The organism is Brevibacterium renqingii, assembly GCF_017808105.1.
Lineage (GTDB): Bacteria > Actinomycetota > Actinomycetes > Actinomycetales > Brevibacteriaceae > Brevibacterium > Brevibacterium renqingii.
Map to the genome: position 1 here is coordinate 55,821 of NZ_JADBHF010000008.1, position 57,303 is coordinate 113,123.

The 57,303-nt window shown below is 64.9% G+C and carries 51 protein-coding genes, 2 tRNA genes and 1 other RNA gene (2 of these 54 running past the window's edge); 29 read left to right on the top strand and 25 right to left on the bottom strand.

Annotation, left to right across the window (positions count from 1 at the left end; all coding sequences use genetic code 11):
- A protein-coding gene (locus IHE57_RS09685; RefSeq protein ID WP_209372759.1) for a peptide deformylase crosses the window boundary here: on the bottom strand, positions 1-247 show its start. The gene continues 257 nt to the left of window position 1, outside the view; 247 of the gene's 504 nt are visible here — the first part of the coding sequence; its start codon is at positions 245-247; the stop codon falls past the left edge of the window.
- Complete coding sequence (locus IHE57_RS09690; RefSeq protein ID WP_209372761.1) at positions 240-3,641, bottom strand: pyruvate carboxylase; 3,402 nt, start codon at positions 3,639-3,641, stop codon at positions 240-242. The genes IHE57_RS09685 and IHE57_RS09690 overlap by 8 nt, the downstream gene beginning before the upstream one ends.
- Positions 3,642-3,818: 177 nt before the next feature.
- On the opposite strand from IHE57_RS09690, the gene IHE57_RS09695 reads away from it, so the two are divergent.
- Entirely contained in the window at positions 3,819-4,661 is an 843-nt protein-coding gene (locus IHE57_RS09695; protein ID WP_209326074.1) for a ParA family protein, read from the top strand.
- Positions 4,662-4,882: 221 nt separating this feature from the next.
- Here IHE57_RS09695 and IHE57_RS09700 read toward each other — a convergent pair whose 3' ends face one another.
- Entirely contained in the window at positions 4,883-5,464 is a 582-nt protein-coding gene (locus tag IHE57_RS09700) for a MerR family transcriptional regulator (RefSeq protein ID WP_436627486.1), read from the bottom strand.
- A gap of 227 nt (positions 5,465-5,691) precedes the next feature.
- Positions 5,692-6,498: a lysophospholipid acyltransferase family protein gene (locus tag IHE57_RS09705; RefSeq protein WP_209372763.1), complete on the bottom strand. Its 807-nt coding sequence runs from the start codon at positions 6,496-6,498 to the stop codon at positions 5,692-5,694.
- A gap of 105 nt (positions 6,499-6,603) precedes the next feature.
- Between IHE57_RS09705 and IHE57_RS09710 the strand changes: the two genes are divergently transcribed.
- From IHE57_RS09710 to IHE57_RS09720, 3 genes are read left to right on the top strand one after another with little or no spacing between them, the layout of a single operon-like run.
- Positions 6,604-7,395, top strand: coding sequence for an alpha/beta hydrolase (locus tag IHE57_RS09710; RefSeq protein WP_209372765.1), 792 nt, complete (start codon positions 6,604-6,606; stop codon positions 7,393-7,395).
- Positions 7,396-7,423: 28 nt separating this feature from the next.
- Complete coding sequence (locus IHE57_RS09715; RefSeq protein WP_209372767.1) at positions 7,424-7,876, top strand: hypothetical protein; 453 nt, start codon at positions 7,424-7,426, stop codon at positions 7,874-7,876.
- A 49-nt stretch (positions 7,877-7,925) separates the two neighbouring features.
- A complete protein-coding gene (locus tag IHE57_RS09720; protein WP_209372782.1) occupies positions 7,926-9,683 on the top strand; it encodes a DEDD exonuclease domain-containing protein in 1,758 nt (585 codons plus the stop codon).
- Here the strand turns inward: IHE57_RS09720 and trpD are convergent.
- A complete protein-coding gene (gene trpD / locus IHE57_RS09725; RefSeq protein WP_209372784.1) occupies positions 9,651-10,772 on the bottom strand; it encodes an anthranilate phosphoribosyltransferase in 1,122 nt (373 codons plus the stop codon). The two genes, IHE57_RS09720 and trpD, sit on opposite strands and share 33 nt — an antisense overlap.
- A gap of 216 nt (positions 10,773-10,988) precedes the next feature.
- On the opposite strand from trpD, the gene ctaE reads away from it, so the two are divergent.
- From ctaE to qcrB, 4 genes are read left to right on the top strand one after another with little or no spacing between them, the layout of a single operon-like run.
- On the top strand, positions 10,989-11,627 hold the full coding sequence (ctaE, locus tag IHE57_RS09730; protein WP_436627487.1) for an aa3-type cytochrome oxidase subunit III: 639 nt from the start codon (positions 10,989-10,991) through the stop codon (positions 11,625-11,627).
- 57 nt (positions 11,628-11,684) lie between these two features.
- Positions 11,685-12,470, top strand: coding sequence for a cytochrome bc1 complex diheme cytochrome c subunit (gene qcrC / locus IHE57_RS09735; protein ID WP_209326080.1), 786 nt, complete (start codon positions 11,685-11,687; stop codon positions 12,468-12,470).
- A gap of 49 nt (positions 12,471-12,519) precedes the next feature.
- Entirely contained in the window at positions 12,520-13,563 is a 1,044-nt protein-coding gene (gene qcrA, locus IHE57_RS09740; RefSeq protein ID WP_209372786.1) for a cytochrome bc1 complex Rieske iron-sulfur subunit, read from the top strand.
- Positions 13,560-15,185: a cytochrome bc1 complex cytochrome b subunit gene (gene qcrB, locus IHE57_RS09745; protein WP_209326082.1), complete on the top strand. Its 1,626-nt coding sequence runs from the start codon at positions 13,560-13,562 to the stop codon at positions 15,183-15,185. The genes qcrA and qcrB overlap by 4 nt, the downstream gene beginning before the upstream one ends.
- A gap of 1,478 nt (positions 15,186-16,663) precedes the next feature.
- Here the strand turns inward: qcrB and IHE57_RS09750 are convergent.
- From IHE57_RS09750 to IHE57_RS09775, 6 genes are all read right to left on the bottom strand, one after another.
- Positions 16,664-17,065 (bottom strand): cytochrome c oxidase subunit 4, encoded by a 402-nt coding sequence (locus IHE57_RS09750; protein ID WP_209326083.1) that lies wholly within the window; start codon positions 17,063-17,065, stop codon positions 16,664-16,666.
- Positions 17,062-18,759: an aa3-type cytochrome oxidase subunit I gene (gene ctaD / locus IHE57_RS09755; RefSeq protein WP_209326084.1), complete on the bottom strand. Its 1,698-nt coding sequence runs from the start codon at positions 18,757-18,759 to the stop codon at positions 17,062-17,064. Before ctaD ends, IHE57_RS09750 begins: the two co-directional genes overlap by 4 nt.
- Positions 18,756-19,628, bottom strand: a complete 873-nt coding sequence (gene ctaC, locus IHE57_RS09760) for an aa3-type cytochrome oxidase subunit II (RefSeq protein ID WP_209326085.1) — start codon at positions 19,626-19,628, stop codon at positions 18,756-18,758. Before ctaC ends, ctaD begins: the two co-directional genes overlap by 4 nt.
- Positions 19,629-19,737: 109 nt before the next feature.
- Positions 19,738-20,415 carry a leucyl/phenylalanyl-tRNA--protein transferase gene (locus IHE57_RS09765; protein WP_209326086.1) on the bottom strand — a complete coding sequence of 226 codons (678 nt, stop codon included), beginning with the start codon at positions 20,413-20,415 and terminating at the stop codon, positions 19,738-19,740.
- Between the two features lie 29 nt (positions 20,416-20,444).
- A complete protein-coding gene (locus IHE57_RS09770; protein ID WP_209326087.1) occupies positions 20,445-20,798 on the bottom strand; it encodes a HesB/IscA family protein in 354 nt (117 codons plus the stop codon).
- Between the two features lie 79 nt (positions 20,799-20,877).
- Positions 20,878-22,254 carry a dipeptidase gene (locus IHE57_RS09775; RefSeq protein WP_209372788.1) on the bottom strand — a complete coding sequence of 459 codons (1,377 nt, stop codon included), beginning with the start codon at positions 22,252-22,254 and terminating at the stop codon, positions 20,878-20,880.
- A gap of 23 nt (positions 22,255-22,277) precedes the next feature.
- On the opposite strand from IHE57_RS09775, the gene IHE57_RS09780 reads away from it, so the two are divergent.
- Positions 22,278-22,889 carry a DUF3043 domain-containing protein gene (locus tag IHE57_RS09780; RefSeq protein ID WP_209326089.1) on the top strand — a complete coding sequence of 204 codons (612 nt, stop codon included), beginning with the start codon at positions 22,278-22,280 and terminating at the stop codon, positions 22,887-22,889.
- On the opposite strand, the gene IHE57_RS09785 is transcribed toward IHE57_RS09780, so the two are convergent.
- Positions 22,864-23,970: a quinone-dependent dihydroorotate dehydrogenase gene (locus tag IHE57_RS09785; RefSeq protein WP_343071921.1), complete on the bottom strand. Its 1,107-nt coding sequence runs from the start codon at positions 23,968-23,970 to the stop codon at positions 22,864-22,866. The two genes, IHE57_RS09780 and IHE57_RS09785, sit on opposite strands and share 26 nt — an antisense overlap.
- A 97-nt stretch (positions 23,971-24,067) precedes the next feature.
- Between IHE57_RS09785 and IHE57_RS09790 the strand changes: the two genes are divergently transcribed.
- The 3 genes from IHE57_RS09790 (at position 24,068) to sucB (ending at position 28,956) form a co-directional block, all read left to right on the top strand.
- A complete protein-coding gene (locus IHE57_RS09790) occupies positions 24,068-25,543 on the top strand; it encodes a leucyl aminopeptidase (RefSeq protein ID WP_209372790.1) in 1,476 nt (491 codons plus the stop codon).
- Positions 25,544-25,695: 152 nt separating this feature from the next.
- A complete protein-coding gene (gene lpdA, locus IHE57_RS09795; RefSeq protein ID WP_209326092.1) occupies positions 25,696-27,084 on the top strand; it encodes a dihydrolipoyl dehydrogenase in 1,389 nt (462 codons plus the stop codon).
- A 21-nt stretch (positions 27,085-27,105) separates the two neighbouring features.
- Complete coding sequence (gene sucB, locus IHE57_RS09800; RefSeq protein WP_209326093.1) at positions 27,106-28,956, top strand: 2-oxoglutarate dehydrogenase, E2 component, dihydrolipoamide succinyltransferase; 1,851 nt, start codon at positions 27,106-27,108, stop codon at positions 28,954-28,956.
- 57 nt (positions 28,957-29,013) lie between these two features.
- Here sucB and IHE57_RS09805 read toward each other — a convergent pair whose 3' ends face one another.
- Positions 29,014-30,423: a hypothetical protein gene (locus tag IHE57_RS09805; RefSeq protein WP_209326094.1), complete on the bottom strand. Its 1,410-nt coding sequence runs from the start codon at positions 30,421-30,423 to the stop codon at positions 29,014-29,016.
- A 157-nt stretch (positions 30,424-30,580) separates the two neighbouring features.
- Here IHE57_RS09805 and lipB point away from each other — a divergent pair, with 157 nt between their 5' ends.
- Genes lipB through IHE57_RS09820 form a run of 3 tightly spaced genes read left to right on the top strand, consistent with a single transcriptional unit; the run spans position 30,581 to position 33,069 of the window.
- On the top strand, positions 30,581-31,219 hold the full coding sequence (gene lipB / locus IHE57_RS09810; RefSeq protein ID WP_209326095.1) for a lipoyl(octanoyl) transferase LipB: 639 nt from the start codon (positions 30,581-30,583) through the stop codon (positions 31,217-31,219).
- A gap of 10 nt (positions 31,220-31,229) precedes the next feature.
- The gene (gene lipA, locus IHE57_RS09815) at positions 31,230-32,282 is read left to right on the top strand and encodes a lipoyl synthase (protein ID WP_209326096.1); all 1,053 of its coding nucleotides are present in this window, start codon (positions 31,230-31,232) and stop codon (positions 32,280-32,282) included.
- A gap of 55 nt (positions 32,283-32,337) precedes the next feature.
- Positions 32,338-33,069: a DUF4191 domain-containing protein gene (locus tag IHE57_RS09820; RefSeq protein WP_209326097.1), complete on the top strand. Its 732-nt coding sequence runs from the start codon at positions 32,338-32,340 to the stop codon at positions 33,067-33,069.
- 298 nt (positions 33,070-33,367) lie between these two features.
- Here IHE57_RS09820 and IHE57_RS09825 read toward each other — a convergent pair whose 3' ends face one another.
- Positions 33,368-33,808 (bottom strand): RDD family protein, encoded by a 441-nt coding sequence (locus tag IHE57_RS09825; protein WP_209326098.1) that lies wholly within the window; start codon positions 33,806-33,808, stop codon positions 33,368-33,370.
- A 141-nt stretch (positions 33,809-33,949) separates the two neighbouring features.
- Here IHE57_RS09825 and glnA (IHE57_RS09830) point away from each other — a divergent pair, with 141 nt between their 5' ends.
- Both glnA (IHE57_RS09830) and IHE57_RS09835 read left to right on the top strand, forming a co-directional pair.
- On the top strand, positions 33,950-35,374 hold the full coding sequence (gene glnA, locus IHE57_RS09830; protein ID WP_209372798.1) for a type I glutamate--ammonia ligase: 1,425 nt from the start codon (positions 33,950-33,952) through the stop codon (positions 35,372-35,374).
- Positions 35,375-35,499: 125 nt separating this feature from the next.
- Positions 35,500-36,969 carry a mycothione reductase gene (locus IHE57_RS09835; protein ID WP_209326100.1) on the top strand — a complete coding sequence of 490 codons (1,470 nt, stop codon included), beginning with the start codon at positions 35,500-35,502 and terminating at the stop codon, positions 36,967-36,969.
- A gap of 9 nt (positions 36,970-36,978) precedes the next feature.
- Here IHE57_RS09835 and IHE57_RS09840 read toward each other — a convergent pair whose 3' ends face one another.
- From IHE57_RS09840 to IHE57_RS09850, 3 genes are read right to left on the bottom strand one after another with little or no spacing between them, the layout of a single operon-like run.
- Entirely contained in the window at positions 36,979-40,023 is a 3,045-nt protein-coding gene (locus IHE57_RS09840; RefSeq protein WP_209326101.1) for a bifunctional [glutamine synthetase] adenylyltransferase/[glutamine synthetase]-adenylyl-L-tyrosine phosphorylase, read from the bottom strand.
- Between the two features lie 5 nt (positions 40,024-40,028).
- Complete coding sequence (glnA, locus tag IHE57_RS09845; protein WP_209326102.1) at positions 40,029-41,387, bottom strand: type I glutamate--ammonia ligase; 1,359 nt, start codon at positions 41,385-41,387, stop codon at positions 40,029-40,031.
- A 4-nt stretch (positions 41,388-41,391) separates the two neighbouring features.
- Positions 41,392-41,595 (bottom strand): hypothetical protein, encoded by a 204-nt coding sequence (locus IHE57_RS09850; RefSeq protein ID WP_209372800.1) that lies wholly within the window; start codon positions 41,593-41,595, stop codon positions 41,392-41,394.
- Between the two features lie 295 nt (positions 41,596-41,890).
- On the opposite strand from IHE57_RS09850, the gene ald reads away from it, so the two are divergent.
- Positions 41,891-43,009, top strand: a complete 1,119-nt coding sequence (gene ald, locus IHE57_RS09855) for an alanine dehydrogenase (RefSeq protein WP_209326104.1) — start codon at positions 41,891-41,893, stop codon at positions 43,007-43,009.
- An 82-nt stretch (positions 43,010-43,091) separates the two neighbouring features.
- Here ald and IHE57_RS09860 read toward each other — a convergent pair whose 3' ends face one another.
- Positions 43,092-43,817 (bottom strand): FadR/GntR family transcriptional regulator, encoded by a 726-nt coding sequence (locus tag IHE57_RS09860; RefSeq protein ID WP_209326105.1) that lies wholly within the window; start codon positions 43,815-43,817, stop codon positions 43,092-43,094.
- A gap of 191 nt (positions 43,818-44,008) precedes the next feature.
- Between IHE57_RS09860 and map the strand changes: the two genes are divergently transcribed.
- The 3 genes from map to IHE57_RS09875 are packed head-to-tail and all read left to right on the top strand — an operon-like array spanning position 44,009 to position 46,043.
- Entirely contained in the window at positions 44,009-44,917 is a 909-nt protein-coding gene (map, locus tag IHE57_RS09865; protein ID WP_209326106.1) for a type I methionyl aminopeptidase, read from the top strand.
- Positions 44,918-44,933: 16 nt separating this feature from the next.
- The gene (gene ppgK, locus IHE57_RS09870; protein ID WP_343071922.1) at positions 44,934-45,755 is read left to right on the top strand and encodes a polyphosphate--glucose phosphotransferase; all 822 of its coding nucleotides are present in this window, start codon (positions 44,934-44,936) and stop codon (positions 45,753-45,755) included.
- 48 nt (positions 45,756-45,803) lie between these two features.
- Positions 45,804-46,043, top strand: coding sequence for a hypothetical protein (locus IHE57_RS09875; protein WP_209326108.1), 240 nt, complete (start codon positions 45,804-45,806; stop codon positions 46,041-46,043).
- An 18-nt stretch (positions 46,044-46,061) separates the two neighbouring features.
- On the opposite strand, the gene rnpB is transcribed toward IHE57_RS09875, so the two are convergent.
- Positions 46,062-46,425: RNase P RNA component class A (rnpB, locus tag IHE57_RS09880), an RNA gene on the bottom strand.
- A 140-nt stretch (positions 46,426-46,565) separates the two neighbouring features.
- Between rnpB and IHE57_RS09885 the strand changes: the two genes are divergently transcribed.
- Positions 46,566-47,342, top strand: a complete 777-nt coding sequence (locus IHE57_RS09885) for a YaaA family protein (RefSeq protein ID WP_209326109.1) — start codon at positions 46,566-46,568, stop codon at positions 47,340-47,342.
- A 28-nt stretch (positions 47,343-47,370) separates the two neighbouring features.
- On the opposite strand, the gene IHE57_RS09890 is transcribed toward IHE57_RS09885, so the two are convergent.
- Together IHE57_RS09890 and IHE57_RS09895 are read right to left on the bottom strand one after the other, a co-directional pair.
- On the bottom strand, positions 47,371-48,099 hold the full coding sequence (locus IHE57_RS09890) for a zinc ribbon domain-containing protein (protein ID WP_209326110.1): 729 nt from the start codon (positions 48,097-48,099) through the stop codon (positions 47,371-47,373).
- Positions 48,100-48,113: 14 nt separating this feature from the next.
- Positions 48,114-48,968, bottom strand: a complete 855-nt coding sequence (locus tag IHE57_RS09895) for a Nif3-like dinuclear metal center hexameric protein (protein WP_209326111.1) — start codon at positions 48,966-48,968, stop codon at positions 48,114-48,116.
- 102 nt (positions 48,969-49,070) lie between these two features.
- On the opposite strand from IHE57_RS09895, the gene IHE57_RS09900 reads away from it, so the two are divergent.
- Positions 49,071-50,612, top strand: coding sequence for a fatty acyl-CoA synthetase (locus IHE57_RS09900; RefSeq protein WP_209326112.1), 1,542 nt, complete (start codon positions 49,071-49,073; stop codon positions 50,610-50,612).
- A gap of 138 nt (positions 50,613-50,750) precedes the next feature.
- Positions 50,751-52,214 carry a uracil-xanthine permease family protein gene (locus tag IHE57_RS09905; protein WP_216629807.1) on the top strand — a complete coding sequence of 488 codons (1,464 nt, stop codon included), beginning with the start codon at positions 50,751-50,753 and terminating at the stop codon, positions 52,212-52,214.
- A 111-nt stretch (positions 52,215-52,325) separates the two neighbouring features.
- On the opposite strand, the gene IHE57_RS09910 is transcribed toward IHE57_RS09905, so the two are convergent.
- A tRNA-Pro gene (locus IHE57_RS09910) sits at positions 52,326-52,402 on the bottom strand.
- Positions 52,403-52,484: 82 nt separating this feature from the next.
- On the opposite strand from IHE57_RS09910, the gene IHE57_RS09915 reads away from it, so the two are divergent.
- Positions 52,485-52,982: a TetR family transcriptional regulator gene (locus IHE57_RS09915; protein ID WP_209326113.1), complete on the top strand. Its 498-nt coding sequence runs from the start codon at positions 52,485-52,487 to the stop codon at positions 52,980-52,982.
- Positions 52,983-53,063: 81 nt separating this feature from the next.
- Positions 53,064-53,137: transfer RNA gene (locus tag IHE57_RS09920), tRNA-Val, on the top strand.
- Positions 53,138-53,229: 92 nt separating this feature from the next.
- Here the strand turns inward: IHE57_RS09920 and IHE57_RS09925 are convergent.
- Both IHE57_RS09925 and IHE57_RS09930 read right to left on the bottom strand, forming a co-directional pair.
- A complete protein-coding gene (locus tag IHE57_RS09925; protein ID WP_246475975.1) occupies positions 53,230-53,577 on the bottom strand; it encodes a cupin domain-containing protein in 348 nt (115 codons plus the stop codon).
- Positions 53,578-53,615: 38 nt separating this feature from the next.
- Entirely contained in the window at positions 53,616-54,299 is a 684-nt protein-coding gene (locus tag IHE57_RS09930) for a helix-turn-helix transcriptional regulator (RefSeq protein ID WP_209372802.1), read from the bottom strand.
- 48 nt (positions 54,300-54,347) lie between these two features.
- On the opposite strand from IHE57_RS09930, the gene IHE57_RS09935 reads away from it, so the two are divergent.
- Positions 54,348-54,938: a DUF2249 domain-containing protein gene (locus tag IHE57_RS09935; RefSeq protein WP_209326115.1), complete on the top strand. Its 591-nt coding sequence runs from the start codon at positions 54,348-54,350 to the stop codon at positions 54,936-54,938.
- 48 nt (positions 54,939-54,986) lie between these two features.
- On the opposite strand, the gene IHE57_RS09940 is transcribed toward IHE57_RS09935, so the two are convergent.
- Positions 54,987-55,463: an Lrp/AsnC family transcriptional regulator gene (locus IHE57_RS09940; RefSeq protein WP_209326116.1), complete on the bottom strand. Its 477-nt coding sequence runs from the start codon at positions 55,461-55,463 to the stop codon at positions 54,987-54,989.
- A 109-nt stretch (positions 55,464-55,572) separates the two neighbouring features.
- Here IHE57_RS09940 and IHE57_RS09945 point away from each other — a divergent pair, with 109 nt between their 5' ends.
- Both IHE57_RS09945 and IHE57_RS09950 read left to right on the top strand, forming a co-directional pair.
- Entirely contained in the window at positions 55,573-56,754 is a 1,182-nt protein-coding gene (locus IHE57_RS09945) for a trans-sulfuration enzyme family protein (RefSeq protein WP_209326117.1), read from the top strand.
- Positions 56,755-56,846: 92 nt separating this feature from the next.
- On the top strand, positions 56,847-57,303 hold the 5' portion of the coding sequence (locus tag IHE57_RS09950) for a MerR family transcriptional regulator (RefSeq protein WP_209326118.1). 311 nt of this gene lie beyond the right edge of the window; the window shows 457 of its 768 coding nt (coding positions 1-457); it begins with the start codon at positions 56,847-56,849; its stop codon lies off the right edge, out of view.

Below are 57,303 nucleotides of genomic sequence, written 5' to 3' on the forward strand. Positions count from 1 at the left end.
CACGCAGCCGCCCGCCGACTTCGATCTCGGGGTTGATGACATAGCCGGTGCGGCCATCGAGGTCGTAGCCGAAGGCCCGCAGCCCGACCCCGATCTGCGGGGCGGCCACCGCAGCGCGGCCTTCCGGCCGGGAGCTGTCGACGAGGTCGGCGGCCAGAGCCTCGACGGAGTCATCGAACACCGTCACCGGATCGCAGACGCTGCGCAGCACGGGGTCGCCCCAGAGGCGGATCTCTCTCTCAGGCATCGACGACTGCGACGAGATCGCCGCCCTCGAGCTGCTGAACGTCGGCAATAGCCACCCGCGAGACCGTTCCCGCAGTCTGCGTGGTGATCGTCGCTTCCATCTTCATGGCCTCGATCGTTGCGATCGTGTCCCCCGCCGCGACCTGATCGCCCTCGTGGACCTGCATCGTGACGACTCCGGCGAACGGGCTGCCGACATGGCCGGCGTTGTTCGGATCGGCCTTCTCGGCGGTCTTGACTTCGCTTTCGACAGAGCGGTCGCGCACCTGCAGGGGACGCAGCTGTCCGTTGAGGGTGAACATGACCGAGCGCATTCCGCGCTCGTCGGTGCCGCCGACTGCCTGGACACCGATGAGCAGGTTCTTGCCCTTGGAGATCTCGACCGCGTGCTCTTCGCCCGCGGTGAGGCCGTAGAGGTACTCGGAGGTCTCGACCACGGACAGATCGCCGTAGTTCTCCCGCATCTGTTCGAACTCCTTGGTCGGTCCGGGGAACAGGAGCTGGTTGAGCTTATCCTTGCGTTCCCGGCCCGACTCCTCGAGAGCGGCGGCATCATCGGCTTCGAGGTGCTCGACCAGCGGCTTGTGAGCGCGACCGGCCAGCGCCTTCGTCCGGAAGGGCTCCGGCCATCCGCCCGGAGGGTCACCGAGGTCGCCGCTGAGGAATCCGATCACCGAGTCCGGGATATCGAACTTCTCGGGGTTCTCCGCGAACTCCTCCGGAGAGACTCCTGCACCGACGAGGTGGAGAGCGAGATCGCCGACGACCTTCGACGACGGAGTGACCTTGACCAGATGCCCGAGGATCGAGTCGGCGGCCGCGTACATCTTCTCGATGTCCTCGAACCTCTCCCCCAGGCCCAGCGCCACTGCCTGCTGACGCAAGTTCGACAGCTGTCCACCCGGGATCTCGTGCCGGTAGACCCGTCCCGTGGGTCCGGCCAGCCCGGACTCGAAGGGGGCGTAGACCTTGCGTACGGATTCCCAGTACGGTTCGAGGTCGCTGACGGCGTCGAGGCTGATGCCCGTATCCCGGTCGGTGTTCTCGAAGGCCGCGACGAGGGCGGAGAGGCTGGGCTGGCTGGTGGTGCCGGCCATGGCAGCCGAGGCCGCATCGACGGCGTCGGCACCGGCACCTGCGGCTGCGTACAGCGTCGCGAGCTGTCCGCCGGCGGTGTCGTGGGTGTGCACGTGGACGGGCAGGTCGAAGTTCTCCCGCAGGGCGGTCACGAGCTTCGCCGTCGCGGCGGGACGCAGCAGCCCGGCCATGTCCTTGATGGCGAGCACATGGGCGCCGGCGGAGACGATCTGCTCGGCGAGCCGCAGGTAGTAGTCGAGGGTGTAGAGCTCCTCACGCGGATCGAGGATGTCCGAGGTGTAGCACAGGGCCACCTCGGCGAGGGCGGAATCCGTTCCACGCACGGCTTCGATGGCCGGACGCATCTGCTCGACGTCGTTGAGGGCGTCGAAGATGCGGAAGATGTCGATGCCGGTGCGTGCGGCCTCGTCGACGAAGGCGTCGGTGACCTCGGTCGGGTACGGGGTGTATCCGACGGTGTTGCGTCCGCGCAGCAGCATCTGCAGGTTGATGTTGGGCACCGCCGACCGCAGTGCCTCGAGGCGTTCCCAGGGATCCTCGCCGAGGAAGCGCAGGGCCACGTCATAGGTGGCTCCGCCCCACGCCTCGATGCTCAGCAGCTCTGGTGTCATCCGGGACACGTGACCGGCCACGGCCAGCAGGTCGCGGGTGCGCACGCGGGTGGCCAAGAGTGACTGGTGGGCATCACGGAAAGTCGTATCGGTCACGGCCAGCGCGGTCTGCTCGCGCAGCGACCGGGCGAACCCCTCAGGACCGAGGTCGAGGAGCCGGTCACGGCTGCCCGAGGCCGGAGCGGCGGAGAGGTCGATGTCCGGGAGCTTGTCCGTCGGTCGGATGCGCAGGCCCGGTTCGCCGTGGGGACGGTTGACCGTGACATCGGCGAGGTAGTCGAGCAGCTTCGATCCGCGATCGGCGCTGACGCGGGCGTCGAGCAGATGCGGGCGCTCCTCGATGAATGCCGTCGACAGATCGCCGGCGATGAAGGAGGGGTCGTCGAGGACGGCCTGGAGGAAGCCGATGTTCGACGAGACGCCGCGGATCCGGAATTCGGCGAGTGCGCGCTTCGCCCGGCCCACAGCCTGCGCGAAGTCACGTCCCCGGCAGGAGAGTTTGACGAGCATCGAGTCGAAGTGCGGGCTGACCGCGGCGCCGGCGTGGACGGTGCCGCCGTCGAGACGGACTCCGGCACCGCCCGCGGAGCGGTAGGCGGTGATGGTGCCGGTATCGGGTCGAAACGAGTTCGCCGGGTCCTCTGTGGTGATGCGGCACTGCAGAGCCGCACCCTTGATGCGCATGTCCTCCTGGCGCAGCCCGATCTCCTCGAGCGTCTCGCCCGAGGCGATGCGCATCTGCGAGGCGACGAGATCGATGTCGGTGATCTCCTCGGTCACGGTGTGCTCGACCTGGATGCGCGGGTTCATCTCGATGAAGACATGCTTGCCGGCCCTGGGGCCTTCGGTCTCGAGGAGGAACTCCACGGTTCCGGCGTTCTGGTAACCCAGCGCCTTCGCGAACTTCAGGGCGTCCGTGTGCAGTGCCTCGGCGATCGCCGGATCGAGATCCGGTGCCGGGGCGATCTCGACGACCTTCTGGTGGCGACGCTGCACGGAGCAGTCGCGTTCGAACAGGTGGATGGCGTTCGAGTCGTTGTCGGCCAGGACCTGGACCTCGATGTGACGAGGACGCTGCACAGCCTGTTCGATGAACACCGTCGGGTCGCCGAAGGCGCCCTCCGCCTCACGCATGGCGGCCTTGAGCGCGTCCTCGAGATCCGAGGCCTGCGCGACGCGCCGCATCCCGCGCCCGCCGCCGCCGGCGACGGCCTTGACGAAGAGCGGATACTCCATCGACTCAGCATCGGCGAGCAGCTGTGCGATATCGGCCGAGGGCCGGGTGGAGTCGAGGACCGGGATGCCGGCATTGCGGGCCGCGGCCAGTGCCTGGACCTTGTTGCCGGCGAGTTCGAGCACGTCGGCCTTCGGGCCGACGAAGGTGATCCCCGCTTCAGCGCAGGCGCGGGCCAGATCCGGGTTCTCGGACAGGAAGCCGTAACCGGGGTAGATCGCATCTGCGCCGCTCTCCTTCGCGACGCGCAGCATCTCCTCGACGCTGAGGTAGGCACGGACGGGGTGCCCCTCCTCGCCGATCATATAGGCCTCATCGGCCTTCATGCGGTGCTCGGAGTTGCGGTCTTCGTAAGGGAAGACCGCAACGGTGGAGGCTCCGAGCTCATAAGCGGCACGGAACGCGCGAACGGCGATCTCTCCGCGATTGGCCACAAGAACTTTGGAGAACATAGGTGTCTCTCACTTCTGTAACGGCCGCACTGGGGCGACTGGTCGACAAGCTGTCGGGAACATACTCTACTCAGTGACCTGCGCCACCTCTGCGACCGGGGGTCCACTCACTATTGAGACATGGGTCTCGGCGTGGTCGGGACGGCCTCGCCGGGCCCGATACGTTACCGTAGGAGGGTGCTTGTCCTAAGTATCAGCAGCCTCAAAGGCGGAGTCGGTAAGACGTCCGTGACGCTCGGTCTGGCCTCGGCGGCCTACAACAGGGGAATTCCGACCCTGGTCGTCGACATGGACCCACAGGCGGACTCGTCGACCGGCCTCGATGTGCCGACCTCGACGCGGGTCGACATCGCCGATGTTCTCGCTGCTCCGAAGTCCCAGAAGATCCTGTCCGAGGCGATCATCCCGTCCGGGTGGGTCGGCGACAGACTCGGCCATCTCGACGTGATCTCCGGTTCGCCTCGTGCTGCGGAGTTCGACCGCCCCTCGCTGTCCGAGCGCTACCTGCGCCGACTCGAGGACGCCCTGAGCCGAATCGCAAAGGGGTATCGCCTCGTCCTCATCGACTGCCCCCCGAGCCTCAATGGGCTCACTCGCACGGCCTGGTCGGCGAGCAACAGAGTCGCTGTGGTCACCGAACCGAGCCTCTTCTCCGTGGCCGCGGCCGATCGAGCCCTCCGCGCCGCCGATGAGCTCAGGCAGCGCGGGGCCAGCGACCTGCAGCCGCTGGGTCTGGTCGTCAACCGAGTCCGCGCGGGATCGACGGAGCATGACTATCGCATCCAGGAGATGCGCGAGATGTTCGGCCCGCTCGTGCTCAACCCGCCTTTGGCCGAGCGTGCAGTGATGCAGCAGGCCCAGGGCTCGGCTCGTCCGATCCACTCCTGGCCGGGCAAACCGGCAGAGGAGGTGGCAGGGTCATTCGATTCGCTCCTCGAACGGGCGCTGCGTTCGGAGAACATCCGCAGCCGGCGCGGTGGGGATGCGAAGTCGAACCAGGCGAAGCCTGAGAAGAAGTAGCCTCTCCCCCAGCACAGTTATGCGACTGCCGCCCTGACCCTCGGTTCGGGCGGCAGCTTGATGTTCAGGCGGCGGAACCCGAGCGCGAATCCCGGTGGGTCCGCGGGAATCGTGGTCATCGGGAGCCATCCGGAATCCGGCGCCCGCAGTCAACAGCGAAGGCGGCCCGTCCAGTGGACGGACCGCCTCGGCGATTCAGATTGTGGAGAGCCGCGCTGGAATCAGCCGCTCTTGCGGGCGCGACGGGCGGCGAGCTCGTCCATCGCTTCGATGGCCGCACCGTCTTCCGGCAGCCGTTCGCTCGGAAGTTCGGACAGGGTGCCTTCGACCTCGTTCCAGACGCGGCCGACGGCGATGCCGAATACACCCTGGCCCCCCTGGAGGAGGTCGACGACCTCGTCCGGCGATGTGCACTCGAAGACGCTGGCCCCATCGGACATGAGGGTGATCTGGGAGAGATCCTCGACGCCCCGGGAGCGCAGGTGCTCGACCGCGGTGCGAATCGACTGCAGCCCGACACCGGTGTCGAGGAGCCGCTTGACGATCTTGAGGACGAGGATGTCGCGGAAGCTGTAGAGACGCTGGCTGCCGGAACCGGTCGCGTTCCTGATCGACGGGGTCACCAGGTCGGTGCGCGCCCAGTAATCGAGACGACGATAGCTGATGCCGACGACCTTGCACACGGTGGGACCGCGGTAGCCGGCCTCTTCGTCGAGAACGGGCAGATCATCATCGAACAGCAGCCCTTGGGCCGCTGCCGGCATCGACGTCATGTCGACGCTTTCGTGACTTGAGCGGTTCACACCGACTCCTCCTTAAAGTCCCTGGGGGAAGCGAAGGTCGCTTGGAAGGACCGAGAACACAGTCATTCTAGCCCTCTTCCCAGCGAACCTACAGTGGGATTCAACAACTCCAAGCTATTCTGCCGGTCCGGTCAGGACAAACACCTGAAGGTAACGATTTCTGCGTGTCGCCGTTACCGCAGTATTCGAACATGTCATGCAGCCGTCGTGAGGCCGTGGCGAGAGGCTCACTCGGCCGGTGCCGCCGGCCCGTCGTCCTCTCTGCCCGACGTCGTCGCGGCTCCGGTGCCCTTCGACTTCCTCGTCGAATCCCGGGCGGCGTCCCCGACGCTGTCCGCTTTCTTCGGCTTCGCACTGGTCAGCAGCTTGGTCTTGACCGTCGAGGCATAGGTGTCGACGTACTCCTGCCCGGACAGCCGCATGATCTCGTACATGATCTCATCGGTGACAGATCGCAGCAGGAAGCGGTCGGTGGGCAGGCCGGCGTACTTCGAGAAGTCCATCGGAGAACCGAAGACGACGCCGACTCGGCGCAGCTTGGGCACCAGCCGGCCGGCGGGCTGGAGTTTGTCGGTGCCGATGATGGCCACGGGGATGACCGGCGCCTCGGACTCGAGGACCAGCCGTGCGATTCCCGTCCGGCCCCGATAGAGTTTGCCGTCGGGCGATCGGGTGCCCTCGGGGTAGATGCCCAGGCAATTGCCCTCGCCGAGCACTTTCAGCCCCGATTCGAGCGAGGCCCGCGAGCCCGATCCGCCGCCTCGGTCCATGGGCAGCTGGTTGTTGAGTTTGAAGAACCAGCGGGTGACCGCGCCCTTGATCCCACGGCCGGTGAAATAGTCCTTCTTCGCGAGGTAGACCACCGGGCGGGGCGCGAGCAGCGGGACGAAGATCGAGTCCATGAAGTGATTGTGGTTTCCCGCGATGATCGCCGGGCCCTCCGACGGAAGGTTGTCCAGGCCGCGCACCCAGGGACGGAACAGGATCCGCAGGATGGGTCCGGCGAGGACTCGCTTGAGAAACCAGTAGAACACGCGCACCCTTCCATGTACGACTCCTTGTCGTCCTCGGCAATCATATATCGACACGAAGCATGAACGGCCACGCCAGGGACAAGTCATTCGTGCCATCCTGGGGGCATGGAGATCGATTTCACCCTGCGGTCGGATCCGACGGCCGCCTTCCGCAGCCTCGACGCCCGCTCCTCGACTGCGGTCCTCTTCCTGCACGGGATCACCGGGTCCCCCGTCGTCTGGGTGCCCATCGCGCGGGCGGTCGCGGCCGAAGGAGTCGATGTCAGTGTGCCGCTGCTGCCCGGGCACGGCACCACCTGGCAGGAGATGGTCCCGACCGGTTGGGCGGATTGGCTCGGTGAGGCGCGTACGGAGCTGGGTCGACTGCAGACCGATCACGACCGGGTCGTCGTCGCGGGTCTGTCGATGGGCGGGGCCTTGGCCCTGGCCCTGGGCGCGACCGCGGCCGCGCCCGATGAGCTCGTCGTGGTCAATCCTGCGCTCCACATCGACTCGCCCTTCGCCCCGCTTCTGCCCGTGCTCCGCAGAGTGGTGCGGACGATTCCGTCGATCGGAGGCGACATCGCTCATCCGGATCGCGACGAATACGCCTACCCGCGGACGCCGCTCGCACCGCTGGCTTCCTTCCACCAGGCGCTGCGGATCCTGCGTCAGGATCTGTGGAAGGTCGAGTGCCCGGTCACCGCGATGGTCTCCGGGGAGGACAATGTGGTCGGGCCGCGGACGCTGCGCAGTCTGCGCTCGAATCTGCCGCACCCGCCGCACATCGTCGCTCTGCGTCGGTCGCGCCACGTGGCCACTCTCGACTTCGACGCGCCTCTGATCGCCGAGGCGGTTCTGTCCACCGCACGAGCCGGTGCCGGCGGTGCCTCCCGAGTCGCCGGGGACGGGGAATAGCCTCGGGGCGAGAATTGCTGTGACGGATATGAACGACGAAGAGCCCCCTGCGACTCCCGGTGACGAAGACGGTGAGGACTGGCGGCAGGACGTGCCCGATTCCGAACGGATCGGCAAGGACCGTTCTCGCATCAGCGACGAGGAATGGGAGGCCCTCGTCGAGCAGATCGCCGAACCCTCGGCGGTGATGGGCGAGATGCCCGTCGAGGATGTCCGTGAGGCGCTCGATGACTCCGAGCACTGGCACCCAGGTCCCGCCGAACCGATCGGATGGCGTACGGCCTCGCCCACACTCGTGCTCTCATGGGCGGCCGCCCTCGGCGCGGTCCTGCTCCTGCTCTTCGGCATCATCTTCTTCCGGCCGCTGCCCGGCTGGTATCTGCTCATCGGTCTCGCCGTTGGGGTCGGCGGAGCGGTGGGCCTGTTCTTCCATCTGCCTCAGCACCGTTCCTCCGACGACGGCGACGGGTCCTCCGTGTGATCGAGGTGCCCGCCCATCCATGTCACCGCCGGGTGACACACTTGGGTTCATGACCGCCCCATTCGACCGCGCTCCCAGCGTCCTGCAGAACACGCAGCTGTCCTTCGACAGCCTCGGCACTCCCCTGTCGGAGGTCACCTTCGTCGTCGTCGACCTCGAGACCACGGGCACCCGCGCCGGTCAGTCGGAGATCACGGAGATCGGCGCGGTCAAGACGCGCGGCGGGGAGGTCGTGGGGGAATTCCAATCCCTGGTCAAACCCGAACAGTCCGTCATCAGCCCCTTCGTCGCGCGCCTGACCGGGATCACGCACGCGATGGTCGACGACGCGCCGTCGATCAGGTCTGTGTTGCCGAGCTTCCTCGAGTTCTCCATCGGCGCGGTTCTCGTCGCTCACAACGCTCCGTTCGACATCGGATTCCTCCGCTCGGCCTGCGAGCGGCTCGACTACCACTGGCCGGCCCCCACGATCCTCGACACCGTCACTCTGGCCCGCCGAGTCATCGGCCGCGACGAAGTGCGCAATCACAAGCTGTCGACGCTCGCTGCGCATTTCGGCACCGAGGTCACCCCCGATCACCGCGCCCTGTCCGACGCCCGGGCGACAGGAGAGCTGCTCCACCACCTGTTCGAACGCTTCGGCGGCTACGGCGTGACGACTCTGGAGGAGCTGTCGACGGTGCGCCAGTCCGGCTGGGCCAAACGACAGGCGAAATCCCATCTGGCCAAGGGGGTGCCCGCCGAGCCCGGCGTCTACATGTTCCTCGACGGCACGCGCCGTGTCCTCTACATCGGCAAGTCGGGCAATATGGCTCGGCGTGTGCGCGGCTACTTCAACGCCTCGGAGAACCGGGGCAGGATGGCCGAGATGATCACTGCGGCGCAGGAGGTCAGCTGCCTGCCCTGTGCGCACGCGCTGGAAGCCGAGGTCCGTGAGATCCGCCTGATCGGGGAACTCGCCCCGCCCTACAACCGCCGGTCGAAGAACCCGGAGCGGAATTCCTGGATCGTGCTCAGTGACGAACTCTTCCCCCGACTGTCGGTGGTCCGCTCGAATTCCGCGCTCGAACGCTCGCCCGCCCCACCCTTGGGGCCGTTCCGGTCCCGTAAGAGTGCCCAGACGGTCAAGGAGCTCCTCGACACGCTCTATCCGGTGAAGAGGTGCACGACGAACGTGACGAAGCGCAGCCTCAGCACGCACCGGCCATGCGTCAGCTCACAGGTCGGCCAGTGCGGCGGCCCATGCGCGGGAGTCACCGACGCCGATGACTACCGCACGAGCATCGGCGAACTCTTCGCCGTGCTCGCCGGAGACCTGTCCACCCTGCACCGGCTGGGTGCCGAACGCATGCAGAGGCTGGCGAGCGAATCCCGCTACGAGACGGCTGCAGAGGTCCGCGACGCCCTGCGGGCGGCCGTCTCCACTGCCGCGCGCGCAGAGGAGGTGTCCGCGCTGCGCCGGGTGCCGGAACTCGCGGCAGCCGCCCCCGGATTCGATTCGGGATGGGATCTCGTCGTCATCCGTCACGGCAGGCTCGCCGGAGCGAGCCATGTGTCCGCTCGCCGGGGCATGGCCGAGGCTCTCACCGCTCTGCAGTCGACTGCAGAGTGGATCCCGTCTCCTGGACCGCTGCCGCAGGACACCGATTCGCTGCCCGAGGAGACCCGCCTCTTGGCGGCGTGGCTGTCCACGGCCGAATTGGTCTCCGCAGGATCGCCGGACGACCCCGGCTGGTCACTGCCGACCACGGGAGCGAACTCGCATGCGCGGGCCTCAGGAACGGTTCGTCTCGGCGACCCGGTGTGAGACCTCGATGAGCTGATCGAGCTTCGCGGCTCCAAGGCCGTCGTCGATGGTCTCGATGGCTGTTCGGAGTTTCGCCGCCAACCGTTCGGTGAAGCTGCCGACCGCGGATTCGTCCGCTGCCACCAGGGCCGCCGCCGCATTGATCGCGACGATATCGCGCACAGGCGAGCGGTGCCCGTCGAGGACTGCCCGGGTGATCGCGGCGTTCTCCTCCGGACCTCCGCCCCGCAGATCCTCCTTCGTCACTCGCTCGATCCCCAGGTCGAGAGCATCGAAGGTTGTGTGCTCGATCTCTCCGTGCCGGACCTCCCAGACGTCGTTGACCGCGGTGTTGCTCAGCTCATCGAGCCCGTCACGGGAGCGGAAGACGACCGCTTGGTGTCCGCGCTTGGCCAAGGTGCCGACTACCAAGGGAGCCATCTGGGCGTCCGCGACTCCGATCGCCGTGTGCCGGGCCCGCGCCGGATTCGTCAGGGGCCCGAGGATGTTGAACGCAGTGGGCACATTGATCTGACGACGCACGGCAGCGACGAACTGCATCGAGGGGTGGAAGACATTGGCGAAGCAGAACGCCAGCCCGACCTCCTTGGCGATCTGCCCGGTCTGCTCGGGAGTGATGTCGAATCTCACGCCTAGCGCCTCGAGCACATCGGCCGAGCCCGACGCCGAAGAGGTCGCCCGGTTGCCGTGCTTGACTACTCGCTGCCCCGTGGCGGAGATGATCATTGCCGCGGTCGACGAGATGTTCGCAGTCTTCGCCCGGTCGCCGCCCGTGCCGACGATGTCGACGGAGTCGGCGAGACCGGGCAGGGGCACGGCATGGTCCATCATCGCGGAGACGAGCCCGGCGATCTCCTCGACGGTCTCCCCTTTCGTATGGTGTGCGGCGAGAAATGCGGCCATTGTCACATCCGGGGTCTTGCCCGACATGATCTGATCCATCGCCCATGCCGCCTGCTCCCCGTCGAGATCCTGCTGGTGCATGAGCGCCATGAGCAGATCCGGCCAGTTGTGAGTGGCTGCCTGGACCTCGCTGCGGGCCTCGCCGACATGGGCTGCCGAGGTGGTCAGGGGCGTGGAATCGGTCATCCGTATGAACTCTCGCTAGGCTTCGCAGCCGCCCCTCGACATGGGGGCGGACCTTACCTGCGGCATCCTATCCTGTGTTCGACACGCGGGCGGAAGGGAGTTCCGGATCGAGATTCCGGCACCAGTTCGCGGATTTCGCTACATCGTGTAGAAATTTCTTTCCCGAAACCTGGGTAAAAGATGAAAACTCACCCCCAGACGGGTAATAATGGGGTTGTGTCAACTGCCACTGCATCTCAAACAGCGCCAGCGCATCCGGTTGTCAATCGTCCGAATGTGACCACGGTGGGCTTCATCGTGTTCCTCGCGAGCGACCTGATGTTCTTTGCCGCGCTCTTCGCCATGTACTTCACCATTCGGTCCGTTGTGCCGGAGCTGTGGGAGGCGAGGACCCAGATCCTCGACATCCCCTATGCCCTCGGCAATACGTTGATCCTGGTGTCGTCTTCGTTCACCTGCCAGATCGGTGTGTTCGCAGCCGAACGGTTCCGCCCACGGCGGACCGGTTCCCTGTTCAACATCGCCAAATGGGGAATGGTCGAGTGGTTCTACCTCACCTTCCTCCTCGGCGCGGTCTTCGTCTCGGGCCAGGTCATGGAGTACGCGACCCTCGTCAGCGAGGGAATCGCCATCAACTCCGACGGCTACGGTTCCGTCTTCTACCTGACGACAGGGTTCCACGGCATCCACGTGACCATCGGACTCATCTGCTTCCTGCTCGTCATCGGACGTGCTTACGGAGCAAAGAAGTTCGGCCATCACGAAGCCACATTCGCAATCTGCGTGTCCTACTACTGGCACTTCGTCGATGTCGTCTGGATCGGTCTGTTCGGCGTCATCTACCTGCTTCAGTAGCCGGCCTGAGATGCTCGGCCCCCAGGACTTACAACACTTCAAGCAAAGGACGATCAAGTGAAGCTTCTAGCAGATCGCCGCAGACATCCCATGGCTCTGGTTGCGCTTCTTCTCGTGGCACTGCTGCTGACAGGCGGAGCCTACGCACTCTTCACACAGACATCGAGCGCCAAGGCGGACACGGCCAGCGCCTCGGACATCGAAGAGGGCAAGAAGCTCTTCGCGGCCAACTGCGCCACCTGCCACGGCCTCAACGCCGAAGGCTCGAAGGCCGGTCCCGGCCTCATCGGCGTCGGCGCCGCGGCAGTTGACTTCCAGGTCGGCACCGGACGCATGCCCTTGCAGGCCAATGGCCCGCAGGCACGTGTCAAGGAACCTCAGTTCGATGAGGAGCAGACCTCTCAGCTCGCCGCCTACGTCGCTTCACTCGGTCCCGGACCTGCTGTGCCCGAAGACGAGTACCTCGACGCGTCGAAAGGCGATCCCGCCGCTGGCGGCGGCCTGTTCCGCACCAACTGCGCCATGTGTCACAACGTGGTCGGCTCCGGTGGTGCCCTGACCCGCGGCAAGTACGCACCGAACCTCTCCGAGGTCTCGGAGAAGCACCTCTACGAAGCGATGCAGACCGGCCCGCAGAACATGCCGATCTTCAACGATGCGAACCTGACTCCCGACGATAAGCGCGACGTCATCGCCTACGTCAAGGAAGTTTCGGAGAACCCCTCCCCCGGCGGATTCAAGCTCGGATCGCTGGGACCAGTGGCAGAGGGTCTGTTCATCTGGTTCTTCGGACTGGCAGCCGTCATCGGTATGACAGTGTGGCTGTCATCCAGGTCGAAGTGAGTCCGGCAGTGTCGTTCATCATCCATCACGAGAATAGACGGGGAATTCAATGACCTCGAAAGAGCACTCCGGCGGCGGCAGCCAGCTCGAGGAGTTGAACGGGTTCGTCAACCCAGGCCTGCCTGAGCACAAGCCACGCCTGTCCGACGCGGATCCGCGTGCGGAGAAGGTCGCCGAACGTCAGGTTGCGGCCTGGTTCGTCCTGTCGATGATCGGAACCATCTGGTTCATCGTCGCCTACTTCCTGTTCACTCCCGGCGAGTCGATGCAGAGCATCCGCCTCCACAACATGTTCGTCGGCCTCGGTGCCGCTGTTGCGATGTTCTCCATCGGCTTCGGTGCCGTGCTGTGGGCGAAGAACCTCATGAGCGATCACGAGGGCATCGACGAACGCCATGACATCGCCGGCAGCGAAGAGGACCAGGCGATCGCCCTGGAGATCCTCCATCAGGCGAAGGAGGAGTCGGGCATCGCCCGACGTCCGCTGCTGCGCAACACGCTCATCGCTGCTCTGGCCATCGCTCCCCTGCCGGCTGTCCTCGTCTTCCGGGACCTCGGACCCCTGCCGGGCGACAAGATGTTCAACACGCTGTGGGAGAAGGGCACACGCCTCATCCGTGACCCGGGCGGCATCCCCTCGGTCGACTCAGAGCGGCCGATCAAGGCTGAGGAAGTCACGATCGGCTCCGCTTACCACGTTCTGCCCTCGGGCATCGGCGATCGTGAAGCAAGCGAGCACCCGATCAACGAGAAGGCCAAGGCCGCCGTGCTGCTCATGCGCATCAATCCGAATGAGCTCAAGGAGGATCCGGACCGCAAGAGCTGGTCGCACGACGGAATCGTCGCCTACTCGAAGATCTGCACCCACGTCGGATGCCCGGTGGCTCTGTACGAGCACCAGACCCACCATCTGCTGTGCCCGTGCCACCAGTCGACCTTCGACGTGACCGAACACTGCAAGGTCATCTTCGGACCGGCCAAACGACCGCTTCCCCAGCTGCCCATCTCCGTGGACAGCGAAGGCTATCTGGTTGCCCAGTCGGACTTCCCTGAGCCTGTCGGACCTACGTTCTGGGAGATCAACCACCCATGAGTACTACACAGCCAACCACCACCATCGGGAAGGCAGCGAACTTCGCTGAGACCCGCGTCGGGGCATCGGTCCTCGTCCGCGAGTTCGGTCGCAAGATCTTCCCCTCCCACTGGTCCTTCATGCTCGGTGAGGTCGCTCTCTACAGCTTCATCATCGTTGTTCTGTCCGGAACGTTCCTCACGTTCTTCTTCCAGCCCGCCATGGGCGAGATGCACTACGAAGGTCCTTGGCTGCCGCTGCGCGGCGTCGAGATCTCCGAGGCCTACAACTCGACTCTGGCGATCTCCCTCGAGATTCGCGGCGGTCTGTTCATTCGCCAGATGCACCACTGGGGCGCACTCCTGTTCGTCGCAGCGCTGAGCGTGCACATGCTGCGTGTGTTCTTCACCGGAGCGTTCCGTCGCCCCCGCGAACTCAACTGGGTCGTCGGTGTGCTGCTCGTCATCATGGGCATGGCCGCCGGTTTCACCGGCTACTCGCTGCCTGATGACCTGCTCTCCGGCAACGGTCTGCGCATCATCGACGGCATCCTCAAATCGCTGCCCCTGGTCGGCACCTACATCTCGTTCTTCCTCTTCGGTGGGGAATTCCCCGGGATCGACATCGTGGCACGTCTGTACACCCTGCACATCATGATCGTGCCGGCGCTGCTCATCGCGCTCATCGGCATCCACCTGATGTTCGTGGTCGTACACAAGCACACCCAGTACCCGGGAGCCGGAAACACAGAGAAGAACGTCGTCGGCGAGCCCGTCCTGCCGACGTTCGCGGCCAAGGGCGGAGGATTCTTCTTCCTCATCTTCGGTCTCCTCTCGCTGATCTCGGCTCTGTTCACGATCAACCCGATCTGGAACTACGGTCCCTACGACCCGTCCCCGGTCTCCGCCGGCACCCAGCCGGACTGGTACATCGGATGGGCCGACGGATTCCTCCGCATCGTGCCGGGCTGGTTCGAGTTCTACATCTTCGGATGGCCCATCTCGTTCAACATCAACAGCGCTGTCATCGTCATGGGCGGTGTCTTCGCGGTGATGTTCATCTATCCGTTCTTCGAGTCGTGGCTGCTCAAGGACAATCGTGAGCACCACATCCTCGATCGCCCCCGCAACAACCCGACGCGGACCGCCATCGGCGTCGCAGGGATCATCTTCTACTGCAACATGTGGGCGGCCGCCTCGGGCGATATCGTCGCGGTCTTCTTCCAGATGTCGCTCAACGATATGATCTACATCTTCCGCACCGTGTTCTTCCTGGGACCGATCCTCGGGTACATCATCACCAAGCGCATGTGCATCGCTCTGCAGCGCAAGGATCGTGAGATCGCCCTGCACGGGCGGGAGACAGCGCACATCATCCGTCTCCCCCATGGTGAGTTCCTCGAACGCCACGAGGCTCTGCCGCCGCACAAGCTGTGGAAGATCACCGCGTTCGAATCGCCGGAATACATCCCGGCGCAGCCGAACGCCGAAGGCAAGGTGACGAAGATGGAGAAGCTTCGTGCACGCCTGTCGCGGTTCTTCTTCGAGGACCGTGTGGCACCGGTGACGAAGCAGGAACTCGAGGCTTCCCACCACGAGCACGATACCGTCGAGGGTTCGAGCCACCAGCAGCTCGGTCACTGACCGGCAGCAGTCCTCAGACGCGAGGGGTCCAGCAGATTGTCTGCTGGGCCCCTCGCGCATTCACTGCCCTACAAGACTGGCACTTCTGCGTCGGGTTCGGCAGCCGCTTCGAGAGGCGAATCCTGCCGCCTGCACACGCGCACCCGAATGAACTCTGCACAGAACCCTCTGACCTGCATTGGGCCCGACTATTCGCGTGCGAACCTGCACTCTTGCTCTTTCGACCGGGCGCACTGCAACTTCGGCTCACGCTGTTCCCACTTCCTGGCGCCTCACGAGCTCTCGCGTGCTTCAGTGAGGTGATTCTGCCACCATGTCCATGACAGCCCCCGGGACACCGTTCGTCGACCGTGCACTCTTCTCGGCTGGTTCTGGCTGCCACACAGACGCTCCCTCCTGACGTTCCTCGACGAGTGGACGGGTCGCCCGACCCCGAGTTGGTACGAAACAACGACACCGGCGCCCGGCGGACACCCCGAGCTCGCCGCTCAATAGCCGTCAAGCCGCGCTGCTGCGCCCGACGCGCTTCTGCCAGGAGAGTCGCCGCACCCAGACCCATGAAACAAGCCGCTGACGCCGCCTAGAGTCGTCGCACAGGTCAAAAAGCCGGCGTAGTGCCGCTCATGACCTCATGACCGGTCCTGGCTTCGATGGAGTGTCAACGGCCAGCAGGAATTGCTCATCGGCCGCGAGAACTGGCACTGGCGGCCAGCGGGACTGCCGATAGCTGGCGAGCGGAATTGCCCACTGGTGGTGGCCAGCGGAACTGCCCATAGATGGCGCGGGGATCTGCGCATAGGTGGCCACGATCACCCGACGCCACAGAGATCGCACCTGCGGGGACCAGTCGTGCAGCGTGACCCCTGTTTCGCGGCTCGGACATATCGGACGCGAGCAGACATTTTCCGTAGGATCGGCTGTCCCACGACCTCGGCTCAACGGCGGACGGGTTCGGGTCAGCGGCACGTCTGGAGCCGACGGCGGACGGGTTCGGGTCAGCGGGAGGGCTTGGTCGGCAGCAATTTGGCTTCCCGAGGAGTCGGTGCGCATCGCGACCCGGCGCAGAAGCCATGCTCGGCAGCTGGTGCCCGGGCAGGCCATGACCAATCACTGCCGCGGGCGCCTCGGCCCGTCTTCGGCATTCCCTGCCGCCTTCCCGTTTGCGAATGAGGTCACTCCGCCGAGGGAACACGGCGAGAACCACCTATTTTCCTCGGCGGAGTGACCACAAACGTGGCTCGGGATGACCGGTGAGGCGCGACCTGCCCCTGCGATTCATATACCCGTCACCATCACGTACACTGCAGTCCACAGATTCCGCCATCACAAGTTTCGGCGTCGGCCCGTATCTCCGTTGCCGGCTGTGAATAGCAGTGTGGCCCGGACTCGAAATGAGTCCGGGCCACAGAAACTGTGCAACTGTGTCACGCGGGTGAGTCGATCACCTGCCTGACAGCGTCACCATACGGCGTCGGCGATCAGTGGGCGAAGTCCCCACGATCATGCTCGTAGGACAGGCCCACAAGAGCGATGATCCCGAGCAGTGCACCGAATGGGAAGATCCACCAACCCATCGCGATGCCATAGAACGAGACGGCAGCGGCGCCTGCACAGACGATCGGCCACCAGCTCCAGGGGCTGAAGAACCCGTAGTCGGCATCCGCGTCGGAGATCTCGGCATCGTCGTTGTCCTGCGGCTGACGTCCGACACGACGGTCCGTCAGCCACAAGTAGATCCCGATCATTCCGGACATACCGCCGGTCAGGAGGAGCGCCGGAAAGCCGACCATCTCATCGAAACTCGTCGCAAACCCGTAGACGACGGAGATGACGACGAAGAACACGGCGTTGACCATGAAGACGACAATCGATGACTTCATTTGGCGCCACCTCCGACCAGCTGTTCCTCAGAGGAGCTGTGACCCGAGTATTCGAGCAGCTCGGGATGGTTGAGGTCGAATGCAGGACGCTCGGAACGGATCCGCGGCAGCGACGTGAAGTTGTGGCGCGGCGGTGGGCAGGAGGTCGCCCATTCGAGCGAGGCTCCGTAGCCCCACGGATCATCCACGGTGACCTTCGGCGCGTTGCGGGCGGTGATCCACACGTTCCAGAAGAACGGAACCATCGACAGACCCAGCAGCAGCGATCCGACCGTCGACACCTGGTTCATCCAGGTGAAGCCGTCCTGCGGCAGGTAGTCGGCATAACGGCGAGGCATGCCGTCGACACCCAGCCAGTGCTGGACGAGGAAAGTGCCGTGGAAGCCGATGAACAGCATCCAGAAGTGGATGTGACCGAGCTTCTCGTTGAGCATCTTGCCGGTCCACTTCGGCCACCAGAAATAGAACCCGGCGAACATCGCGAACACGACCGTGCCGAAGACGACATAGTGGAAGTGCGCGACGACGAAGTAGGTGTCCGACACCTGCTGATCGAGTGCGGGACTGGCCAGGATCACACCGGTGAGTCCGCCGAACAGGAACGTCGCCAGGAAGCCGATCGCCCACACGATCGGAGTCTCGAAGGTGATCGACCCTCGCCACATCGTGCCGATCCAGTTGAAGAACTTCACGCCCGTCGGAATCGCGATGAGCATAGTCATGAACGCGAAGAACGGCAGCGCGACCACACCGGTGACGTACATGTGGTGGGCCCAGACCGTGACCGACAGCGCGGCGATCGCGATGGTCGCGAACACGAGCTCCTTGTACCCGAACACCGGCTTGCGGCTGAAGACGGGGAAGATCTCGGTCACGATGCCGAAGAAAGGCAGCGCGATCACATACACCTCGGGATGGCCGAAGAACCAGAACAAGTGCTGCCAGAGAATCGGGCCCCCGTTGCCCGGACTGAATACATGCGAACCGAGCACTCGGTCGGCGCCGAGGACGAGCAGCGCCGCGGCCAGAGGCTGGAAGGCCATGAGCACGAGCACGCCGGTGATGAGGACGTTCCAGGTGAAGATCGGCATGCGGAACATGGTCATGCCGGGAGCACGCATCGTGATGACGGTGGTGATGAAGTTGACCGAGCCGAGGATCGTGCCGAAGCCCTGCAGCGCAAGACCGAGGACCCACAGGTTGCCGCCGGCGCCCGGTGTGAATGTCGTATTGCTCAATGGTGCGTATGCCGTCCAGCCGAATGACGCCGCACCCTGGGGGGTGAGGAATCCGGAGATGGCCACAAGGCTGCCGAAGAGGTACATCCAGAAGGCGAAGGCGTTCAGACGCGGGAACGCCACGTCCGGGGCACCGATCTGCAACGGCATGATGACATTCGCGAAACCGGCGAACAGCGGAGTGGCGAACATCAGCAGCATCAGAGTGCCGTGCATGGTGAACAGCTGGTTGTACTGTTCCTTCGTCTCGACGATCTGCATGCCGGGCTCGAAGAGCTCGAGGCGGATGATCAGCGCCATCACGCCGCCGACGCAGAAGAAGAAGAACGAGCCGATGAGGTACATGTACCCGATCGTCTTATGGTCCGTCGACGTGATCCAGTCGACGATGATCTTGCCCTTGCTCCGTGGAACCACGGGAGCGTCAAGAGCCGCCTGATCCATCGTGGCGGTCATTGTTCAGCACCTTCTTTCGGGTACCAGTTGCGATCGTACTCCGGTCCCAGCTGGCCTGTGTTGCCCTGTTCGGCAAGCGACTTCGTGTAGTCGGCGAATTCTTCCTTCGACACGACCTTGACGTTGAAAAGCATCTCAGAGTGGTACTCGCCGCACAGCTCCGCACACTTGCCGACGTATTCGCCTTCCTTCTCGGCACGCAGATGCAGGCTCTGGTCGTGGCCGGGAATCATGTCCCGCTTCTCGAGGAAGGCGGGGACCCAGAACGAATGGATGACGTCGCGGGAATGCAGACGGATCTCGAGGTCGGTGTCGACCGGCAGGTAGAGGACCGGAGCGGACTCCTCGGGCTTTTCGGTGCCGTCGAGTTCGACCTGCCTGCCGGCGTAGTAGACGTTCTCGGTCTCGTAGTTGAAGTCCCAGGCCCATTGCTTGGCTGCGACTTCGATGACCTGCTCGCCAGGAGTCTCGTCATCGGTCGTCTGCTCCATGACCTGAACGTTCTGGAAGAAGAATCCGAGGACGAGCACAACCGGGGTGACGGTGAACAGGATCTCGATGGGCATGCTGTAGCGCATCTGGACCGGCAGGCCGCGATCATTCTTGCGGCGGCGGTAGGCGACCATCGCCCAGAGGATGAGGCCCCACACGATCAAGCCCACAATCAGCAGGGCGATCCAGGCGCCGTTCCACAGTGATGTGTAGGCATCCGTGTGGTTCGTCGCACCCTTGGATTCGACGGGGTAGAAGCCTGAAGCGATCTGCTCTTTAGTGCAACCCGATAGCAACGCCGGTATCAACACGGCGCTCAGAATGCCGAGCCGCTTCGCCCAGGACCGCTGCGGTCCTGACTGATTCGGAGAATCCACGTGCAGCCTTTCACAACGTTCTTCGTCTCTGGTCAGGCCGAGAGACGTGTACTTACTCTGTCATCCCCAAGACTACCGCTACAAGCGGTAGAAATTCACCTGCGAATGTTCATTTGTTGAGAATATCCTGACAGAGACTGCCGCGGAGCGCGGAATCTAGCCGCGCTGAGTACTCGAGGCCGCTGATCTCCGACACGCCGAGACTCTTGAGATGTGATGTCTGCCACTGAGTGTCGATGAGCCACTCCCCTGCCTCGGGAGCAGCGGTTCGCGAATCTGTCCGTCCGCGCTCGTCGGCGGCGACGGCGTTGTCGAGCAGACCGACGAGGTGGGCCAACGCCGCCTTCGATGCGTCACGCCGGGTGTGGAACATCGACTCGCCTGCGAAGAATGATCCGATCGCGACTCCGTACAGGCCGCCGACGAGTTCGTCACCGGCCCAGACCTCCACCGAATGCGCCCAGCCGTCGGAGTGCAGACCGAGGTAGAGACTGATGATCTCCTCGGTAATCCAGGCACCGGGCCGACTCGGATCGCCGCAGGCACGGATGACCCGCTCGAAAGCGCAGTCGGAGCTGAAGGCGAAGTGCTTCATCGACTTCCGCAGGCTCTTGGTCACATGCAGATCTCCGGGCAGGAGGACACCCCGCTGTCGCGGAGCCCACCATCCCATCCGACCCGTGCCGCCGGCGCCGACGCCCATCGGGAAGAGACCCGCCCTATACGACAGAAGGACCTGGGGCTGCGTTGCCGTGTAGGACACGGCGCGCAGATCCTCCAGGTCCATGAGAAGAGTTCCTTCTCGTCAGCCGAGGCTCAGTGGAACGAGTCGCCGCAGGCGCAGGATCCACCGGCGTTCGGGTTGTCGATCGTGAAGCCCTGCTTCTCAATGGTGTCGGAGAAGTCGATGGTCGAGCCGCTGAGGTAGGGAACGCTCATGCGGTCGACGATGACCTCGACCCCGTCGAAGTCCCGGACCGCGTCACCATCGAGGTAGCGCTCGTCGAAGTAGAGCTGATAGATCAGACCGGAGCATCCGCCGGGCTGGACGGCCACACGCAGACGCAGGTCGTCGCGGCCTTCCTGCTCGAGCAGGCTCCGGACCTTGTCAGCGGCGGTCGACGAGAGCTCCACCTCGTGAGTGGCCTCGGCATTGTCAGTCACAGTCATGGTTACTCCTTCTCTCGTTCCTGCCTCCAGGCTACACCGCAAACAACACCTCCGGCGCGGAAGCTATTCCCCGATCCTCTCACTGCTGCGAGCCGAGGCGCTGCAGCAGCAGGGCCTCGGCGACGATCGCAGCCCTGAAATCGGGCAGATACAGCGATTCGTTCGCACTGTGGGCACGGGCGTCGGGATCTTCGACTCCGGTGACGAGGATCGACGCATCCGGGAACACCTCGAGCAGATCGGCGATGAATGGGATGGACCCGCCGATGCCCATCGTCACGGACTCGGTGCCCCACGCGTCGGTGAGTGCCTGTCGTGCGGTCTTGACCACGGGGTCGGTCTCCTCGGCCCGCCACGGGCTGCCGCCTTCGGTCTCCCCGATGCTCAGCTGCGCGCCGAAGGGCAGGTTGGCCCGCAGGTGCGCTTCGACGGCCCTGACCGCCGAGGCGGGGCTGTCGCCGGGTGCGAGCCGGATCGAGAGCTTCGCCTTGAGCGAGGACTGAAGGGTGTTCGAGGACACGGCCACATCGGGGATGTCGAGACCGATGACGGTGATCGCCGGCTGTGTCCACAGCCTCGAGGCCAGCGTGCCCGAGCCGATGAGCTCCGTGGAATCGAGCACTCCGGAATCGGCGCGCAGAGTCGCCTCGTCGTAATCGATCTCGCTGACGCTTTCGCTGTGGAGCCCGGCGACCGCGACGGAGCCGTTCTCGTCGTGGAGGCTGGCCAGGACCTTCGTCATCGCCATCATCGCGTCCGGAGCCACGCCTCCGTACATGCCCGAATGGACGGCATGGTCGAGTGTGGAGATCTCGAACTCGACCGCGCACATGCCGCGCAGGCTCGTCGTCAGCGCCGGAGTGCCTGCGGCCCAGTTGCCGGAGTCGGCGACGACGATGACATCGGAGCGCAGACGTTCCCGATAGGTTTCGAGGAAGCTGCGGAAGCTCGGACTGCCGGCCTCCTCCTCGCCTTCGAAGAAGAGGGTCACGCCCACGCCGAGGCGGTCGGCCAGCAGACGCAGCGCTGTGAGGTGGACCATGATGCCGGCTTTGTCGTCGGCTGCGCCGCGACCGTAGAGTCGGTCGCCCTTGCGGGTCGCGACGAAGGGCTCGGTGTCCCAGTCCTCCTCACGTCCCGGCGGCTGCACATCGTGATGGGCGTAGAGGAGGACTGTCGGGGCGCCTTCGGGAGCAGCGAGCGAAGCGACCACGGCCGGATAGCCGTCGGCGCCGTCGGACTGCTCGGCGGTGAGGATGTCGACCTTCAGGCCGAGCCCCTTCGCCAGGTCAGCGACCGCCTCGGCGCTGGCGGTGACTCTGGAGGCGTCGAAGCTCGGCCAGGCGACGGAGGGAATGGCCACGAGTTCCGTGAGATCCTGGACGACCTCATCGAAGATGGTGTCCAATTCGGCATGCAATTGTGCACTGTCAAGTGCTGAAGTCGATTCGCTCATTCTCCAAAGGTAGTATTCATCAGGTGTTCGGAAGCAAAAAATCTCGTGCGGAGGACGAATCCTCCGCCTCTCAGCCAGTCAATGACGAATCTCCCACGGACGCCGCGAGTCGGCGCGAAGCGGAGCGGAAGAAGGGACGGCCGACGCCGAAGCGCAGCGAACAGGAGTCTCTGCGCCGTCAGCCCCTGGTGAACAAGGATCGCAAGGTCGCGAACAGGAAAGCCAAGGAGCAGCAGCGACAGGACCGCGATCGCGCGCGCATCGGCATGATGAATGGCGAGGAGAAGTACCTCACCAGACGCGACAAAGGCCCCCAGCGCCGTTATATCCGCGATTACATCGATGCCCGGTTCTCGGTCGGGGAGATCTTCATCCCCGCCGCGATCCTCATCCTGGTCATCGCCTTCACCCAGTCCGTGCAGATCCAGCAGTACTTCACCTACGCGGTGTGGGGCCTCATCGCTCTCATCGTCCTCGACGGGTTCGTGCTCAACTACATCCTCAAGAACCGTCTGCGGACCAAGTTCGGTTCGGTCGAGCGCGGCATCACCTTCTACGCGATCATGCGCAGCATCCAGCTGCGCCCTCTGCGCATGCCCAAACCGCAGGTCAAGCGCCGCCAGTACCCCGAGTGAGCAGTCGGCTCGACTCGAGGCCGCGGATGACGCGGCCGGGGAAGAACGGACCCGAGTAGATCATCTCCGAATAGACCTGCACCAGATCGGCGCCCGCGGCCACCCGAGCCCGGGCGTCTTTCGCGTTCGCGACTCCCCCGACGGAGATGACCGTCAGGGCTCCTCCCACGTGGCCTCTGACCAGACGCAGCACCTCGAGAGAGCGTTCGGCCAGCGGACGTCCGGAGATCCCTCCGGGCTCTGCGCTCGCGAACTCGGCGTCCGAGCCGGTCAGGACGGAACGGTCGATCGTCGTGTTCGTCGTGATGAGACCGTCGACTCCCGTTCGCAGGGCGAGATCGCAGATGTCGATGACGTCGTCGTCTGCGAGGTCAGGGGCGATCTTGACGAGCAGCGGGACATGACCCAGCGTCGATCGCGGGTTCTCGACCACCTCGGCGGCGGTGGAGCGCACGGCTTCGATGATCGGCTCGAGGCTGCTCACCGACTGCAGATCCCGCAGCCCGGGAGTGTTCGGCGAGCTGACGTTGATGACGAGGTAGTCGGCCAGCGGAGCCAGCGCGCGCGTCGAGGACGCATAGTCGCTCACGGCATCGGCGGCCTCGACGACCTTCGTCTTGCCGATGTTGATTCCGACCACCGGACGCAGATGCTGCGGAAGGGAGGCGATCCTCTTCCGCTCGGCCGCGATGTTGAACGAGGCCTGCCGGGCCCCGTCATTGTTGAAACCCATGCGGTTGAGCAGCGCGAGACTGTCGCGGAGACGGAACAGCCGCGGTCTGTCGTTGCCCGGCTGGGCGTGCGCCGTGATCGTTCCCACCTCGATGTGTCCGAACCCCAGCGCAGACAGCGCACGCACACCGACGCCGTTCTTATCGAAGCCTGCGGCGAGTCCGACGCGGTTGGGAAATGGGAGACCGAGGACCTCGACCGGGCTGACGGTGCCCGCCGCGCAGATCCGGCGGAGCAGACGCCCGAGCAGCGGGATCGAGTCGAGGAAGCGCAGGGCGGAGAAGGAGAGGTGATGGGCGCGCTCGGCGTCCATCGGTGCGAAGAGAATTCTGAAGATCAATGAGTACACGTTCCCAGAATAGGTCAGACATCCCGGCCGCTTCCGCATCCTGAGCGGTTTGGCATTAGGATCGAATCAACGTTCAAAGACGACTGAAAGGCAACTCATGGCTGGTGCATCCACCCCAAGCAGCTATTCCACCACCTCTCCGGTGAAGGCCACCGCCTCCGTGCTGGTGCTGGGAGCAGCGGATTCGACAGTGCTCGGACTCGAGGGGGCGAAGGCGGTGCAGAAGGCACTCGACGACGCGGCACGAGCCATCGGCTTCACCGGTTCGGCCGGAACCACCGCCCGCGTTCCCGCCCCGAAGGGAGTCTCCGCCGAATCGGTCATGCTTGTGGGTCTCGGAGACTTCAATGCCTCCTCCGAGGATGCCGCCGGCAATCACGAGGCCCTGCGCCGAGGCGCCGGCTCCGCTCTGCGTGCCCTCGACGGCGCCGACTCGGTCGCTCTCGCGCTTCCGGCCGCGACACCTGCCGAGGTCGAAGCGGTCACCGTGGGCGCAGCTCTCGGTGCCTACCGCTTCCTCGAATACCGCAGCGAGGGCAAGACTCCGGGCGACGTCACCGTCCTCGGCCCCAAGGGCAAGTCCTTCACCGCCGCTCACGATTCCGGCGCCGTCATCGCCGCCGCGACGAACCGAGCGCGCGATCTGGTCAACACTCCCCCGCTCGACCTCTATCCGGAGTCCTACGCCGAGATCGTGAGGTCCCAGGCCAAGGACCGCAAGCTCCGGGTCACCGTCCTCGGTGAGAAGGAGCTCAAGGCGGGAGGCTACGGCGGCATCATCGGAGTCGGACAGGGATCCACCCGCGGGCCGCGACTCGTCAAGGTCGAATATGCGCCGAAGGGAGCCAAGCGCCACCTGGGATTCGTCGGCAAGGGCATCACCTTCGACTCCGGAGGCATCTCCCTCAAACCAGCGAAGAGCATGGAGGACATGAAGTCCGACATGGCCGGGTCCGCCGCAGTCGTCCAGGCTCTCTTCGGCATCGCCGACCTCGGCCTGCCGGTACGCGTCACCGCCTGGCTGCCTCTGGCGGAGAACATGCCCGGTTCCTCTGCACAACGTCCCAGCGATGTCCTGACGATGCGCAGCGGCAAGAGGGTCGAGGTGACGAACACCGACGCCGAGGGACGCCTGGTGCTCGCTGACGCCCTCGCCGACGCCGACGCCGAGAAGCCCGATCTGCTCATCGACGTGGCCACGCTGACCGGAGCCCAGATCGTCGCCCTCGGCGAACGCACCAGCGGCGTCATGGGTGCAGAGGCCGCCCGCGAGGAGGTCATCGCCTCGGCGGCGGTGGCGGGAGAGAGCATGTGGGCGATGCCGATCCCGGAGGAGATGCTCTCGGGCTTCGACTCCACCGCGGCAGATCTGACGAACTCGGGGCCACGCTCGGGCGGCATGCTCGCCGCCGCCGCGTTCCTCCGCGAGTTCGTCGGCGACGACACGAACTGGGCGCACATCGACATCGCGGGGCCGAGCTTCAACTCGTCCTCGGCCTTCGGCTACACCCCGAAGGCGGCCACCGGTGCCGCTGTGCGCACGCTCATCCAGATTGCGAAGACGCAAGGCTGAGCATCCGATTCTACACGCTGTCGACACGGACGTGATCATGACCACCTGTGTCCAATCAGACAGCATTTCCTTTCGCCCCCGGCGAGAAAAGTGGAAAGATAAGACAGAAAGCTGCTTACCGCAGGCTTATTCACAGCTACGAGGAGTAATCCGTGAGTGATTCATTGACCTACGACCTTGTCGTTCTGGGAGGCGGAACAGGTGGCTATGCCGCTGCTCTGCGAGCCGCAGAGCTCGACATGAAGGTCGCATTGATCGAACGCGACAAGGTCGGCGGCACGTGCCTGCACCGTGGCTGCGTGCCGACCAAGGCGTTCCTGCACGCGGCCGAAGTCGCCGACTCCGCCAAGAGCTCGGAAACCTTCGGCGTCGAAGCCGAGTTCAAGGGCATCGACATCACGAAGGTGCTCGAGTACAAGGACGGCGTCATCTCCCGCAACTACAAAGGTCTGCAGGGACTGGTCAAGGCTCGCGGCATCGACACGTACTTCGGAACCGGCAAGCTCGTCGGCAAGGACTCCGTCGAGGTCGCCGGCGAGGACGGCAACCACACCGTCACGGGCACGAACGTGCTGCTGTCGACCGGTTCGACATCGAAGACGATCGGACTCGAGATCACCGATCGCGTGATCACGAGCACCGAGGCACTGCAGCTGGACAAGGTGCCCGGCTCGGCGATCGTCCTCGGCGGCGGCGTCATCGGCGTCGAGTTCGCCAGCGTGTGGAACTCCTTCGGAGCCGACGTCACCATCGTCGAGGGTCTCAAGCACCTCGTCGCGAACGAGGACGAGACGATCTCGAAGAACCTCGAGCGCGCCTTCAAGAAGCGCAAGATCGGCTTCAAGCTCGGTGTCATGTTCAAGAGCGTCGAAGAGACCGCCGACGGCGTCAAGGTCACTCTTGAAGACGGTTCGACCCTCGAAGCCGAGTACCTCCTCGTCGCTGTGGGCCGCGGTCCCGTCACAGAGGGCTTCGGCTTCGAAGAGCAGGGCATTCCGATGGAGCGGGGATTCGTCCTGGCCAACGAGCGCCTGCACACCGGCGTCGGCAACATCTACGCCTGTGGCGACATCGTCCCGGGGCTCCAGCTCGCGCACCGCGCATTCGGGCAGGGCATCTTCATCGCCGAGGAGATCGCCGGGCTCAACCCCGTTCCCGTCCTGGAGAGCGGCATCCCCCGCGTCACCTACTGCGAACCGGAGATCTTCTCCGTCGGACTCTCCTCTGCTCAGGCCGAGGAGAAGTACGGCAAGGACAAGGTCGAATCGCTCGAGTACAACCTCGGCGGCAACGGCAAGTCGGTCATCCTCAACACAAGCGGACTGATCAAGGTCATCCGCGAGAAGGACGGACCCGTCGTCGGCGTGCACGGCATCGGCGCCCGCCTCAGTGAGCAGGCCGGTGAAGCCCAGCTCATCGTCAACTGGGAGGCCTTCCCCGAGGAAGTGGCGCAACTCATTCATGCCCACCCGACGCAGAATGAAGCCATCGGCGAGGCCCACCTGGCCCTGGCCGGAAAACCCCTGCACTTCCATTCATAAGATCCGAGGAGACGAATACTCATGTCGAATTCCGTTCAGATGCCGGCTCTCGGAGAGTCGGTCACCGAGGGCACGGTCACTCGCTGGCTCAAGTCCGTCGGCGACGAAGTCGAGGTAGACGAGCCTTTGCTCGAGGTGTCGACCGACAAGGTCGACACTGAGATCCCCAGCCCCTATGCGGGAACTCTCGAGAAGATCCTGGCCGACGAGGACGATGTCGTCGAAGTCGGCGGAGATCTCGCCTACATCGGCGATGGCAGCGGCTCAGATTCCGAGGAGTCTGCGCCCGCGGCCGAACCGGCCGAGGAGACCGCTTCGTCCGAGGACTCCGCGTCCGCGGAGCCTGCTGCGGCCGAAGAGCAGGAAGAGGCACCGGCCGATTCCTCGTCCGGCTCCGAATCCGCGCCTGCTGCCTCTCAGTCATCAGATGAGGGCACCGAGATCACGATGCCCGCACTCGGTGAGTCCGTCACCGAAGGCACCGTGACCCGCTGGCTCAAGGAGGTCGGTGAGGAGGTCGAGGTCGACGAACCGCTGCTCGAGGTCTCGACCGACAAGGTCGACACCGAGGTGCCCTCCCCCGTCGCCGGAACCGTTCAGGCGCACCTGGCCGAAGAGGACGAGACTGTCGAGGTCGGCGCACCTCTGGCTCGCGTCGGTTCGGGTGCTCCCGCTGCGGAATCATCCGCCGCGGAGGAAGCACCTGCGGAGGAGGCTCCAGCCGAGGAAGCACCCGCGGCCGAGGAGGCACCGAAGGAAGAGGCTCCCGCCGAGAAGGCTCCGGAGGCTCCGAAGCAGGAAGCCCCCAAGGAGGAGGCCGCCCCGAAGCCGGCACAGACTGCATCCGCGCAGTCCGCATCGGCCGCACAGGCCGAGGAGCCTGTCGAATCGACGACTGCTCCGGCTTCCGGTGCCGCCGACACCGTGGGCGAGAACGCTGCATATGTGACCCCGCTCGTGCGCCGCATGGCACGCGAGAAGGGCGTCGACCTCTCGCAGGTCACCGGCACCGGTGTCGGTGGTCGCATCCGCAAGCAGGACGTCGAGACCGCGGCCAAGAACGGTCCGGCGGCAGGATCTGCCGCAGCCGCACCCGCCGGTGCATCCAAGGCTCCGTTCAAGGTCGAGATCCCCGAGGAAGTCGCCAAGCTGCGCGGCACCACGGAGAAGGCCTCGCGAATCCGCCAGACCATCGCGAAGCGCATGAGCGAGTCCCTCGAGGTCTCGGCCCAGCTGACGCAGGTCGTCGAGGTCGATATGTCCCGCGTCGTCAAACTGCGCAAGGCCAACAAAGAGGCATTCCAGGCCAAGCACGGTTCGAAGCTGACGTATCTGCCGTTCTTCGCCAAGGCCATCGTCGAGGCACTCCAGGTGCACCCGAAGGTCAATGCTCAGTACGACCTCGAATCGCAGCAGATCACCTACTTCGATCACGAACACCTCGCTGTCGCCGTGGACACCCCCCGCGGCCTGCTGGTGCCCGTGGTCAAGGACGCCGGTGATCTCAGCGTCGCCGGGCTGGCCAAGGCGATCGATGACGTTGCCGATCGCACCCGCAACAACAAGATCGGACCGGACGAGCTCTCCGGCGGAACCTTCACCGTGACGAACATCGGTTCCGTGGGAGCGCTGTTCGATACGCCGATCATCAACCAGCCGCAGATGGGCATCCTCGGCACGGGCGCCATCGTCCGTCGCCCCATCGTCGTGCAGACAGCCGATGGAGACGAGTCGATCGCCGTGCGCGACATGGTCTACCTGCCGTTGACCTACAATCACCAGCTGGTCGACGGCGCAGATGCGGGACGCTTCCTGCAGACGATCAAGGCGCGTCTGGAAGAGGGCAACTTCGAGGCCGATCTCGACCTCTGAGTCAGTCTCCCCATCCAGCCCTGCGAGGGGCCGACCGTTTCCGGTCGGCCCCTCGGGTCATTCACGGCCCGTCTCGATGACCTGTTCGACCTTCCACTGCCCGTCGAGTCTCTTGAGTTCGAACTCCACAGCCAGAGGATCGAATTCCTCAAGAGACCGGCCGCTGCCGGCCGACGAGTGCATCTGTGCAGTGGCCACGATCCGGTCCTCTCCCGCTTTGATCACATCGACCTCGTCGATTCGGATGGCGTAGTCGGAACCGGCGAAGTCCAGGGGATCGATGAGTTCGTCTGCAGCGGCTGCGGCGGATCCGGGCACGGTCAGCACTTGCAGGGCGGCCTCGTCACCGTCGCTGAGGGCTTCGGCACGAGCGGAGCAGAGCTCTTGGAGCACGCGCGCCACCTCGTCTTCATCCTCGGGCATCCCGTCTGTCTCACCGGCACCGGTGCCCTCACGAGGAGGCTCTGTCCGGTAGTCAGCCGCCTGCCTGTTCGACGATTCGCCTGCCCCGGCATCCGCTCCCGGCCACGAGCCCCACAGCACGGCACCACCGCACAGTGTCAGACAGACGGCCCCGATGACCAGCGGACGACCGGAGCGGGCACCCCTCATGCGCACGAACCCGGCTCTGACTGCCTCCCTGAGAGCTGATGGAGACCAACGTCCGAGGCGGGACTGCCTTCGCCGATGACGTCGGCGGAGCCGCGGACGCCGGCTGGCAGCACGAAGTGTCTCGGCCGCCGAAGCCGCCACGGCCTCCGATGCCGCTGAGGCATCGCTGCGGCTTCGCACGTGTCCCGAGGCGGCACGCAGCCGAGCAGTCAGAGCGGCCTCGGGATCGAATTCCCGCTCGGCAGGCACGAGCGGAAGCGGCGCAGGCTCAGCCAGCAATCGCATCGACTCAGCCATTTCGGCGAGGGCCGATGACAGTCCGGTGTCGGAAGACGATTCTGTGAGAAATTCGCCGACCACCGATCGCAGTGCCGGTGAGGAATCGGCCAGCGCCAGGTTGACGGGGAGCAGGCAGGAGGACCAGGAGCTGCCGTGGCCGGCGTGGTAGAGCATCTCGCCCATCGCCCGCCGCGCTGAGGTCGCCAGCGGTGCCGAGACGCCGGGGATGAGGACCGGACGGCCCCGCGCATCGAGTCCGAAGGCTTTGAGCGTCAGGCGATCCTCGGGAACGGTGCAGTCCCGGAGCGCGGAGGCGATGCCGAGGAAGAGGGTGCACAGTTCCCCTTCGGTCAGACCCTGATAGGCCCGCACGACGTCGAGGACCAGTCCCCCGGGCGCCGCGGGGACGAGCAGCAGAGACGTCCGACCGGTCGGCAGATCCACCTCCGCTGAGCCCAGTGCTCGGGGACTTACCGCATCGAAACCGCGGTGGTCGATCCCCCACGCGCTCTCACCATCGGGACCGAGCACCCGATGGATGTCATCCGCGATCGTTGCCTGGAATTCCCATGTCATCGTTCGTCATCTCCATTGATGATGTTTGGATGCATTTGATGCTTATCAATAGTGGTCGCATCACGGAAGCATGTCAATAGCAGGGCTCCGACGAATGGCGTCGAGGGTCATCTCCGGGCAAATTGAACCCTCGCGGCAAGAGTCATAGTGTGGTGATATGCCCCTGGCCACAGAGAAGCTCGGGTTCGCCCCTGTCCTTTCGGACTATCGGCAGACCTGGGACATGCAGAAGAGATATCACGAAGAAGTGCTCGCAGGAAAACGCGAATCGACGATCCTGCTGCTCGAGCATTCCCCGGTCTACACAGCCGGCAAACGGACCGAGGATGACGAGCGGCCCAACGACGGCACCGCGGTCATCGACGTCGACCGCGGCGGGAAGATCACTTGGCACGGCCCCGGACAGCTCGTCGCCTATTTCATCTACCGGCTCAACGACCCGAAAGAGGTTCGCCTCTTCGTCTCCCAGCTCGAGGACGCGATGATCGCCCTGCTTGCGGAGTACGGCATCGATGCCACGACGATCGAAGGCCGCGCCGGCGTCTGGCTCGTCGGCGACGGGTTTCGCCGCGACCGCAAGATCGGGGCCATCGGCATCCGCATCCACGAGGGAGTGACGATGCACGGTCTGGCCCTCAACTGCAGCAATGAACTCGGCGCCTACGAGAACATCATCCCGTGTGGGATCACTGACGCCGACACAACTTCCATCAGTGCCGAACTCGGACGGACGGTGACGCCGGAGGATACGGCGGCACGACTGGACGAGATCCTGCACGAGACCATCACCGCCTAGGAGAACTCAGATGACGATTGCACCAGAAGGCCGCCGGATGCTGCGGGTCGAGGCCCGCAACTCCGAAACCCCGATCGAGGACAAGCCCGCTTGGATCAAGGCGAAGGCACATATCGGCCCGGAGTACACCTCCCTGAAGTCGCTCGTGCGAAAGCAGGACCTGCACACCGTATGCGAAGAGGCCGGCTGCCCGAATATCTTCGAATGCTGGGAGGATCGCGAGGCCACGTTCCTCATCGGCGGCGAACAGTGCACCCGTCGCTGTGACTTCTGCCAGATCGATACGGGCAAACCGGCGGATTTCGACGCGGATGAGCCCCGCCGTGTGGCCGCCTCGGTGGCGGAGATGGGTCTGCGCTACTCGACGATCACCGGCGTCGCTCGCGACGATCTCGAGGACGGCGGTGCCTGGCTCTACGCCGAGACCGTGCGCCAGATCCACGATCTCGAATACATCGATGGTCGCGGCACAGGAGTCGAGCTGCTCATTCCCGACTTCAATGCGAAGCCGGATCAGCTGGCCGAGGTCTTCTCCTCCCGGCCCGAGGTGCTCGCCCACAACGTGGAGACGGTGCCGCGCATCTTCAAGCGGATCCGACCGGCCTTCCGCTATGAGCGCTCGCTGTCCGTGATCACCCAGGCCCGCGAGGCCGGGCTGGTGACGAAGTCGAACCTCATCCTCGGCATGGGCGAGACGAACGAGGAGATCATCGACGCGTTGCAGGATCTTCACGACGCCGGCTGCGACCTCATCACCATCACCCAGTATCTGCGCCCCTCCCCGCGGCACCATCCCGTCACCCGATGGGTCAAGCCCGCGGACTTCGTCATGCTGCGCGATGCCGCCGAGGACATCGGCTTCCTCGGTGTGATGTCCGGGCCACTTGTGCGTTCGTCCTACCGAGCAGGCCGTCTGTGGGCGACCGCGATGCGCCGCCGCGGGGAGCCGATCCCCTCACACTTGGCGCATCTGGACAAGCACACTCCCGCCAAACAGGAGGCCCAGGCCGTTGTTGATACCTTCGGCCCCGGCGAAGAGGTAGACTTGACTGCTGAGCAATGAAGGCGACCGTCACCGCATGACGGCGTCGCAACGCCCTTCAAGAGCAAGTGAGAGAATGAGCGAAGAACCGCGTAAGGGACTTTTCCGGCGCAAGCCCAAGGATCCGAACAAGAAGCCCGGTCGCCTGGCGCAGATGCGTCAGGTCTACGAGCTGTCCGCCAAGCACAACAAGGCGACACCATGGCTGCTGGCCGCAGCTGTGCTCGGGTGCACGGCCCTCGGAGTCGGTGCCGGCTTCGTGTTCGGCGGGATGATCTTCACGACGATCCTCGGTCTCATGGTCGGCATCCTGCTGGGCATGTTCATGCTCGGCCGCTTCGCCGAGACCGCCGCCTTCGCTCAGATGGACGGTCAGCCCGGGGCATTCGGCGCTGTCCTCAACACCGCTCGCCGCGGTTACCTCATGGACGACAAGCCGATCGCCATCGACCCGAAGAGCCGTGATCTCGTCTTCCGTTCGACCGGTCGCTCCGGAGTGGTGCTGCTCAGCGAAGGACCGAAGGGACGCAGCGCGAAGCTGCTGGCCAAGGAGAAGAAGCGGCACGAACGCATTCTGCCGAACGTTCCGATCCACACCTTCCAGGGCGGAAAGGAAGAGGGCCAGCTGACGATGAAGCAGGTCGTTCCGACTGTGCAGAAGCTGCCGCGCAAGCTCAACCGCGCCGAGGTGCTCGCCGTGCGCAACCGTCTGGCGGCGCTGGGCACCCAGGGATCGCGTCCCCCGATCCCGAAGGGCATCGACCCGAACAAGGCCCGACCGAATCACAAAGCCATGCGCGGACGCTGATCGACTGCAGCTGCTCCTCCCGGCACTGCCCCACTCGGCAGGAGGGCGCCGACTCCACGTGAGTCGGCGCCCTTTGCATATGCGTTACACGTTTCGCCCCCATCACGCACCGCCAGTGGCACCTCCTACCGTCTGCCCACCATCACGCACCGCCCGTGGCAGGTCATCGCGGTGCAACAGGAGGGTATGCCGCTGGTGAGTAGGGATGCACAGTCGGCGAAGACGGGGTCCACATCCCGTGCGAATGATCTCTGCGTCGTGGTTGAGGCGGCTCAGCCGGCGTCGTGGTCGGGGTCCGTCAGCGGCGGAGGATCACGGTGCCGGCGGCGAGATCGTGCAGTCCCCGATTGTCGCGGTCGAAGATGAGTGCAGGAACGACGAGCACGACGAGCAGGGCACGGATGAGGGACTTGAGCATCCCGGGAACATGGCCGTCGAGGCGGCGAACCTCGATGCCGAAGATCCGGTGGCCCACCGAGTACCCGAGCGTGCCGATGAGCAGGAAATTCTCGAGGGCGAACAGTCCTGGGGCGATGAACGGATTCGCCGGGTCGACGAGGTTCGCGATCGCCAGGCACATCAGCCAGTCGACGAGCAGAGCGAGGATGCGCTTCCATGCCGGAGCCAGAGAATGCGAACCGGTGGCGGGCAGTCCGAGCCGTTTGCCCGGCCAGTCGCCGGCCTCCCTGTCGAACCGGGGTCCTTCCAGCCAGGAACCAAGGTCATCACGATTGATCACCCCACCAGCCTACGCAATCCGCCCTGAGCGGATCCTCAGAAACATGCCCGAAACATGGGCGTCATCACCGCTTCATTCGCGGGCGACTAGGATTGTTCGTGGTCAGGACAAACGGCCACCGTAACCTAACTAGGAGACTAAGTGTTCTCGTCTGCTGAAGAACTCGTCAACTACATCTCGGACGAAGACGTCAAATTCGTCGACGTCCGTTTCTGCGACCTGCCCGGAGTGGTCCAGCACTTCAACCTCCCCGCCGCCTCCTACGGCACGGACGAGATCACCGAAGGTCTGCTCTTCGACGGGTCCTCCATCACAGGCTTCCAGGGAATCCACGAATCGGATATGAAGCTCCTGGCCGATGTCACCTCTGCCTACATCGATCCGTTCCGTGAGGCCAAGACGCTGGTCATCACCCACTCGATCGTCGACCCGTTCACCGACGAGCCCTACTCCCGCGACCCGCGCCAGGTCGCCGCCAAGGCCGAGGCCTATCTCGAGTCGACCGGGATCGCCGACACCGTGTTCTTCGGCGCCGAGGCCGAGTTCTACCTCTTCGATTCCATCCGCTACGAGAACACCCCCGGCAGCAGCTTCTACAAGATCGGTTCGCAGGAAGCCGCATGGGACATGGGCGCGGATGAGCCCGGCGGGAACCAGGGATACAAGACTCCTTTCAAGGGCGGCTACTTCCCCGTCTCCCCACAGGACCAGTACGCCGATATCCGCGATCGGATGTCGCTGACACTCGAGCAGATCGGCTTCGAGATGGAGCGCGCCCACCACGAGGTCGGCACTGCGGGTCAGCAGGAGATCAACTACAAATTCAAGACGATGCAGCATGCGGGCGATCAGCTGCTCGACTTCAAATACGTGATCAAGAACACGGCATTCGAGCTCGGCAAGTCCGCGACGTTCATGCCAAAGCCCCTCTTCGACGACAACGGCTCGGGTATGCACTGCCATCAGTCCCTGTGGAAGAACGGTGAACCTCTGTTCTATGACGAGAACGGCTATGGCGGCCTGTCGGACCTCGCGCGGTGGTACATCGGCGGCCTCATCGAGCATGCCGGTGCCGTCCTCGCGTTCACGAATCCGACGATCAACTCCTACAGGCGTCTGGTCCCCGGCTACGAAGCACCGGTGAACCTCGTGTACTCGGCACGCAACCGATCGGCTGCCATCCGCATTCCGGTGACCGGCGCCTCCCCCAAGGCCAAACGCCTCGAGTTCCGTGTGCCGGACCCCTCCTCGAACCCGTACCTCGCCTTCTCGGCTCAGCTCATGGCGGGTCTCGACGGCATCCGCAACCGGATCGAGCCGCCGGAGCCGATCGACAAGGACCTCTACGAACTGCCTCCCGAGGAGGCAAAGGACATCAAGCTCGTGCCCGGCACCCTCGACGAAGCACTCAACGAGCTGGAGAAGGACCACGACTTCCTCACGGCCGGCGACGTCTTCACTCCGGATCTGATCGAGACCTGGATCCGGATCAAACGCGAGAACGAGCTCGACGTGGCCCGCCTGCGTCCGACACCGACGGAGTTCGAACTCTACTATGCGCTCTGAGCTGCACCTGTTCGATGACGCAGGGGAATAGAGTGAGGGCGCCGCGGGTTTCCCCCGTGGCGCCCTTTCGCCTCTGCAGCCCGATTCTCATTCGGCCGGACCACTGACCCTTGGAGGGATGGACTTTGACGCACTACGACCTGCTGCTGATCGGCACCGGTTCGGGAAACATGTTCCTCGACAAACGGTTTGCCGGCCTGAAGACGGCCATCGCGGAGGAATGGCATTTCGGGGGCACCTGCCTCAACGTCGGATGCATCCCGACCAAGATGTTCGTCTACCCCGCGACGGTGGCCGAGCAGGCCGAACAGGCCGCCCGCTACAACCTCTCCCCCACTCAGCCTCGGATCGACTGGGCCGGACTCCAGGAACGCATCTTCTCCCGCATCGACGCCATCGAAGCCGGAGGTCGCGACTACCGCAGCAGCGACCGGCAGCCGAACGTCACCGTCGTTGCCGAACACGTTCACTTCACCGGCCAGAAGAGTGTGCGCACCGCCTCGGGCGAGGACATCACCGCCGACCGCATCGTCATCGCCGCGGGCGCTCACCCGTTCCTTCCCCCGGTCGAAGGCCTCGACCCGAAGCGCGTCGACACCGACGGCTACCCGTTCTACACCTCCGACACGATCATGCGCGTTGAGGAGAAGCCCGAACGCCTGGTCATCATCGGCTCAGGCGTCATCGCCATGGAGTTCGCTCATATATTCGCCGGCCTGGGCACAGAGGTGACCGTGCTCGCACGCGGCCCCCGCCTGCTCGGAAGCATCGATGAAGAGGCGTCTGCGGAGTTCACCCGAGTCTTCGGTTCCTCACACACTGTCCTCCACGGCGCCCAGGCTACGGCTGTCAGCGTCGACGACGGGGAGGTGACGCTCACTCTTGAGCCCACCGGACGAGTCGAGGAGGTCGATCTGCCCGAGTCGATCACCGCCGATGGAGTCCTCATCGCCACCGGAAGGACGCCCAATACGAGCGAACTGTCCGTCGATGCCGCCGGTTTCGACGTCCGGGAGGACCTCCGCCTGGCCGTTGACGAGCAGCAGCGTGTGCTCTCCGGCGGCGAGCCTGTGCCCGGTGTCTTCGCACTCGGTGACATCTGCTCACCGCACCAGCTGAAGCATGTGGCCAATCACGAGGCGAAGATCGTCGGGCGCAACCTCGCCGCCGATGTCGCCGCCGGCGGTCCCGGCAGCGCGGTGGAAGAGGACCTGGCCACAGTCAATCATCACGCGGTCCCAGGAGCCGTATTCTCGTCGCCTCAGGTTGCGTTCCTCGGTATGACCGAGCAGGAAGCCCGTGAGGCCGGGCACGACATCACCGTCAAGGTGCAGAAGTACTCGGATGTCGCCTACGGCTGGGCGATGGCCGATGATCCCGGCATCGTCAAGATCATCGCCGACCGTCGAACCAGGCTCATCCTCGGGGCCCATATCGTCGGCCATGAAGCATCGATCGTCATCCAGCCCCTCATCCAGGCCATGGCCTTCGGGCAGAGAGCCGATGAGGTGGCCACCGAGCAGTACTGGATCCATCCGGCCCTCCCCGAAGTCATCGAGAACGCTCTGCTCGGACTCGAGTTCGACGAGGACTGAGCCGGCGGCTCAGAATCCGTAGAACCGCTGCTCCATGACGCTGCGCGCATGCCGCGTCGTGCGCAGGTAGTCGTCCTCGAGATCGTGCCCACCGCCGGCCGGGTAGCCCAACAGCCGAGCAGTGGCCTCGAGTTCGGTGTGATCGACCGGCAGAGCCTCGGCTGTCCGTCCGCGGAAGAGCATCACGGCGGATCGGACGTCGGTGGCCAGTCGCCACGCCGCGGCGAGCTGCTCGGCGTCCTCCGCAGGAATGCAGCCGACGTCCGTGGCAGCCTGCAGCGCCTCCAGCGTCGAAGTCGTTCGCAGACCGGGAAGCGCATGAGCGTGTTCGAGCTGCAGCAGCTGCACCGTCCATTCGACATCGGAGAGGCTGCCCCGGCCCAGCTTGAGGTGCCTGCGTTTGTCCCCGCTGCGCGGCAGACGCTCGTCCTCCATCCGCGCCTTGAGAGTGCGCACCTGCGTCATCGCCTTCTGAGGCATGTGGGGAGGATAGCGCAGCGGATCGATGAGAGCGGCGAAATCAGCGATGAGCGGCTCGTCGCCGGCGACGGGACGAGCGCGCAGAAGGGCCTGCGCCTCCCACGGCTGCGACCACTTCGCATAGTAGGCCTGATAAGACGAATAGCTGCGCACGAGTGGACCGTTCTTGCCCTCGGGACGGAGATCGGCATCGAGGTCCACACCCTGCGCGCTCTCGTTGGCTTTCAGTCGGCTGGACAGCTGGAGCGCGATCTTGCTGACGTGTTTGCTCAGTTTCGCCTTCGCCTCGGAGTCGAGGTCATCGTCGAGCGGTCGGTAGACGTACATGACATCTGCATCGGAGAAGTACCCGATCTCCCTTCCGCCCCACCGTCCCATGGCGATGAGGACGAACTCGTACCCGGGGGTCTCGGGTTCGTCGAGGTCGAGCCGCACAGCGCGCAGCGCCCCCTTGACCGCGAGGTCCATGAGGTCCGAGAGATCACCGGGGACCCCCGCGCGCTCGCCCACATCGAGGACATCGCGCAGGGCGATGCGCAGCAGCTCTCGACTGTACGTCTCCCGGATCGGGGTGACGGCAGCGGAACCGTGGCGTTTGAGCAGTCCGTCGACCTCGGCAGCGAGCACCTCGGGATCGCGAGCTGCGAGGTTGTCGTACTTGTCCAACCAGGCCACGGCGGCCGGCTGGCGCAACAGCAGCTCCGTGGCATAGCCGGACAGGGACAGCACTTCAGCCACCGACTTCGCCGCCAGGCCCGAATCGCGCAGCATCTTGAGGAACCATCCCGATGACGACAGCGACTCGCTGAGCCTACGGAAGGCCAACAGGGCCCGGTCGGGCTCCACTCCATCGGAGAACCAATCGAGCAGAGCAGGCAGAACCTGTCTGATGACCATCGCCGTGCGCGACATCCCTGTCGTCAGGGCCTTGATATGGGAGAGGGCGCCGTGCGGATCGCGATAGCCGAAGGCATGCAGACGATCCGCCGCGGCCTGCAGACTCGAACCGCGTTTGTGCGCGTCGACGACGGCGCCGTGCACACCGACTGCGGCGTCGAGGATCGGACGGTAGAAGATCTGTTCGTGCAGGCGCGTGACCTGTTTGGCATAGTCGCGCCTGGTCTCTTCGAGCCGTGCTCCGGTGCGGGATCCGGAACGGAAGACCGAACGGGCGAGCACGCGCAGCTTCATCTCGTCGTCGGGGATGAGGGCATTGCGCATCATCCGCGGCATCTGCACCCGGTGTTCGACGACGCGCATGAATCTGTAAGCGTTTGAGAACACAGCCGCGTCCTGCTGCCCGATGTATCCGTGTTCGCCGAGTTCCTCGAGCGCCACGAGCGTGTTCGGCGTGCGGATGTCCTCATCGGTGCGCCCGTGGACGAGCTGAAGCATCTGAGCAGAGAACTCGACGTCGCGCAGCCCTCCGCGCCCGAGCTTGATCTGACGCGGCGCCTCGGCAGCGGGGATGAGGTCGACGACGCGCCGACGCATCGATCGGATGCCATCGATGAATCCGGCGCGGCTGGCGGCCTGCCAGACGAGTGGCAGCAGCGCCTCGGAGAACTGCTGGCCCACCTCGGCGCTCCCGGCCACGGGACGAGCCTTGAGCAGGGCCTGGAATTCCCAGTTCTTCGCGATATCGGCGTAGTAGTGCTCGTATTCCGACAGGGTCCGCACCAGTGCGCCCGCCTTGCCCTCAGGACGCAGGGCCGTGTCGACCTCCCACAGCGCGGGTTCGGGCCCGGCGTCGGACAGGATGCTGCGCATGCGCTGGGCGAGTTCTGTGGCCAGATGTCGCTGCTCGTCGTTCGCACTCGAATCGAGGACGAAGACGACGTCGACATCAGAGACGTAGTTGAGCTCCCTCGCCCCGGTCTTGCCCAGAGCGATGACCGCGAGGCCGACCTCTGCGACCGGATCGAGCTCTGCGCGGGCGACCGCCAGCGCCCCATCCAGAGCCGCGGCCGCCAGATCGGACAGAACTGCCATCACCTGGTCGACGATCTCGACAGGCGCTTCCGCTGCGACGTCGTCGGCCACGAGGCGCAGGCTCGCGTCTCGATAGACACGACGCAGCGCCTGGATCCCCTCATCACCGGTCAGCCGGGCACGGGGGGCCGGGTCTTCGGGGTCGGCGCCCACACTGGCGAGCAGCTCGCTGCGCAGGGACGCCGCCGAGGCGGCCGGAGTGGAGATGAGCAGGAACGGGTCCTCGGCGAGCAGGAGCGGCAGCGAGTCCGGATGCCTGACGAGGTGGTCGACCATCGCCTCGGAAGTGCCCATGACCGCGAGCAGACGAGCCAGCAGAGGACGATTGAGCTCGTCTTCGGCCAACCGCCCAGCCGAACCGGACCGGACCGCGGCCAGCAGCAGCCGTGCGGACTCCGCTCCGCCTGCTTCGACGACCCGCAGCAGCCCGAGGGCGGCAGCGTGCGGATCGGGAGCTGCCATGAGCAGGTCGACGAATCGGGAGTCCGTGGCCAGCGGCTGACCCAGCAGCTCGTCGAGCTCGCGGAGGAATCGTGCGGTCGGATCCGGGACGCTGGTGGTGCGTGAGGTGATTCCTGCCATGAGAGCTACATCGCGGTGAAGTGCTTGGCGAGCTCGTAGGGAGTCACCTGAGCGCGGTAGTCGTTCCACTCCTGGCGCTTGTTTCGCAGGAAGAAGTCGAAGACCTCCTCGCCCAGAGTCTCGGCCACGAGATCTGAGCTCTCCATGATCTCCAAAGCATGCGAGAGGCTGCGGGGCAGCGCTTCGATGCCCATCGCGCGACGCTCGGTGTCCGAGAGCAGCCAGACGTTGTCCTCGGCCTCGTCTGGCAGCTCATAGCCTTCCTCGATTCCTCTGAGGCCGGCCGCGAGCATGAGCGCGTAGGACAGATAGGGGTTGGCCGAGGAGTCCAGCGCCCGGTACTCCACCCGTGCAGAGGAAGATTTGCCCGAGTTGTACTGCGGCACCCGGACCAGGGCGGACCGGTTGCGATGCCCCCAGGAGATGTAGGACGGCGCCTCATGTCCGGTCCACAGCCGTTTGTAGGAATTCACGTGCTGATTGGTCACCGCCGAGATCTCTGCCGCATGCATGAGCAGCCCGGCGATGAACTGGCGTCCGGTCCGCGACAGCTGATACTCGGCTCCCGGTTCGAAGAACGCATTGTTCTCACCTTCGAACAGCGACACATGCGTGTGCATGCCGTTGCCTGGATGCGCCGACAGCGGTTTGGGCATGAACGAGGCGTACACACCCTGCGAGATCGCAACTTCCTTGATGACCGAGCGGAAGGTCATGACGTTGTCGGCCATCGTCAGAGCATCCGCGTAGCGCAGGTCGATCTCGTTCTGCCCGGGCCCGGCCTCGTGGTGGGAGAACTCCACCGACAGCCCCATCGCTTCGAGCATGGTCACCGCCTCCCGGCGGAAGTCATTGGCCGTACCGCCATTGACATGGTCGAAGTAGCCGGCCGTGTCGACCGGCATCGGCGCGGTGCCGTCGGTGATTCCGCTGACCGGATCGAGGTTATCGGTCTTGAACAGATAGAACTCGATCTCCGGATGCACATAGAAGGTGAAACCGCGTTCGGCAGCCTTCGCGAGTGTGCGTTTGAGGACATTGCGCGGATCCGCCGGCGCGGGCTCTCCGCCAGGCACGTGGATATCGCAGAACATCCGCCCGGTGGGCTCGGTCTCTCCCCGCCAGGGCAGCAGGGAGAACGTCGAGGGGTCGGGTTTGAGCACCATATCGGCCTCGTACACCCGCGACAGTCCCTCGACGGCCGAACCGTCGAATCCGATGCCTTCGGAGAAGGCGCCTTCGAGTTCGGCCGGAACGATGGCCACGGACTTCAGCTGTCCGAGGACATCAGTGAACCAGAGGCGGATGAATCGCACTTCACGATCCTCGACGGTCCTGAGTACGAATTCCTCCTGACGCGACATTCGATCAGCCGTTCCACTTCTCGTCGTCTTCGTCCCACTTCCGGTTGCGCTCCCGAGCCTTCTCAAGGGCAGCGCGTGCCACTTCCTCCGTCTCGTACGGACCCATGCGGTGATTCCAGTCGCTGACCAGGCCCTTTTCGACGGTGTTCGTCTCGAGATTGAAGTAGTACTTCGAATTCGGATCGTCGATATCTTCGTAGAGTCCCATGGCGAGCCTTCTCTCCTTGGTGGGGTTCTGCATTGACACTGTCAGCTTACCGTTTCGGGCTGTGAACGCGGAGTACCCGTGTGGTTCGCCGACCCTGCACTCCTACTCGCACTGGAATCATGTTTTCGGCGTCATCTGGTACTCGAATCCACGGATTTCGCACTATTGCTGACGAAAACAGCGATAAAGGTTTGCTCTGCAAACCTTCTAAGGAATAGAGTTGGAGCCATAGTCGGCGACGGCGAAGTCGGCCGCCACCGCGCGAGTGGCGCAAGATCGAGAGAGAAGGAACGCAATGCGCATTTCAGTGCCCACCGAGGTCAAGAACAACGAGCACCGAGTCGCCATCACCGCTGCCGGCGTCCACGAACTCGTCGCCCACGGTCATGAGGTCACCGTGCAGGCGGGAGCCGGCGAGGGATCGTTCATCACCGACGAGGAGTATTCCGCCGCCGGAGCCAGCATCGCCGCCGACGCCGCCGCCACCTGGGCCGCAGGCGACCTCGTGCTCAAGGTCAAGGAACCCATCGAGCAGGAGTACGAGTTCCTGCGCAAGGACCTCATCCTCTTCACCTACCTCCACCTCGCCGCCGACGAGGCCCTGACACGGGCGCTCATGGAAGCCGGCACGACGGCGATCGCGTATGAGACAGTGCAGCCCGACGGCGGAGGGCTCCCCCTCCTGGCTCCCATGAGCGAGATCGCCGGCCGACTCTCGACGCAGGTCGGCGCGCACAGCCTGCTCAAGGCCAACGGCGGACGCGGCATCCTGCTCTCCGGCGTGCCCGGGGTGGAGCGGGCCAACGTCGTCGTCATCGGCGCCGGCGTCGCCGGCACGAATGCCGCCCGGATGGCTCTGGGCCTCGGAGCGAACGTCGAGGTCATCGACATCAACATCCCTCGCCTCCGGCAGATCGACGAAACCTTCGCGGGTGCGATCGCGACGAAGGTGTCGAACAAGTACGAGATCACGAAATCCCTGGCCAATGCCGACCTCGTCATCGGTTCCGTGCTCATCCCGGGCAAGAAGGCACCGAAGCTCGTCACCGATGAGATGGTCGCGGGAATGAAGCCGGGCTCGGTCCTCGTCGACATCGCGATCGACCAGGGCGGCTGCTTCGAGAACTCGCACCCGACCACGCACGACGATCCGACCTTCCCCGTCCACAACTCGGTCTACTACTGTGTGGCGAACATGCCCGGCGGCGTGCCGAGCACCGCGACCGCGGCGCTGACGAACGCGACGCTGCCCTTCGCGGTCAAGATCGCCGATCAGGGATGGCACAAGGCCCTGTCGAACGATTCCGCTCTGGCCCGTGGGCTCAACATCCACAACGGCCACGTCACCAACAGCAACGTCGCCGACGCCTTCGGGCTCGAAACGGTGTCCGTCGAGCACGCTCTGGCGAACTGAGCCCACAGCGCTCACCGCCTCTCTCCGCCGTCGGCCGGTGCCCCATCGGGGTGCCGGCCGACGTCATGCGAGTCCTCGGGCTTCACCCCTGGGACACGATGGTGGTGAAGCGGAAGTGCTCTTCACACAGCCGTCCTGCTGTTTCGGCATCCTGTTCGGCGATCGCTTCGACGATCGCGGCATGATCGGCCACGGCATGGTCGAAGAGTTCGGCAGAGAACGGATCGTGCCGGAATCCGGCGTTGATCTTCGTGTCGATGTCGATGGCCATGCGCACGAGCTCGGGGTTGTGGCCGGCCCGGGCGACGGCGAAATGGAACTGCGCGTCCGCTGTCCGAGCCGCCGCCGCCTCGGCGCGTCGGGAATAGTCTGCGGCGAGCTGCCTGAGCTCCGTGAGCTCGTCCTCGGTGCGCCTTCGTGCCGCGGTCGCGGCCAGGCAGTTCTGGAACACGGCACGGGCGTCGAGGAGGTTCCGCCGTTCCGCATGGAATTCCTCGATCCTTCCCGCCATCGGCGCCAACGCCTCCGGGCGGGCGTTCTTCACAAAAGTCCCTCCCCCGCGCCCCCGGCGTCGTTCGACGACTCCGAGACGCTCGAGGCGCAGCAGAGCGGCACGCACGCTCGAACGAGATACCTGCAGATCGGCGGCGAGAGTCCGCTCACCGGGCAGAAGAGTGCCCTCCGGCAGCGCCCCGACCGCGATTCCGGACAGGATGTGGTCCGCAATCTGCTGTGGAGCGCTCGTCAGGCTCACCACATCGCCGAGGCCGGAGAACTCATGACCGGCAGCATCCGTCTCGTCGCTCAACACGCCTCCCGCTGTCCTCATCCGCCTGTCCCGCTCACGGCCCGCATCCGCGACCGATCGGTTCGCCGAGTCGAGCCTCACGCCTGTGCCCGGCTGCTTCGATTCTAGACGCGCCCTGCACCGGACCAGAACATCGACAGGCACCGCCGAAGTGGGCAAAGCCGGGCAACCACCATAGAATCGATTGCATCATGACAGCTCACACCCGCCTGCTCACTCCCGGAACCCTCTCTCCCGAACGCAGAGTGCCGAAGAACATCGCCCGCCCCGAATACGTCGGACGTGCCGACGCCGACGAAGGTCGCGGAAACAACTTCTACTCCGCCGAAGAGATCGAGATCGTCCGGGCCGCAGGACGGATCGCGGCGAATGCGTTGGCCGCAGTCGGCGAGATGATCGTGCCGGGAATCACCACCGATGACATCGACGCCGTCGCCCACGAGTTCATGTGCGACCACGGGGCTTATCCGTCAACCCTGGGCTATCGGGGGTTCCCGAAGTCGGTGTGCACCTCCGTCAACGAGGTCATCTGCCACGGCATCCCCGATTCCACGGTGATCGAGGACGGCGATATCGTCAACGTCGACATCACCGCCTATTTCGAGGGCATGCACGGGGACACGAACTACACGTTCTATGCGGGCGAGGTCGACGAGGCCTCCCGTCTCCTCGTCGAACGCACCTACGAGGCGATGATGCGCGGCATCAAAGCCGTCAGACCCGGCCGCGAGATCAATGTCATCGGCCGCGTCATCGAGAAGTACGCCAAACGCTTCGACTACGGCGTCGTCCGCGACTACAGCGGGCACGGAGTCGGTCGCGAATTCCACTCCGGTCTCATCGTCCCCCACTACGATGCCGCGCCCGCGCACTCCGAGACGATGGAGCCGGGAATGATCTTCACCATCGAACCGATGCTCAATCTGGGCACGATCGAATGGGATGTCTGGGACGATTCCTGGACCGTGGTGACGAAGGACCGGAAGCGCTCGGCGCAGTTCGAGCACACCCTGGTGGTGACCGAGACGGGCGCCGACATCCTCACCCTGGCCGATGCCGACACCGCCATCGCCCACGGACCGCTGAATCACGGGAACTGAGATGGCGGAGGAGACAGTGCACCGATTCGCCATCGGCATCGATATCGGCGGAACCGGCATCAAAGCGGCCCTCGTGGACACGGTCACCGGGCAGTTGGCTTTCAAACGCCTGCGGGTGCTCACGCCGAAACCGAGCACACCGAGCGCTGTGGCCGAGACGATTGCCGAACTGCTCGAAGTCCTCACCGCCCGCGCCCTGGAACTCGAAATCGTCACCGACAGGACCGATCTCGACTCGCTTCCTGTCGGCTGCGGATTTCCCGGCGTCATCCGCGACGGCCTCGTCGAGTTCACGGCCAACCTCGATCAGAGCTGGGTCGGATCCGCGATCGCGGCCGTCATCGGCGACCGCACCGGACGCAGGGTCCACTTCCTCAACGATGCCGATGCTGCGGGACTCGCCGAGATGATCTTCGGAGCCGGGCGCGCCCACCGGAAGAAGACCGTGCTTCTGACGACTCTGGGAACAGGCATCGGCACTGCTCTGTTCACGCAGGCACGGCTCGTGCCGTACACCGAACTCGGGCATATCGAGATGAATGGTGCCGATGCGGAGACGCAGGCGGCCGAATCGGTCAAGGTGCGGTTGGGACTGAGCTATGAGGAATGGGCGAAGCGCCTGCAGCAGTACTTCTCACTCATCGAGCTGCTCGTCGCCCCCGATGTCATCATCGTCGGCGGAGGAGTCTCGAAGTCCCATGCCGAGTTCCTCCCGCTCATCTCGACTCGGGCCAAACTCAAACCCGCCAAGCTCTTCAACAACGCCGGAATCGTGGGAGCTGCGATGGTCGCCGTCAATGACGGCAAAACGAAGGTGAAGAAGAGCGACTCGCATTGATGAGAAGCGTCCGGGGCAGCCGCGGTCGTCGCCGATCATGAGGTCGAGGTGAGGAAGGTCCTTGACTCGACCTCCCGGAAGCATCGCACGGTCGACACGCTCACCTATTCTCTCGACGACACCGACGGCAGGCCCTTGAAGCAGCCGCTGATCTACCGCGGCGAAGACGGTTACGTCCTCGTCGTCGGCGGCGTCGCTGCCATCGGCGCCTTCGGCATCCTCGTACTCGTCGTCGGACTCAACGGTCGGCTCCTGCGCCAGCATGCGCAAGCCGGCCGCCCCTTGTGAGGACGCGGGCGGAGAGAAGAGGACAGGCCACCGATACGCCGGGTTCTGTCGACGAGTCGGTCACCCTTCTCGCCTGACGGTCATCTGTCTGGGACCGATGTTGCCACCGGCCTCGAGCGATCCACCCGACGACTCGGCGAGCAGCCTCGAACGTCGTCTGTCTGATCTTGCTCCGGATGGGGTTTACCCAGCGGCGCCGGTCGCCCGACACCCTGGTGGTCTCTTACACCACCGTTTCACCCTTACCCGACCGAAGCCGGGCGGTCTGCTCTCTGTTGCACTTGCCCGCGGGTTGCCCCGGGTGGGTGTTACCCACCATCCCTGCTCTGTGGAGCCCGGACGTTCCTCAGCCGAAATCGGCCGCGACCGTCTGGTGACCTGTCCTCAAGCAACCCAGTCTACCGCTTCGAATACGTTCCGCTGACCGGAGCCGCGCCCGTTCGTCCGCCAAGTCTGCGAACGTGACGAAGCTCATCCGCAGGCACCGCCGCTCGCCTTCGTCGGTGATCATACGATGGAAGGGTGAAGATCCTGCTGCCGCCCTCCGAGGGCAAGACGCCGGCTCCGACCGGCCCTGTGCTCGACCTGGACAGGCTTTCGTCCCCGGAGCTCACCGCGAAACGCAAGCGGGTCCTCTCCGCGCTGCAGAAGGCCTCGAAGCGCCGCGATGCGCTCGAAGTCCTCGGCGTCGGTGCCTCGCTGGCCGACGACGTCGAACGCAATACCGTCCTCGACGTCATTCCCTGCGCACCGGCCCTCCTCACCTATTCCGGCGTCCTCTACGAGGCCATGGGCGCCTCCGAACTCGTCGCCCGGGCGGCCGAGGACGAGAGCCTGCACGCGCGCCTGCGGCAGGTGCTCGTCTTCTCCGCGCTCTTCGGTCGGGTGAACGGCCTCGACGTCATCCCCGCCTACCGACTGGCGATGAAGACCGAGCTGGGAACCCTGGGCCGCCTCACCTCGTATTGGAAGCCGATCCTTGCGGAATCCTCTCCGCTCGACACCGCCGAGGTGGCCCTCGACTGCCGTTCGAGTGATTACCGATCGGCCTGGCCCGGTCCGAATGACCAGGTCGTCACCATGGGTGCCGTCACCGTCAAGGACGGCAAACGTCGTGTGGTCTCGCACTGGGCGAAGTTCTATCGCGGGGAGTTCGCGGGTCGACTGCTCGCTGACGCGCGTGCGCTGCCGACGACCGTCGATGAGCTGGTGGCAAGGGCCGAAGAGATCTATGAGGTCGAATTCACCCCGTCTGCCCCGAAGAAGCCGGCGGCTCTGACGGTTGTCCTGCGCGGCTGAGTCTCTCGTGTCGCGCAGCTGCGCAGCCTCAGCTGCGCCGCAGCAGCACCGCCTCGCACTCTTCGCATTCGTAGGTTTCGTTCAGATCCCCACCGAGCATCGCCTTCCAGACGGCTGCTCCGATCTCCTGGCCGCACGCCTGACAGTTCGGTCCGGTGAGGAGGGCCGCACCGGGCCCGCCCTGTGCCACATTCGCTTCGAAAGCGCTGACCAGCTGCTGCGGCAGCGACGATTTCGCCCCACCGGCAGAGACTTCGTTCGCGCTGATGAGGTCTCGGAGTTCGGCCTTGCGGTCTTTCACCGCGGTCTGCACCTCTTTGCCGGCAGTCGTCACCTCGGCGATCCTGTCATCGACCCCTGACAGCTCCGCCTCGGCAGTCTCGAGCCTCTCCATCTCCTCGAGCTGGGATTCTTCGAGCTCGGAGACGCGGTCCTCGTGGCCCGCGATCTCGTTCTGCAGGTTCACGAGGTCTCGGCTGGTCAGACCCGTGCCGTCATTGAGTTCGGCGGTCTTCTTCTCGATCTGCGTCCGCTGCGCCTCGATGAGCGCATTCGTCTCCCCGATCGCCGAACGTAGACGGTCAACGCCCTCGGACGCCCGCGTCCTCTCCTCCCCGAGTTCCTTGTGGGTCCGGACGAGGTCCTGCAGTTCGGCTCCGCGCTTCGGGTTGTCGTGTTCGTGTCGCAGGGCGCGGCCATTGGGCGTGAGCTCTATGAGGTTCTGCAGGGCGGTTCGCTGGTCGTCGGTGATGCGCATCGTCGATCTCCTCCTCAGTAGCGTTCGACCCAGGGGTCGGTGTTGACGGCCGAATGCTGCAGGGCGACCGTGAAGCCGCGCTCGCCGAACTCCGCCTCGAGAGCCCGGGCAGCGGATTCCAACCACACCGTCTCCGAGGCCCAATGAGAGACGTCGATGAGCTGGGGGCGCCCGTCACCGCGGTTAGCGGTATCGCGCGCCTCGGTGGCTGGGTGGTGGCGCAGGTCGGCGGTGATGTAGACCTCCGCGCCGCTGGCACGGACCTCGTCGAAGAGCGAGTCACCGGCCCCGCCGCACACCGCGACCCGGGTGACCGTCGCGCCAGGATCACCGGCGATGCGCACTCCCGTCGTCGTCCGGGGCAGCTTCTCGGCCAGCGTGCGAGCGATGTCGCGCACCGGCGTCGGGCGGGCCAGATCACCGACGCGACCGATCCCGGTCGGCAGGGTTTCGGCCCCAGTCCGCGGAGAGGGAGCGTGCGGAGCCAGCGGTACGGCATCCCTGATGTCCAAAAGCGAGATGAGCGCATCGGAGACGCCCTCACGGGCCGAGTCCGCGTTCGTGTGCGCATTGAACAGTGCGATGTCGTTGCTGATCAGCGTGTGCACTGCCCCTCCTTTGAGGGTGGAGGCGCTGACGGTTTTCACGGGCTTGAGTATGAGCGGATGATGGGTGAACACCAGGTCGGCTCCGAGCACCACCGCCTCCGCGATGACCGCGTCCATCGGATCGAGAGCCAGCAGGATCGAGCGGACCTCGGCAGCGGGATCACCGACGGACAGGCCGACCGAGTCCCAGGGCTCGGCCAGGGCCGTCGGCCACAGCGAGTCGAAGACTTCGACGCAGTCACTCACCTTCGGATGCTTCATGGGTCCACACTATTACATCCGGGAAGCCGGGAAATCACTGAGCGCCGCCCCGAAAAATGAGACGCAGTTCACTCCGCTCGCGTTCGCTCATATATTTGGGTCATGTCATTTTCACACACGGACACCGCATCCCCCGCCTTCAGCAACACGTCGACGGTCGCCGATCTCATCCGCCGCAGCGCCGGTCGCTTCTCCACCGACACAGCCATCGAATTCGGAGATCGGACGTGGACCTACGCCGAACTCGACGCGGCCGTCACGGCAGTCGCCCGCGAGCTCCTCCGCCTCGGGGCGGGAAAAGGCGACAGGATCGCCGCCTACGGCAAGAACTCCGACGCCTATGTCCTCCTCTATCTCGGCTGTGCCCGCGCAGGCATGATCCACGTACCGGTGAATTTCCAGCTCAAGCACGACGAGCTCGAGTACATCCTCGACAATGCCGGGGCAGGGATCGTCTTCGCCGATGCCGATCTCGTCGATGCCGTGGCCTCCACGCAGACAGGGGCGGCCACACAGGTCATCGATCTGGCTTCACTGGTGCCCGTCGCCTCGGCGGACACCATCGCTCCCGCCGATGATGCGGAGTTCTCCGTCGTCGACACGGACATCGCTCAGCTCCTCTACACCTCCGGCACCACCTCGGCGCCGAAGGGAGCGGTGATGACCCATCGCGCCCTGGTCCACGAGTACCTGTCCTCGCTGCTCGCCCTCGACTTCGCGACCACCGATCGCGCCGTGCATGCGCTGCCGCTCTATCATTCCGCGCAGATGCATGTCTTCCTCCTCCCGCTGCTGTCGATCGGCGCGCACAACATCATCGTGCCGGCACCGGTGCCCGACCAGCTGCTGGCCCTGTTCGAGGAGCGGGAGATCAATTCGTTCTTCGCCGCTCCCACGGTCTGGGTCGCCTTGGCCAACAGCCCAGAGCTCGAGACTCGGAACCTCGACAGTCTGCGCAAGGCCTACTACGGCGCATCGATCATGCCCGGACCGATCCTCGATCGTCTCCGTGCGCGACTGCCCGAGCTCGGCTTCTTCAACTGCTTCGGGCAGTCCGAGCTCGGCCCGCTGTGCACCGTGCTGCGCCCCGAAGACCACGACTCCCACCCCGGCTCGGCCGGGCGCCCGGTCATGTTCGTCGAGACGCGCGTCGTCGACAGCGCCGGTGAGGATGTCGGTCCCGGCCAGGAGGGAGAGATGCTCTACCGCTCCCCGCAGCTGTGTGAAGGCTACTGGAATCGCCCCGATGCCACGGCCGAGGCTTTCGACGACGGCTGGTTCCATTCCGGTGATCTGGTCAGAGTCGACGTGGACGGCTACGTCGAGGTCGTCGACCGGGTCAAGGACGTCATCAACACCGGCGGTGTCCTGGTGGCCAGCCGGCAGGTCGAAGACGCGATCTTCGAACTGCCCCAGGTCGCCGAGGTGGCCGTCGTCGGTATCGCAGACGAGAAATGGATCGAGGCGGTATCCGCCTTCATCGTCTGCAAACCCGATCAGGGCGAGCTGAGCGGCGAGGAGGTCATCGCGCACGTCAAGACACGCCTGGCAGGTTTCAAAGTGCCCAAACGCGTGGACTTCGTCTCGGAGCTGCCGAAGAACTCAGCCGGGAAGATCCTCAAGCGCAGCCTGCGCGAAAGCTGATCCGCGGGCTGGTCGCCGGGGATCCGCAGGCGTGCTGCTCCGCAACAGCGCTGCGCGCGGCGGTCCGGCGCGTAGTATTCTTCCGACGGATCGGCGCGAGTCCCGATCACCGGCGACGAGCAGTGGGCAAGGAGCACAATGGTGGAATCGAAGCAGACGGACGCACAAGAGCGGCGAGGGCACCGTCGCGGCTGGACGCTGCACGGTGACGGACGGACGATCGCCCCTGGCGAGCGGGTGCTGCCCGAGGAGCGCCTGAGCTGGCCGCGCACCATCAGCGTCGGAGCCCAACATGTCGTGGCGATGTTCGGCGCCACGTTCCTCGTGCCTCTGCTCACCGGTTTCCCGCCCTCGACGACCCTGTTCTTCACAGCGCTCGGCACCTTGCTCTTCCTCGTCATCACCAAGGGCATGATGCCGTCCTACCTCGGCTCGTCCTTCGGGCTGCTGGCCCCGATCGGCGCGGTCACCGGGTTCTCCGCGACCGCGGGCGAGGAACTCGACTCCCATGCCATGGCGTTGGCGCAGGGCGGCATCATCTCGGTCGGCGTCACGCTCGCACTCGTCGGGCTCGTCGTCCATTTCGTCGGTGTGCGCTGGATCGAGGTGACGATGCCGCCTGTCGTCACCGGGGCCATTGTCGCGCTCATCGGCCTCAATCTCGCTCCCGCCGCGTGGGACTGGGTGCAGGCAGCTCCTCTGACGGCCGTGATCACCATCGCCGCCATCTTGCTGACCACGGTCCTGTTCCGTGGCATGCTCGGGCGGCTCTCGATCCTCATCGGCGTGCTCGTCGGCTACGCAGCCGCATGGCTGCAGGGACAGATCGACTTCTCCACCGTCTCCCGAGCCGACTGGGTGGGCCTTCCCGCCTTCCACGCTCCGGCGTTCGACCTCGGCTATCTCGGACTGTTCCTCCCCGTGGTCCTCGTACTCATCGCAGAGAACATCGGCCATGTGAAATCGGTGGCCGCCATGACGGGACGGGATCTGGACTCGCTCGCCGGACGAACCCTCTTCGCTGACGGCTTCTCGACGATGCTCGCCGGCTCGGGCGGCGGTTCGGGGACGACGACCTACGCGGAGAACATCGGAGTCATGGCCGCGACACGGATCTTCTCCACTGCTGCCTATCTGTGCGCAGCCGTCATCGCCTTCCTCCTCAGCCTGCTTCCTAAGTTCGGTGAGATCATCGCCACGATCCCTCCCGGCGTCCTCGGCGGTGCTGCGACCGTGCTCTACGGCATGATCGGCATGCTCGGCGTGCGGATCTGGGTGGAGAACAAGGTGGACTTCTCCAATCCCATCAACCTCAACACCGCCGCGGTTTCGCTCATCGTGGCCATCGCGAACTTCACGTGGACGCCCGGAGGACTGCAGTTCGAGGGGATCGCGCTGGGCACAGCCTCGGCGATCGTCGTCTACCAAGTGATGAAGGCGATCGGTCGGTGGCGCGGCACGGATCCCGACGCTGTGATCGAGAACTTCGCCGAGGCAGCCGATCACCCCGATGCGAACGACCGTCCGCGACACGCAGAGGCCGGCCGGTCGGAAGCCGACGGTGTCGGCGGCACAGATCCCGGACAGGGCGGAGTCGGCTGATCCGCTCCCTCGCCGCGCAACGGCCCGTCCCCGTGGGGAAGAGAGGGACCGAATGACGCCGGAGACCAGAAGTGCCGCAACTCGCCTGAGCGAAGTTGCGGCACATTCCCTTGGTCGGGATAGCGGGATTCGAACCCACGACCTCCTCGTCCCGAACGAGGCGCGCTACCAAGCTGCGCTATATCCCGTGACCAGGAACTACTATAGCGAGGGGAACGCGATCTGAAAAATCGGGACCGGACACGGACGCTGAATGAAAGGAATGTCTCATTGGCACTGACCGTCGAGACCATCACGAACACTGCTTTGGACATCCTTTCGCGATACGGCCTCGGTGACCTCTCGATGCGCCGTCTGGCCCGAGAACTCGGGGTTCAGCCATCTGCTCTCTACTGGCACGTCAAGGACAAGCAGTCCCTCCTCGTCCTCATCTCGAAGAGCCTCAGGGCGGAAGTCGACGCCCGGTGCCCCGCCACCGCCGATCCCCTGGCTGCAGCCATGTCCCTGCGCGAGGTGCTGCTGAAGTACAGGGATGGTGCCGAGATCCTGCTTCTGGGGTATTCGATCGCCCCCGCCGATGTCACACCGCAGGCGCTCGCCGGTCAGCGTCTGGGCGCGGAAGTGGCGCAGGGCATCATGACACTGACCTTGGGAGGCGTCGCTGTGGAGCAGAACCGCCGGCTCTTCGACGTCGATCCCTCGGCAGCCGCAGAGAACTACACTGCCAACGCAGCACAGATGCTCAGCGGCATCCGTTCCTGCCCCTGATCGGCGCACATCCGGATTCGTCGCAGCACCTCGGGTGTGGCATACTGATCAGGCGCTCTCGGACGCTCCGACAGCGCAGTGGGGCCTATAGCTCAGCTGGCTAGAGCATCTCGTTTACACCGAGAGGGTCGGGGGTTCGAGTCCCTCTGGGCCCACAGCAGAAGGCACCCCGTGGAAGCGGGGTGCCTTCGTCATATCTGTGACGCTGGAGTTCTGCCGCCGCGGCAGACGTGGCGCTTGGCGCGCACTAGCCGCCGTGGACTTCCGTGCGGATCGTGAGCAGGAAGGCAGAATCTTCCAGGGCTGTGACCGAGTGCCGTTCGGGTGGGATCGCGATGAAGTCGCCGGTGGACAGCTCCCAGGACGCTTCCGCTGTCGCAAGTCGAACACGCCCTTCGATCACCTGCAGAGACGCCTCGGGCGGAGAATCGTGGTCGGCGAGCTCGGAGTCCTCGGTCAGGGTGAGCATCACTTGCCGGAGATAAGTGCCGGTGAAGACACCGCGTGCCGCACGACCGCTGCGGGATGCATGAGCCTTGTCCAACAGTTCGGCACTGAGCCCGCGCAGGTTCTGCCCGGTCGGTTCATCGGTCATCTGCATTCTCTTTCGTTCGACGATGGTGGTGATGGTTTTCAATTCCCCGCGGCAGGCGCTCGCCGCCGCAGTCGGGCCCGGCAGCTCGATGCGGTGGCGAAGGGCTCGAGCGATTCGACTGCACTGGACGACTCCGCGGCATCGAGATAGCCCGACATCAACCCGCGGTGAATGGAACAGACCAGTCGACCGTGAGTGGCGAGGAATTCCCGGAGCGGACAATTGTGCAACTCGATCATGTCCGCCTCAGAGCACGTGGGGGCGAAGCCTGTTGCCTCGAGTGTGTCGACCAGTCCTTCGACCGCATCGGCCGCTGATGCCCCGGCGGTGGCGGCTGCACCACTTCCCCACTGGCGCCCTGCCGATTCGGCTTCGCGCTCGGAATCAGCCGCTGCGGCGATCCGGTTGAGGAGGATGCGTGCGAGCAGATCCGCCCGCAGCTCTGTGGAGCCATGCGACGGCGAGAGACGGAACCGCAGTTCCGGTCGCCCCGGGGTACGGCTCGGTACCTGTTCGCGGACGACATCACCGCTGCGCTCAAGGATCCGCAGGTGAAAACGGATTGTGTTCGGGTGAACCCCGACAGCATCGGCGAGTTCGGCTGCAGTCGCCGTAGTGCGTTCGCGCAGGACACGCAGGATCTCGGCTCGACGGGTCCTCCCCATTTCGGAGACCCCTCTCGTACGCGACAGACCTGCGCGCGAGCACTCCTGCGGATCCATGGTGATAGTTTATACAAGAATCCATTGGAACAAAGCAGAGGAGCCGCTATGGCAGAAGAAGCCGTCATCGACGTCCGGACCGTTCCGAAGCCCGAGCGCCATCCGCACATCATCAAGGCCTATCAGCAGCTCGAGGTCGGAGCCGGGCTCATCCTCGTCAATGACCATGTGCCCGAAGGACTGCGCGTCGAGATGTTTCGAGAGTTCGCCGATGCGGTGGGCTGGGAGCCGCTTGAGAGCACCGAGGACGAGGTGCGAGTGCGCATCAGCAAGCAGGCGTCGACTTCGGCACCGCGAGTCGTCCTCGATGTCGACGAACTCTCGGCAGAGGCCGAGACCTCCGGTTCCGTGTGGCAGCTGCCGCCCCAGCAGCGTGACCTCGACGCCAATGTCATCGCCCTCACCCCGGGCGGAGAGATCCGAGAGCACACCGGACCCGATCTCGATGTGCTCATCCACGTCCTCGCAGGTGCGGGCACACTGGAGACCGAGACCGGAACGATCGCCCTCTCCCCCGGTCAGATCGTCTGGCTGCCTCGCCGTTCGCGTCGACGGATCGTCGCCGACGCCGAAGCCGGACTGCAGTACTTCTCCGTCCACCAGCGCAAGCAGGGCTTGACGATCACCGCACGGGGCTGAGCCTGTGCTCGGTCACGGAAGATCGCTCCTCGAGCGCTTGGCGCTGGCTCACGGCTCTCCGGGGATCCAGGCCGAACCGTCCTCGACCCGATAGATGAGATTCGTCCGCGTATGGGCCACCGCCGGGTAGCGGGTGAGATAGTCGAGGACGAACGACTGCACCGCCTCGGTGTCGGTGGCCACGATGTGCAGCAGATAGTCGTCGGCACCGGCCATGTGATACATCCTCACCACACCGGGGAAGTTCGGTGCTGCCGCAGTGAACGCGTCGATCTCGGCGCGATCGTGTTTGGCCAATCGGATCGAGACCAGCGCCTGCAGACCGACGCCGAGGGACGCGGGATCGACATCGATGCGGAACCCGCGGATGACACCGAGCGACCTGAGCCGCTTGAGACGCAGAGAGACCGTCGACTCGGAGATCCCGACCGACTCTGCCAATGCTGCTCCCGAGGCACGAGAATCCGCGTTGAGCTCCTGCAGCAGACGGCGATCGGTGGCATCGAGTGAGACATTCTGCGACATGAGTCACAGTCTGGCACACGTCCTCGCAGATCCTCCATTTTCGGCCTGTTTCCTCACAGGTCATTCAATGATGATTGCGTTGTTCGGGAGAAGTGGTTTGAATGCCGCTATGACCTCTATGCATCTCGATACCCAAATGGTCCACGGCGGGATGGACGGCCTCACAGAGTCAGGCGTCCACGTCCCCGCCATCGATCTGTCCACCACCAACCCGGTCAACGACGTCCGCACCGGCGGGGACTCCTACGAACGGCTTGCCACCGGACAGACGCTCAAGGAGGGCGATTCGGCCGTCTACCAGCGTCTCTGGCAGCCCGGCGTGGCGCGATTCGAGTCGGCCTTGGCCGAACTCGAGGGCGCGGAGTCAGCAGTGGCCTTCGCCACCGGCATGGCCGCGCTGACTGCCGCGCTCCTCGCCGCTGTCGAGGCCGGCACTCCGCACATCGTGGCGGTCCGTCCTCTCTACGGCGGCAGCGACCACCTGCTCGAATCGGGTCTGCTCGGAACCTCTGTGTCCTGGGCTGAGGAGAGTGAGATCACCGCGGCCATCCGTGAGGACACCGGACTCGTCATCGTCGAGACGCCTGCCAATCCGAGCCTCGACCTCGTCGACCTCGAGGCGGTCGTCGCCGCGGCCGGTGACATCCCGGTCCTCGTCGACAACACCTTCTGCACTCCGGTCCTGCAGCGTCCCATCGAGCATGGGGCCGCCCTCGTCCTCCACAGTGCGACGAAGTACCTCGGCGGTCATGGCGACGCTATGGGCGGAATCATCGCAACGAATGACGAGTGGGCCACCCGGCTGCGTCGAGTGCGTGCGATCACTGGCGCACTGCTGCATCCGATGGGTGCCTACATGCTCCATCGCGGCCTGCGCACCTTGGCCGTGCGGATGCGCGCGGCACAGGATACGGCGGCTGAACTCGCGCGCCGGCTGAGTTCGCGCCCGGAGGTCACGCGAGTGCACTATCCCGGCCTGGCCGGAGGGGACCCCCGGGGTCTCATCGGCCGGCAGATGTCCGGAGGCGGCGCGATGATCGCGATCGAGCTCACCGGCGGCTTCGAAGCCGCTCGGACCTTTGTCGAACACTGTGACCTCATCGTCCACGCGGTGTCGCTCGGAGGAGCCGACACCCTGATCCAGCATCCGGCTTCGCTGACCCACCGGCCCGTCGCCGCCACGGCGAAGCCGGGAGATGGCCTGGTCCGGCTCTCGGTCGGTCTCGAACACGTCGACGACCTCGCTCGGGACCTCTTCTCAGCCCTCGACTCCCTCAGATCCGCGGCCTGAGGGAATTCCGCGGTCGGGCAGGAGCCCCAGTCGGGACGGAACCGACCGCTGCACTTGACCTTGACGTTGCGTCAACTTCTAGGCTGTCGATCATGGATTGGTCCATTCAGGAAACAGCACAGTTGACGGGAACGACGAGCCGCACCCTGCGTCACTACGACGCGATCGGACTGCTGCCGCCGACGTACATCGCCGCAAACGGCTACCGCTGCTACGACGAAGCGGCATTGGTGCGCCTGCAGCGCATCTTGCTGCTCAGGGAGCTGGGGCTGCCTTTGACCAGGATCGCCGAGGTGCTCGACCGCACCGAGGATCCGGTCAAGGCTCTGTCCGAACACGTGCTCTCACTCGGACACGAGCAGGAGCGCCTCGGTCGGCAGATCGCTGCCGTCACTGCGACCATCACACGATTGAAAGCAGGTGAGCCGCTCATGGCTGAGGAGATGTTCGACGGTTTCGACCACCGCGACCACGAAGAGGAAGTGACCGCCCGCTGGGGCGGTGAAGCTTATCGGCGCTCCGCGGAGTGGTGGACGGGTCTGTCAGCTC

Bases quoted from the DNA above. Each gene is read 5' to 3' on its own strand.
- IHE57_RS09690 (WP_209372761.1), bottom strand. From the start codon at position 3,641: ATGTTCTCCAAAGTTCTTGTGGCCAATCGCGGAGAGATCGCCGTTCGC.
- IHE57_RS09945 (WP_209326117.1), top strand. From the start codon at position 55,573: ATGACCTCTATGCATCTCGATACCCAAATGGTCCACGGCGGGATGGAC.
- glnA (WP_209326102.1), bottom strand. From the start codon at position 41,387: ATGTCGCGTCAGGAGGAATTCGTACTCAGGACCGTCGAGGATCGTGAA.
- ctaD (WP_209326084.1), bottom strand. From the start codon at position 18,759: ATGACCGCCACGATGGATCAGGCGGCTCTTGACGCTCCCGTGGTTCCA.
- IHE57_RS09905 (WP_216629807.1), top strand. From the start codon at position 50,751: ATGGTGGAATCGAAGCAGACGGACGCACAAGAGCGGCGAGGGCACCGT.
- IHE57_RS09935 (WP_209326115.1), top strand. From the start codon at position 54,348: ATGGCAGAAGAAGCCGTCATCGACGTCCGGACCGTTCCGAAGCCCGAG.
- ald (WP_209326104.1), top strand. From the start codon at position 41,891: ATGCGCATTTCAGTGCCCACCGAGGTCAAGAACAACGAGCACCGAGTC.
- IHE57_RS09720 (WP_209372782.1), top strand. From the start codon at position 7,926: ATGACCGCCCCATTCGACCGCGCTCCCAGCGTCCTGCAGAACACGCAG.
- IHE57_RS09750 (WP_209326083.1), bottom strand. From the start codon at position 17,065: ATGAAGTCATCGATTGTCGTCTTCATGGTCAACGCCGTGTTCTTCGTC.
- IHE57_RS09820 (WP_209326097.1), top strand. From the start codon at position 32,338: ATGAGCGAAGAACCGCGTAAGGGACTTTTCCGGCGCAAGCCCAAGGAT.
- IHE57_RS09900 (WP_209326112.1), top strand. From the start codon at position 49,071: ATGTCATTTTCACACACGGACACCGCATCCCCCGCCTTCAGCAACACG.
- IHE57_RS09710 (WP_209372765.1), top strand. From the start codon at position 6,604: ATGGAGATCGATTTCACCCTGCGGTCGGATCCGACGGCCGCCTTCCGC.
- IHE57_RS09895 (WP_209326111.1), bottom strand. From the start codon at position 48,968: ATGAAGCATCCGAAGGTGAGTGACTGCGTCGAAGTCTTCGACTCGCTG.
- IHE57_RS09805 (WP_209326094.1), bottom strand. From the start codon at position 30,423: ATGACATGGGAATTCCAGGCAACGATCGCGGATGACATCCATCGGGTG.
- trpD (WP_209372784.1), bottom strand. From the start codon at position 10,772: ATGACCGATTCCACGCCCCTGACCACCTCGGCAGCCCATGTCGGCGAG.
- IHE57_RS09890 (WP_209326110.1), bottom strand. From the start codon at position 48,099: ATGCGCATCACCGACGACCAGCGAACCGCCCTGCAGAACCTCATAGAG.
- IHE57_RS09930 (WP_209372802.1), bottom strand. From the start codon at position 54,299: ATGGATCCGCAGGAGTGCTCGCGCGCAGGTCTGTCGCGTACGAGAGGG.
- qcrB (WP_209326082.1), top strand. From the start codon at position 13,560: ATGAGTACTACACAGCCAACCACCACCATCGGGAAGGCAGCGAACTTC.
- sucB (WP_209326093.1), top strand. From the start codon at position 27,106: ATGTCGAATTCCGTTCAGATGCCGGCTCTCGGAGAGTCGGTCACCGAG.
- IHE57_RS09770 (WP_209326087.1), bottom strand. From the start codon at position 20,798: ATGACTGTGACTGACAATGCCGAGGCCACTCACGAGGTGGAGCTCTCG.
- map (WP_209326106.1), top strand. From the start codon at position 44,009: ATGACAGCTCACACCCGCCTGCTCACTCCCGGAACCCTCTCTCCCGAA.
- IHE57_RS09790 (WP_209372790.1), top strand. From the start codon at position 24,068: ATGGCTGGTGCATCCACCCCAAGCAGCTATTCCACCACCTCTCCGGTG.
- lipB (WP_209326095.1), top strand. From the start codon at position 30,581: ATGCCCCTGGCCACAGAGAAGCTCGGGTTCGCCCCTGTCCTTTCGGAC.
- IHE57_RS09715 (WP_209372767.1), top strand. From the start codon at position 7,424: ATGAACGACGAAGAGCCCCCTGCGACTCCCGGTGACGAAGACGGTGAG.
- IHE57_RS09840 (WP_209326101.1), bottom strand. From the start codon at position 40,023: ATGGCAGGAATCACCTCACGCACCACCAGCGTCCCGGATCCGACCGCA.
- IHE57_RS09765 (WP_209326086.1), bottom strand. From the start codon at position 20,415: ATGGACCTGGAGGATCTGCGCGCCGTGTCCTACACGGCAACGCAGCCC.
- IHE57_RS09940 (WP_209326116.1), bottom strand. From the start codon at position 55,463: ATGTCGCAGAATGTCTCACTCGATGCCACCGATCGCCGTCTGCTGCAG.
- lipA (WP_209326096.1), top strand. From the start codon at position 31,230: ATGACGATTGCACCAGAAGGCCGCCGGATGCTGCGGGTCGAGGCCCGC.
- IHE57_RS09925 (WP_246475975.1), bottom strand. From the start codon at position 53,577: ATGACCGATGAACCGACCGGGCAGAACCTGCGCGGGCTCAGTGCCGAA.
- IHE57_RS09775 (WP_209372788.1), bottom strand. From the start codon at position 22,254: ATGAGCGAATCGACTTCAGCACTTGACAGTGCACAATTGCATGCCGAA.
- IHE57_RS09850 (WP_209372800.1), bottom strand. From the start codon at position 41,595: ATGGGACTCTACGAAGATATCGACGATCCGAATTCGAAGTACTACTTC.
- qcrA (WP_209372786.1), top strand. From the start codon at position 12,520: ATGACCTCGAAAGAGCACTCCGGCGGCGGCAGCCAGCTCGAGGAGTTG.